Here is a 55,790-nt window from a genome sequence, read left to right as displayed (position 1 = left end):
GCCGTAGCTCCAGTGCTTGTCCAGGCGCAGGTTGCGGTTCAGGCGCGAGGTCGCGATGCCGCCGAAGTTGGTCATCACCGGCTCCATCGCCAGGTCTTCCGGCTGGCCATAGGCCTGCGACACGTGGGTGGCGACGATGGTCGACTGCGGCGCGTCCGGCTTGTCCACCAGGATCAGGCGCTTGCCGCGGGTCGGCGGCACGGTGGCCATCTTCTTGGCCGGGGCGCTGCCCGGCTGCCACTTGCCGAAGCTCGCTTCCAGCGCCGGCAGCAGCTTGTCCATGGTGGTGTCGCCGGCGACGACGATGGTGGCGCTGCCCGGCTTGAACCAGGTGCCGTGCCATGCCATCAGGTCCTCGCGGCTCAAGCCTTGCACGCTGCCTTCGAAACCGGAGGCCGGCTTGCCATAGGCATGCTCGGGTCCGTACAGCAGCGACGGGATCAGGCGCAGGGCCAGGCTGTTCGGCTGGGCCTTTTCCTGGCCGATGGCGGCGATGCGGCGGCTCTTCGACAGCGCGAACTGTTCTTGCGGGAAGCTGGGATTCAGCGCCGCTTCGGCCATCAGGGCCAGCGAAGGCATCAGGTTGGCGCTGGTCGCCTGCAGGCGCACCAGCGACTGGTCCTGGCTGGTACCGGTGCTCAGGCGCGCGCCCAGGTTTTCCAGCGCGTCCGACAGCGCGAAGGCATCACGCGACTTGGTGCCCTTGTCCAGCAGGTCCAGCGCCAGCGAGGCGGCGCCGGCCTTGGCCGCGGTGTCCGAGGCCGCGCCGGCGTCGACCGCCAGCGAAACGTTGACGATCGGGGCGGTATGGCGCTCCAGCAGGACGACCTTCAGGCCGTTCTTCAGCTGGGCGCGCTGCAGCGCCGGGAACTTGACGTCAGGGGCCTCGCCCAGTGCGGGCAGCTGCTTGCGGTCCAGGGTCGACTTGGTGGCGGCCAGCTTGGCCGCCGGGCGCACCGTCATGGTGTAGTGGTTGGCGCGCAGCCAGCGGTTGGCGGCCGCCTTGACGTCCGCCGGGGTGCTGGTGGCGAACAGCTCGAGGCGGTCGAGGTAGGCGTCCGGCTTGCCGCCGTAGGTCTCGCTCTCGGCCAGCACGTCGTTGCGGCCGCCCATGCCGCCCACGCGCTCCAGGCTGCGCGCGAAATCGGCCAGGTCGCGCGTCTTCACGCGCTTGAGTTCAGCCTCGAGCGGGCCCTTGTCGAGCAGCTCGGTGACCACGCGCTCCATCTCGCGCTCGACCTCGAGCGGATCGACACCCGGCTTGACCGTGACGATCAGGTTGAAGCTGCCGCCCAGCTCCGCATCGTTCACGTAGGCCGAGACGCTGGTTGCCATGCCCTTCTCGTACACCAGGCGCTTGTCCAGGCGCGCGTTCTTGGAGCCCGCCAGCACGCCGGCCAGCAGGTTCAGGCGCTGGGTGTCGGCGTCCTTCCACGAAGAGGTGTGCCAGCTGCGGTAGATGCGCGCCTGGGGCACGTGGTCTTCCATCTCGTCGCGGATGTTGCGGTCCAGCTGGGGGATCCACTTTTCAAGGCGCGGCAGCGGAGGACCGGGCGGGATCGCGCCGAAATACTTGTTCACCAGCTCGTAGGCGCGTTCCGGGGTGATGTCGCCGGCCAGCGAGATCACCGCGTTGTTCGGGCCGTAGTAGGTGCGGTACCACTCCTTGATGTCTTCCAGCGAGGCGGCCTGCAGGTCTTCCATGTAGCCGATCGTCGACCACGAATACGGGTGCGAGTAGGGGTACATCTTGGCCGAGATCTCCATGCGCACGCGGCCATACGGCTGGTTCTCGCCCTGGCGCTTCTCGTTCTGCACCACGCCGCGCTCGCGCTCCAGCATCGCCTGCGAGATGTAGTTGCCCAGGAAGCCCATGCGGTCCGATTCCAGGAACAGGGTGCGCTCCAGCGCCGACACCGGCACGTCTTCGAAGAAGTTGGTGCGGTCGACGTTGGTGGTGCCGTTGCGGTTGTTCGCGCCCAGGTCGTCCATCGCCTCGCGGAAGCCGTGCGGGTAGTTCTCGGAACCGTTGAAGAAGAAGTGCTCGAACAGGTGGGCGAAGCCGGTCTTGCCGCGCTTTTCGTTGCGCGAACCGACGTGGTACCACATGTTCACGCCGACCACCGGCACGCTGTGGTCGGTGTGGACCAGCAGGGTCAGGCCGTTGGGCAGCACGAATTTCTTATGATCGATGGTGTAGGCCTTGCGGTCGAAGACCGTGGCCTTGGCGTTGCTGGCTGGTGCGGCGTGGGAAGGCAGGGCTGCTGCGGCTGCGAGACCGAGCAGGAGGGGCAGAGCGAGTATTTTCATGGCGTCTCGTGGACAGTTGTTGTATGTATGCGTCCGTCGAGTCACGCGCCGGTTGGACGCGCGGTCGGCAGAGCCGACCACCCTACAGGAAACGTAGAGCTGGCGCCAGAGGGAATGGATGCATATGTTGGGCCGCGATGACGCAGCCAGGATGCGTCAGGCGTGGCCCTGCGCCTGCGCCAGCAACTGCGGCTCCATGCGTGCCGCGATCTTCTTCAGGTAGCTTGACGCCGCCGCCACGCCGGCGCCGCCAGCGCGCTGCAGCCAGGCATAGGCCTCGACCAGGTCGCGCTGCACGCCCTGCCCCGCCGAATACATCACGCCGAGGTTGAACTGGGCGCGCGCATGGCCCTGGCGCGCCGCGCACAGGTACCAGAAATGCGCCGCCTCGTAGTCGCGCTCGATGCCCTTGCCGCAGTCGTGGCGCAGGCCCAGCTCGAACTGGGCCAGCGCGTGGCCCTGGTCGGCGGCTTTATGAAACCAGTCGGTCGCCTCGCTTGGATCGGCATGCTCGGCGCGGTCCAGCAGCACGCCCACCATGTACTGGGCCGGCGCGTAGTCCTGGGCAGCCGCGCGGCGGTACCACGCCAGCGCCTGCGCCTCGTCGCGCGCCACGCCGATCCCGCCTTCGTAACGCAGGCCGAGGTCGAACTGGGCGCGCAGGTGGCCCTGCTCGGCCGCCTTTTGGTACCAGTGCGCGGCCCTAGCAGAATCGTGCGGCACGCCACTGCCCGCATCGAACAGCTGGCCGAAGTGGTACTGGGCCGAGGGCATGCCCTGCTCGGCGGCCTGGCGGTACCAGTGCGCGGCCGTGGCGGCATCGCGTTCGACGCCCTGCCCGTGCTCGTAGCGCACGCCGAGGTTGTCCTGGGCGCCGGCATGGCCCTGTTCGGCCGCGCGGCGGTACCAGTGCAGCGCCAGCGCTTCGTCGCGCGGCACGCCGTGGCCGCTGTCGTAGACCAGGGCGAGGTTGAACTGGGAACTGGCATGGCCCTGGCTGGCGGCGCGTTCGTACCACAGGATCGCCAGCTCGCTGTCCTGCTCGACGTCCTGTCCCTTGTCGTAGCGCAGGCCGAGATTGAACTGGGCCGGCGCATAGCCCTGCTCGGCGGCCTTGCGGAACCAGTCGACCGATTGCGCCCCGCCGGTGCGCAGCGCGAGGCTGAACTGCGAGCGCGCATAGCCCTGCTCCGCCGCGCGCCGGTACCACTCGGCGGCCGCGTCCTGGTCCTGGGGCACGCCCTTGCCGGTCTCGTACATCATGCCGAGGTTGTGCTGCGCGCCCGGCTCGCCCTGGCTTGCCGCCTGGCTGAACCAGTGCAGGGCCTGCTGCACGTCGTTCGGCACGCCCTGTCCTTTCGCGTACAGCCAGCCCAGGTTGTACTGCGCCGGCGCGTAGCCCTGTTCGGCGGCGCGGCGGTACCAGTAAGCTGCCTGGCCGTAGTCCTGGGCCACGCCCTGGCCCTTCTGGTACATCACGCCGAGGTTGTACTGGGCCAGCTCGAGGTCGGCGCTGGCCGCCATGCGGTACCAGGCCACCGCCAGTTCGTAGTTCTGGGACACGCCCTGGCCGCTCGCGTACATGAAGCCCAGGCTGTGCTGGGCGCTCGGCACGCCGCGCTCGGCCATGCCCTTCACGCGCAGGAATTCCGCAGTATGGCGACCTTCCACGTCGCCTGCTTGGGCAGGAATCTCGAGCATGGCGTCCGCTTACGCTTGCACTGCCCGCAGGCCGAACAGCGTCGGCTGGGTGCGCAGCGACTTGATGAATTCGCCCAGCGGGATCGGGCGGTAGTACAGGTAGCCCTGCATCGTCATGCAGCCGTTGGCACGCAGGTAGCGCGCCTGTTCCTCGGTCTCCACGCCTTCCGCGATCAGGTTCAGCCCGAGTCCGCGCGCGATCGAGATGATCGCCAGGATCACGGGATAGTGGCCGCCCTCTTCGTGGATCTCCTTGACGAAGGACTGGTCGATCTTGACGGTATGGATCGGGAAGCGGTGCAGGTAGGACAGCGACGAGTAGCCGGTGCCGAAGTCGTCGATCGCGATCGACACCCCCAGCTGGCACAGTTTGTTGAGCTGCTCGATCGCGTACTGCGGGTTGCGGATGCAGATGTTCTCGGTGATCTCGACCTCGATCTGGCCCGGCGCGATCCCGTAGCGCACCAACGCGTTGCGCATCTTCTCGAAGAAGTCGCCGCGGTCGAGGTACTGCGGCGACAGGTTGAGCGACAGGCGCACGTGGTCGGTGCCCGAGGCGTTCCACTGCAGCATGTCGCGGCACAGGGCGCCGATCATCCAGTCCGAGATCGGCAGCATCAGGCCGTTCTCTTCCGCGAAGGGGAGGAACTCGCCGGCCGACAAGAGGCCGCGGGTCGGATGGTTCCAGCGCATCAGCGCTTCGGCCCCGACGATGCGGCCGGTCAGCGCGTCGATCTGCGGCTGGTAGTACATCTCCAGCTCGTCCTGCTCGAGCGCGCGGCGCAGGGCCTGCTCGAGGGCGATCTTCTGGTGCGAGATGTCCAGCATCGAGGTGTGGTAGAAGCTGTGGCCGTTCTTGCCCTGGGCCTTGACCTGGTACATCGCGATGTCGGCGTGGCGCAGCAGTTCGTCGATCGATTCGCCGTCGGTCGGATAGATCGCGATGCCGATCGAGGCCGAGATGTGCACCTCGTGGCCGTCCAGGTCGAACGGCGCCTGCAGGGTCTCGAGGAACTTGTCGGCGACCATGCGCGCGTCGTCGCGGTCGCGCAATTCCGGCAGCACGATGGTGAATTCGTCGCCGCCCTGGCGCGCCAGCGTGTCGCCCTTGCGCAGGCAGCCCTTCAGGCGGGTAGCGGCCTGCTGCAGCAGCTCGTCGCCCTTGACGTGCCCGAGGGTGTCGTTGACCAGCTTGAAGCGGTCCAGGTCGATGAACATCACCGCCAGCTCGGTCTTCTTGCGCTTGGCCTGGATTACCGCCAGTCCGAGGCGATCCTTGAACAGGATGCGGTTCGGCAGGTCGGTCAGGATGTCGTGGTAGGCCTGGTAGGAGATGACCTCTTCCGCGCGCTTGCGGTCGGTGATGTCGCGCGCCACGCCGTAGGTGCCGAAGAACTCGAGCTTCTTCACTTCCTGGTCGGGCACGTGCATGCCGATCGCGTTGAGCGAAATCGTCATCAGGGTGTTGTTGAAGGTGCGCTCGTGGGCGCTGCCGCCGCTGCCGCCGCCATTCCTGCACTTCAGGCGCAGCTCGACGTTGCGCGAGGCGCGCTCGTCGACGCGGCGCTCGTTGAAGACGTAGCGCGCGCGCTCCAGGTCTTCCTCGTGCACCAGTACCGAATAATGCTTGCCGAGCAGCTCGTCGCGCGCATAGCCGAGCAGCTGGTAGGCGCGGTCGTTGACGAAAGTGAAGCGGCCTTCGTGGTTCAGCGTGTAGATGATGTCCGGCGAGGAGTCCACCAGGTAGCGGTACATCTTCTCGGAGTTTTCCAGCTGGGTGGCCATGCGCTGGTTCTCGAGCGACAGGCGGCGGCCCTTGAGGGCGTTGGCCACCGTGGCCAGCAGTTCTTCCCTGGCGTAGGGTTTGCGCAAATAGTCGTAGGCGCCGCGCTTGAGCGCGCCGATCGCCGCATCGATGCCGACTTCGCCGCTCATCACGATCACGTCGGCGTCGATGCCCTTCTCGTTGATGAAGTCCATGATCTCGTGGCCGCCGATGTCGGGCAGGCGCAGGTCGAGCAGGACCAGGTCGAAGCGCAGGCGCGACAGGTGGGCCAGGGCTTCGCTGCCCGAGGACGCGGTGCTCAAGGAGTAGCCGCGGTCGCGCAGCAGCTCGTACAGCGAGGAGAGCAGGCGCGGCTCGTCGTCGACCAGCAGCAGGCGTGGCTGGCTGTCGGTGTCGAACGTCGGGGCGAATGGGACAGGCGCCGAAGCCGGTTCGCCGGAAAACATGGCGGTATGCGCGTTGATCATGATGTTATGCGGAGCCCAGCGCGCGGGCCGGCAGCGCCACGGGATGTCCAAGGCCGGCGCCGGCGCTGCCGGCCATGCCCGCGCCGGCGCCGGACCACGCCGGCAGGAGGATTTCGAATGCGGTGCCGTTGCGGCCGCTGCGGCAGGCGATGTGGCCGCCCAGCTTCTTGACCAGGCTGTGCACGATCGACAGGCCCAGGCCGTGATGGGCGCCGTCCTTGGTGCTCTTCACCGGCGAGAACAGGTGGGCCAGCACCTCGCGCGACAGGCCGGGGCCGTTGTCGCTGACGACCAGCTCCAGGTAGAGCTGGCGCTCGCGGTTCACGTGCCCACGGTTGACGATGTCCACCCGCCCGCCGCTCGTGCCGAGGGCCTCGATGGCGTTCTTCACCAGGTTCACCAGAATCTGCTTGAGCACGTCGGCGTCGCCCTCGATGCGGGTCGCCTCCTCGTGCATGGTGACGTTGAGGTCGACCGTGGCCGGCACGAAGCCGGTGCTGCGGAACAGGCGCTGCACTTCGTCCACCACCTTGGCGACGTCGGTCGGGCGCGGTCCGGTGTCGACGGGTTTCAGCTCGGCCAGGCTGCTGACCAACTGGCCGACGCGGTCGATTTCCTCGTTCAGGATCGACATCTCGGTGCTCACCGGCTCCTGGCGCGCCAGCTTGCTGTCGAGGACACTCAGGTAGTTCTTGATGATCGACAGCGGATTGTTCACCTCGTGCACCACGCGGCGCGAGGCTTCGCGGTATTCCTCGGCCACGTGGGCCAGCTGGCGGCGCGCATGGCCGCGCTCGGATAGCATGTTCTCCAGCGCGGACGCGGCCTGCGCCCCGAAGGACTGCATGAAGCGCTCGCGCCGCTGGCAGTACGGGACCTGCCAGGCCGCGATGCCGCCGATCAGCACGCCCAGGCAGCGTGCGCCGGCGACCAGCGGCACGCACACCAGGCTGTCGGTGCCGAGCATGCGCAGCAGCTGCTCCTCGGCCAGGCCGAGGCTGTCGCCGTCGCGCCCGATGAAGGCCGGACGGCGTTCCAGCGCGCTCTTGGCGATCGCGCCGCCCTTGGCGAGCGGCACGGCGAATTCGGCGATGCGCTGGCTGCCCTGGATCGGCGCTCCGACCAGGGCATGGCCGGTCGGGTTCTCCAGCAAGACCACGGCATTGCCGAAGTCGAACAGGATGCGGGCCGAGCGCGTCATCGCTTCGAGCAGGCCCGATTCGCCCTGCTGGCGCGCGAAGCTCTGGCCGACTTCCGACACCAGCACCATGTTGCGCACTTCTTCGGACAGGCGCTGCTGCACCGGATCGAGCGCCGGCGCGGCGTAGGCCGGCGGCGCCGGGATGTCGTCGGCGCCCGCCAGGTCGATGCCCAGGTGGGCGGCGGCCTTCTCGACCTGGCGCGCGGCGCCCGCCAGCATCTGGCCGGCCTGTTCGCCGTCGATGCCGCACAGGCCGGCGGCCTCGACGACCATGGCCTCGTCGCCGGCATGGCTGGACAGCACGTGGGCCAGGCGCACGATGCGGATCAGGGGATGGGCCGACTCCAGGCGCTCGCTCGGCTCGTGGTGGTACAGCACGGCGTCGGCCAGGAAGGAATCGAGCTGCCAGCGTTCGATCAGCCAGGCGCCGGCTTCGGCATGGGTGATCTGCAGGGTGCGCTGCTCGACGGCGCACAGGTCCTCGTCGTCGCGCGCGCTGAAGTTGTAGGCGTATTCCTTGGGCGCGGTGGCCAAGAGAGCCAGGCGGCCGACGTTGTGCAGCAGGCCGGCTAGGTAGGCCTCTTCCAGGTGCGGATACTCGACCGCGTGGGCGATCTCACGCGCGATCACGGCAGTGCTCAGGGCGTTCTTCCAGAAGGCGCGCAGGTCGGTGCTGCCGGAATGCGGGAAGTTGTTAAAAGTCTGGAACACCGAGTCGCTGATGACCAGCGTCTTGATCATGTCGGTGCCGAGGGCGACCAGGGACTGCTCGAGGTTGACGTTGCGGTGGTGGCGCTGGTATGCCGAGCTGTTGGCCACGGCCAGCAATTTGCCGGTCATGCCGGCATCCTTCGAAATCAGGGCGGCCAGTTCCGGCATCCCGAGGTCGTCGGCCTGCAAGTGTTCGATGAGACGCACGAGGATCTGCGGCATTGCCGGCAGACGGGCAATCAGCAGACGATTGCGGATATCCTGATCCGAAGCTTGCATGGTCTCAAACGCGGCCGCGTGTCGAAGGTTGTCCGAGGCAGCCCGGATAGGGTTGCCACAAAGTCTTTCTTGTTTATGTACTGAACAGAACAATGTTTAAACGTTTGTTCCGAGCATGAAAAACTTATCTTAGCATATAGACATTTCTGATCGGGAACAATACTTTCTGTAAAAAGTGTTGTCGAGATGTCGCTCTAAAGATAGAGGCGCGAGAAAGCCATTTCCGCATAGGGGAAAGATTATTTCATACATATATGCATATATGAAATTTTATTTCATGCGAGCAGCCAGACATGGCTGCTCGCACATTGTCAAGGCATCGGGTGCCCGTCGCGGATTTTCTGGCGCCGGTAGTGGCGCGCGGTCGCCCACAGGCCGATCGACAGCAGCGTGAAGCCGGCCTGGCCGAGCGCCAGCGACAACACCGAATGCGAGAGCATCGGCGAGATCACGCCGGCGACGATCGCTCCGGCTAGGGTGGTGACGAAGGACTGGCAGGAAGCCACGGTGCCGCGGATGTGCGGGAACATATCGAGTGCCATCAGGGTGGCGCCCGGCGCGATGATCGAACTGCCGAAGGTGAAGAAGAACATGTGCGCCACGCTCCAGGGCAGCGAGGGCGGCAGGAAGCTGTGGTAGGTCACGTTGAACGCGACCGCGCCCAGCATGAAGAAGAAGCCGATCCGGATCTGGCGCGCGAAACCCAGCTTGCCCGCCATGCGGTTGGCCGCCAGCGCGCCCAGGAAGATGCCGCTCACGGTCGGCACGAACAGCCAGGCGAATTGCGAAGGCCCCAGGCCGAGGTGCTCGGGCAGCATCACCGGCGCCGACGCGATGTACAGGAACAGGCCGGCGAAATTCAGCGCCACCACGCCCGACTTCATGTGGAACAGGAAGGAGCTGAAGATGGCGCCGTAGCTCTGGGCCAGGAAGCGCGGGTTGAACGGCTGGCGCTTCTCCTTGGGCACGGTTTCCGGCAGATGCTTCCAGCAGAACCAGCCCAGGATGACGGTGTAGGCGCACAACGCCAGGAAGATCGCGCGCCAGTCGGCCAGGGTGACGATCCAGCCGCCCAGTACCGGCGCGATGGCCGGCGCGATCGAGAAGATCATGGTGACCATCGACAGCAGGCGCGCCGCCTCGGCATCCGAATACAGGTCGCGGATGATGGCGCGCCCCACCACCACGCCCGCCCCCGCCGACACGCCCTGCATGATGCGGAACACCCACAGGTAGTGCACCGAACTGGCCGCCGCGCAGCCGAAGGTGCCGATCGCGAACACCACCAGCGCGAACAGGACCACGTTGCGCCGCCCGAAGGCATCGGACAGCGCGCCGTGCCACAGCACCATGCCGGCGAAGGCCAGCATGTAGGCGGTGAGCGTCTGCTGCACTTCCAGCGCCGACGCGTTCAGTTCGGCGCGGATCTGCGGGAAGGCCGGCAGATAGGCGTCGATCGAGAACGGCCCCAGCATCGACATCGCGGCCAGCAGCGTGGCCAGGCCGCCGGCGCTGAGCATGGCGATTCGATGGGGCGGCGGCAGCGGAACCGGCGTGACCGGATCCTTGGGCAAGTCGTCGGGTTCGGTCGGCGGCAGCATGGAGGGCTTATTGCTCCTGTCTTGGTTTGGCTTCCTCGCGGCGGTTGAAGCCCGCCACCATGTCGAAGCGGAACAGGCGGCATTCGAGCGCGCCGTTGAAGAACGGGGTCTTGCGCGATTCCTTCAGGCGCAGCAGCTTGGGCAGCCCCAGGTCCGCCGTGAACAGTAAGACGGTCCAGCCGGCGAAGCGCTGCTTGAGCGTGGTACCCAGCGCCGAATAGAAGGACACCGCCATCTCGTCCTGCGGCATCGTGGAGTCGCCGCGCACGCCGATCCGCTCGCCGTACGGCGGGTTGGTCAGGAGGATGCCCGGCTCGCTCGTGGGCGGCGACACGTGCTGGGCCTCGATCTGCTTGAGCGGCACGTCGAACAGGATCCCGGCCACCTTCAGGTTGTGGCGGGTCATCGCGACCATGTCGCCCGAGATGTCGGAGCCGAAGATGGTCGGTTCGCTGGGGAGCGGATTGGGTTTGATCTCGGCTTTCAGCGCCGCCCAGGCCTCGCGGTCGAAGTCGGCGAATTTCTCGAAGGCGAAACGGCGGCGCGCGCCCGGCGGGATGCCCTGCACCATCTGGGCCGCTTCGACCAGGATGGTGCCGGAGCCGCACATCGGGTCGAACAGCGGGATGCCCGGCTTCCAGCCGGCCACGCGCAGCATGCCGGCGGCCAGGTTCTCGCGCAGCGGCGCGTCGCCGGTTTCTTCACGCCAGCCGCGTTTGAACAGCGCCTCGCCCGAGGTGTCGAGATAGATGATGAAGTTGCGCTGGTCGAGGAAGCCGACGATGCGCATGTCCGGCTCGCGCGTGTTCACCGAGGGGCGCTTGTTGAACTGGTCGCGGAATCGGTCGCAGACGGCGTCCTTGATCTTCAGCGTGGTGAACTCGAGGCTCTTCAGCGGGGATTTCACCGCGGTGACGTCGACGCGGATGGTGTGGTTGACGCCGAACCAGTCTTCCCAGGGCTGCTCGAGCACCAGGTCATAGATGTCGTTCTCGTTGTTGTAGCTGCGCTGCCCCATGCGCATCAGGACGCGCGAGGCGATGCGCGAGTGCAGGTTGATGCGATAGGCATCGACCATCGAACCGGAGCAGTGCACGCCGCCCGGCACCTGGTTGTGCACCCGCATGGTGGTGCTTTGCTGGGCGATGTCGCCCAGTTCTTCGGCAAGCGCCGCTTCCATGCCGCGCGGGCATGGGCAGAAATATGAGGCCATGAGGGGTACCCTTTGTCCGTTGAAAAATCAGAAAACAGTGGCGCCGGCCCGTGCCGCGCCCTCCAGACCGTCATTCCCGCGCAGGCGGGAACCCAATTTGACGTTCGCGGCGGACCAACGAACCTGGATTCCCGCCTTCGCGGGAATGACGGATCAAATGCAGTGGTGCTAATTCTAGCGGTGCTGATCAGAATGGTTTGACCACCACCAAAATCACGATCGCCAGCAACAGCAGCACCGGCACTTCATTGAAATACCGGTACCACTTGTGGCTGCGCACATTCGCTCCGCGCTCGAACTTTTTCAGCAGCGAGCCGCAGGCGTGATGGTAGCCGATCGTCAGGATCACCAGCGCGAGTTTCGCGTGCAACCAGCCGCCCCGGATGCCGTAGCCCAGCCACAGCCAGATGCCCAGCGCCAGGGCCGGCACCATCAGGATCGTGGTGAAGCGGTACAGCCGGCGCCCCATGCCCAGCAAGCGCTCGAGCACTGCCGGATTGGTTTCCTGGGCCAGGTTGACGAAGATGCGCGGCAGGTAGAACAGCCCGGCGAACCAGGCGGCGATGAAGACGATGTGCAGGGCCTTGATCCAGAGATACATGCGTTTCCTTGTGATTAGTTGCGCACTTCGCCGTGCCCGAACACGACGTACTTGAGCGAGGTGAGTCCCTCCAGTCCGACCGGGCCGCGCGCATGCAACTTGTCGTTCGAGATGCCGATCTCCGCGCCCAGCCCGTATTCGAAGCCGTCCGCGAAGCGGGTCGAGGCATTCACCATGACCGAGGCCGAATCGACCTCGCGCAGGAAGCGCAGCGCGGCGCTGTAGTCCTCGGTGATGATCGATTCGGTGTGCTTCGACGACCAGGTGTTGATGTGGTCGATCGCGCCATCCAGCCCTTCCACCACGCGGATCGCCAGGACCGGCGCCAGGTATTCGGTGCTCCAGTCCTGCTCGGTCGCGTGCTCCAGCCAGGGATAGCCGGCCAGGATCGCATGCGCTTCGGCATCGGCGCGCAGTTCGACCTCTTTCGTCTTGTACAGCTCCGCCAACTGCGGCAGCACGCTTGGTGCGATCGCGCGCGCCACCAGGAGGGTTTCCATGGTGTTGCAGGTGCCGTAGCGGTGGCACTTGGCGTTGAAGGCCACCGGCAGCGCCTTGGCGACGTCTGCCTTGTCGTCGATGTAGACGTGGCAGATGCCGTCCAGGTGCTTGATCATCGGGACCGTGGATTCCTCCATCAGGCGCGCGATCAGGCCCTTGCCCCCGCGCGGGACGATCACGTCCACGTACTGCGGCATCGTGATCAAGGCGCCGACGGCGGCGCGGTCGGTGGTATCGACCACCTGCACCGCATCGAGCGGCAGCCCGGCGCCCTGCAGGCCTTCGCTCACCAGCCTGGCCAGCGCGCGGTTGCAGTGGATCGCTTCCGAGCCGCCGCGCAGGATGGCGGCGTTGCCGCTCTTGATGCACAGGCCGGCCGCGTCCACCGTCACGTTCGGGCGCGCCTCGTAGATGATGCCGATGACGCCCAGGGGCACGCGCATCTGGCCGACCTGGATGCCGCTCGGGCGCGGCTTCATGTTGGTGATCTCGCCGACCGGGTCGGGCAGCGTGACGATCTGGCGCAGGCCCTCGACCATGGTCTGGATGGCGCCGTCGGAAAGCAGCAGGCGGTCAAGCAGGGCCGGCTCCAGGCCATTGGCGCGGGCGGCCTCCATGTCCTCTTGGTTGGCGGCGCGCAGCATGTCCGCGTCGCGCTCGATGGCCTCGGCGATCAGCAGCAGCGCGCGGTTGCGGGTGGCGCCGTCGGCGCGCGCCATGGCGCGCGACGCGGCACGGGCCTTGCGGCCCATGGAGTGCATGTGTTCGGTGATGTCCATCGTGTAGCCCCGTATTGCGATATTCGTACCGCGGATTGGCAAATCAAACGTGATTTGGACGCGTGGGCGTTTGTAATTCCGGGCATTGCCCGAAATTACCCCGTCACCCTACGAAAACCGCGACCTGTAGGGTGGGCGGGTCTCCCGCCCACGCGTTCAACCGGCCCAGGAACAGCCGGGCAAAATTACCGCGCGACCCGCAGCGCCAGCTGCAGCATGGCATCCCATGCATCGCCCGCAAACGCCTTCGCGCGCAAGCCCTTGACCATCCGGTCCACCTGCGCCGCCTCCTGCAGCGCCGCTTCCAGCGTGGCGATCGACACGCGCCGCAGCGCCGGTTCCATCATGCGCTCGCGCGGACCCCAGATGCGGTATTCCTTCAGCAGCGCGCCCAGCGGGCGGCCCTGCGCCATCCCGGATTTCAATTTTAGCAGCGTGCGGATTTCTTCACTGACGGCCCATAAAACCAGCGGCAGGGCTTCGCCCTCGCCCTTCAAACCGTCGAGCATGCGCGCCAGGCGCGCCGGGTCCCCCGCCAGCATCGCCTCGGACAGCTTGAACACGTCGTAGCGCGCAACGTTCAGCACGGCATCGTGCACCTGCTCGAAGCTCAGCTTGCCCGGCTCGTACAGCAGGCCGAGTTTCTGGATTTCCTGGTGCGCAGCCAGCAGGTTGCCCTCGACCCGGTCGGCGATGAAATCCAGGCTCTGGCGCTCGGCGCTCTGCCCCTGGCTGGACAAGCGCATGCCGATCCAGCCCGGCAATTGGGCGCGTTCCACGTTCGAGATCTCGATGTAGACCGCCGCCTGCTGCAGCGCCGCCACCCACGAGGCCTTGGCGGTTTGCCAGTCCAGCTTGGGCAGGGTGATGAGGGTGAGGTTGTCGGGGCCGAGGTCCTTGGCGTAGGCCTGCAGGGCGGCGCTGCCGTCCTTGCCCGGCTTGCCGCCCGGGATGCGCAGCTCGATCAGCTTCTTGTCGCCGAACAGGGACATGGCCTGGTTCGCCGCCAGCAGTTCGCCCCACTTGAAGTTGCGCTCGACCGTGAGCACGTCGCGCTCGGTAAAACCTTGCGCGCGGGCGGTCTTGCGGATGCGGTCGGCCGCCTCCAGCGCGAGCAGGTGCTCGTCGCTGGTGATCACGTACAAGGGCGCCAGGCCCTTGGCCAGGTGGCCCTCTAAAGCCTCAGGCCGCAGTTGCATAATGAAGATTCAATGCGTCAGCTTCACACCGGTTTGATGGCCGCCAGGCGGCGCAGGATCTGCTGCACCAGGTCGGCCTGCATGTCGCGGTACAGGAGCTGCTCTTCCGATTCCTTGGCCAGCACCTGCGATTCATCGAAGGCGATGTTGCGGCGCAGGGTGATCTCGGTCGGTCCCAGCAGTTCCTTGTTGTTGGCATCGCGCACGCGGAACACCAGCGTATAGCTCAGCGAGTACTCGCGCACCCGGCCCAGGCTGTTCAGCGACAGGATGGACTTGCCGCGCGATTCGGACAGCACGTCGAACAAGGCCTGCGCCTTGGAGGCGTCGGTCTCGACGCGCACGGAATCGCCCGCGCGCAAGTTGCGCTTGAGCTCCGTGCCCAGCGGCGAGGTCTCGGGGAAGGCCAGGTAGATGCTCTGGAAGGGCATGTTGTACTGGCCGGTCGAGCCGCGCAGCTGGAAGCCGCAACCCGCGAGGGTAGCGGCCACCAGGACCGCTGCGAGCGTGCGTACCACGATGGTTTTCATCGGTTTACACCACGATGTTGATGAGTTTGCCCGGCACGACGACGACCTTCTTCGGCGTGCCTTCGATGAATTTCTGCACCGATTCCTCGGCCAGCGCGGCAGCTTCGATCGCCGCCTTGTCCGCATCTTTCGGGACTTTGACCGAGCCGCGCAGCTTGCCGTTCACCTGGATCATCAGCTCGATCTCGGACTGCTCCAGTGCGGCCGGGTCGACTTCCGGCCACTGCACGTTGAGGATGTCGCCGTAGACTGCGGCATAGCCCAGCTCGCTCCACAGCGCGTGGGTGATGTGCGGCGCCACCGGGTTCAGCAGGCGCAGGAAGATCGAGAAGCCTTCTGCGATCACGGCGTCGCTCGCCACACCCTCGGCCAGCTTGGCCGACTCCAGGGTATTGAGCATCTTCATGCAGGCCGACACCACGGTGTTGTACTGGATGCGCTTCAGGTCGTAGTCGGCCTGCTGCAGCACCTTGTGCACTTCGCGGCGCAGGGCCTTCTGGGCATCGTCGAGCGAGCCTTGCTGCGGGCCTTTCAGGGCCGCGGCGATACGCTCGCGCTGGGCGTAGCCATAGGCCCAGACACGGCGCAGGAATCGGCTCGCGCCTTCCACGCCGCTGTTCGACCACTCCAGGGTCTGCTCCGGCGGCGAGGCGAACATGGTGAACAGGCGCGCGGTGTCGGCGCCGTACTGCTCGATCTGCGCCTGCGGGTCAATGCCGTTGTTCTTCGACTTCGACATCTTCTCGGTGCCGCCGATCTGGACCGGCTGGCCATCCGATTTCAAAACGGCGCTCTGCGGGCGGCCCTTGTCGTCGAACGTGAGTTCGACATCGGCCGGGTTGAACCAGGTCTTCTTGCTGGACGCGTCCTCGCGGTAGTAGGTCTCGTTCAGCACCATGCCCTGGGTCAGCAGGTTCACAAACGGCTCGTCGAATTTCAGCAGGCCGAAGTCGCGCATCACCTTGGTCCAGAAGCGCGCGTACAGCAGGTGCATGACGGCGTGCTCGATGCCGCCGATGTACTGGTCCATCGGCATCCAGTAGTCGTTGCGCTCGTCGACCATCTTGTCGTTGGATCCCGGCGAGGTATAGCGCATGTAGTACCAGGACGAATCGATGAAGGTGTCCATCGTGTCGGTCTCGCGACGCGCAGGTTTACCGCACTTGGGGCAATCGCACTTGAGGAAGGCTTCGTCCTTGTTCAGCGGGTTGCCGGTGCCGTCCGGGACCAGGTGTTCCGGCAGCACGACCGGCAGGTCTGCTTCCGGCACCGGCACCGCGCCGCAGTCGCCGCAGTGGATCATCGGGATCGGGGTGCCCCAGTAGCGCTGGCGCGAGATGCCCCAGTCGCGCAGGCGGAAGGTCACCTTCTTGTCGCCCAGGCCCTGCGCGGCCAGGTCGCCCGCCACCGCGTTGACCGCGGCGATGTAGTCCAGCCCGTCGTACTTGCCCGAGTTGATGGTGCGGCCGGCTTCCTTGTCGCCGTACCACTCCTGCCAGCCGTCCAGCGAGAATTCCTGGCCTTCGACGGCGACGACCTGCTTGATCGGCAGGTCGTACTTCTTGGCGAAGCCGAAGTCGCGCTCGTCGTGGCCCGGCACACCCATCACGGCGCCGTCGCCGTAGGTCATCAGGACGTAGTTGCCGACCCAGACCGGCAACTGCTCGCCCGTCACCGGGTGGGTCACGGTCAGGCCGGTCGGCATGCCCTTTTTCTCCATCGTCGCCATGTCGGCTTCGATGACGGAACCCAGCTTGCACTCGGCGATGAAGGCCTGCAGTTCCGGGTTGTTTAGTGCTGCGTGCTGGGCCAGCGGGTGCTCGGCCGCCACGGCGCAGAAGGTCACGCCCATGATGGTGTCGGCGCGGGTGGTGAAGACGTACAGCTTGCCCTCGTTGATCAGCTCACCCGATTCGTCCTTGATCTGGTGCGGGAAGGCGAAGCGCACGCCGGTCGACTTGCCGATCCAGTTGGCCTGCATGATGCGCACGCGCTCCGGCCAGCCCGGCAGCTTGTTGTCGACGTAGTCCAGCAGCTCGTCCGCGTACTCGGTGATGCGCACGTAGTACATCGGGATCTCGCGCTTCTCGATCAGCGCGCCCGAGCGCCAGCCGCGGCCGTCCACCACCTGTTCGTTGGCCAGCACGGTCTGGTCCACCGGGTCCCAGTTCACGGTGCCGGTCTTCTGGTAGATGATGCCCTTCTCGAGCATCTTGAGGAACATCCACTGGTTCCACTTGTAGTATTCCGGCTTGCAGGCGGTCATCTCGCGCGACCAGTCGATGGCCAGGCCCATCGATTCCATCTGCTTCTTCATGTGCGCGATGTTCGAGTAGGTCCACTCGGCCGGCGGCACGTTGTTCGCCATCGCCGCGTTCTCGGCCGGCATGCCGAAGGCGTCCCAGCCCATCGGCATCAGGACGTTGTAGCCGTTCATCCGCAGGTAGCGGTACATCACGTCATTGATCGTATAGTTGCGCACGTGACCCATGTGCAGCTTGCCCGATGGGTAAGGCAGCATCGAGCAGGCGTAATATTTGCCTTTCGGGAAACGCGGGTCGTGTTCGACGGCTTTATAGGCGTCGATCGACTTCCAGTAGGCTTGGGCGGCCTGTTCTACTTCGGCTGGACTATATTTTTCTTGCATGATTTCTGCAGACGTAATGAGGGGTGGAACAGAACATTATACTGTTTCATTTTGCACTGCGGCGAAAGGTCGGGTTGTTGCCTCAACAGATCGACCGCCATTGTTTAAAGCACCACAAAACTAAAGACCGTCATTCCCGCGAGGGCGGGAATCCAAGTTCGCCGCACCGTGTTGGCCTAAGCATAAGCCACGGTAAGGCAAACAAAATTGGATTCCGGCCTTCGCCGGAATGACGGTCTCGGGGGTGCGGGCTGACGATCAGGGCAGCGTCAGCCCAGCATGATCAGCGCAGCACCAGCTCCAGCGCCGGCTTCTCGCCGTAATCCTCGTAGCGCTCGTTGATGCCGCCCACGCAGAAGGCGATCTCCTCCAGCAGTTCGGGCACGGCGGCCTTCATCCGGTCGGCTTCCAGGACGACGATCTCCAGCGCCTCATCCGGCTTGAGCCGGAACTTGGTCATGTTCTCTTCGTCGCGCAGGTAGCTCATGCAGTCGACCCAGGCGTCGATGCTGTCGGCGTAGGACTCCGGGAAGCCGAACGCGCGCCGGGACTCGCGATGGAAGGAAGCTTCGTCGACGATGGCGGCGCCGTTCAGTTCCGCGACTGCCATGGTCAAGCCTTCAGTCCCAGCACGTCCTGCATGTCGAACAGGCCGTTCGGCTTGCCCGCCAGGTAACGCGCGGAGCGCAGGGCGCCGTGGGCGTAGGTGACGCGGCTGCTCGACTTGTGGCTGATCTCGATGCGCTCCCCTGTGCCGAGGAACATCACCGTGTGGTCGCCCACCACGTCGCCGCCGCGCACGGTGGCGAAGCCGATGGTCGAGGGATCCCGCTCGCCGGTCACGCCTTCGCGGCCGTAGACCGCGCATTCCTTCAGGTCGCGCCCCAGCGCGCCGGCGATCACCTCGCCCATCCTGAGGGCGGTGCCGCTCGGCGCATCCACCTTGTGGCGGTGGTGCGCTTCGACGATCTCGATGTCGTAGCCTTCGTTGAAGCTTCTGGCCGCCATTTCCAGCAGCTTGAGGGTGACGTTGACGCCCACGCTCATGTTCGGGGCGAACACGATGCCGACCTTTTCGGACGCTAGCCGAATGGCGGCCTTGCCGGCATCGTCGAAGCCGGTGGTGCCGATCACCAGCTGCACGCCGTTGGCCGCGCAGAATTCCACGTGGCGCAGCGTGCCTTCGGGGCGGGTGAAGTCGATCAGCACGTCGGCGTTCTTCAGCGCCGCGGCCAGGTCGCACTGGATGATCACGCCGGTGAGCTGGCCGGCGAAGGCGCCGGCGTCCATGCCGATCGAGGGCGAACCCTGGACGTCGAGCGCGCCCGCCAGTTCGGCGTCCGGCGCTGCCTGGATGGCTTCGACCAGCATGCGGCCCATGCGGCCGCTGGCGCCGGCGACGGCGATTTTCAACGGGGCGCTCATGGCTGGATCACCGGCGCGCCGCCGACCTTGGGCGCTTCCATCGGGCGTGATTCGGACTTGGCCTTGGTGCTCACCTTGGACGGGCCGGCGATGCGGTCGATGTATTCGCGCTCGGTCGGCAGGTTGCCGCCTTCGAAGCGCTCGACCTTGTCGTCCTTGAAGAACACGGTGACGCGGCTGGTGGTCAGCTCGCCGTTGCCGCGCGCGAGGTAGAAGGGGTAGTCCCAGCGGTCCTGGTGGAAGACGTCCTGCAGCAGCGGGGTGCCGAGCAGGAAGCGCACCTGGTCGCGGGTCTGGCCGACCTTGAGCTGCTCCAGCATCTCCTGCGAGACGAAGTTACCTTGCTGGATGTCGGGACGGTAGGGCGAGAACACCCACATGAACTTCTGCAGCTTGGTGGCCTGGACGGTCTGGGCGCCGGCATTGGCGGCGTCCGCCGACTTCTGCGCGTCGACGGCGACAGCCGCCGGATCCGTGTTCACCGGCGGCGCGGGACGCGTCTGGTTGCGCCAGGAGGCGCAGCCGGACAGCATCAGGGTGCATGCGAGGCCGGCCGCGAGCGCTGCCCGGGCAGAATAGCGATGAATGACGGCTTGTTTGACGCGCATAGGTAACCTCAAAACGTTTGAGCGGGAGCTCCAAAACGCTATATCATAAAGCACTCCGCCAAACTACGAGCAACAAACATGAGTAACAACCCTACCGACCTGAAGGCCAGCGGCCTGAAGGCTACGCTGCCACGCCTGAAAATCCTGGAAATCTTCCAGAACAGCTCCGTTCGGCACCTGACGGCGGAAGATGTCTACAAAATCCTCCTTGCCGACAACATGGATGTGGGCCTGGCCACGGTGTACCGCGTGCTGACCCAGTTCGAACAGGCCGGCCTGCTGAACCGCAACCACTTCGAGACCGGCAAGGCCATCTACGAGCTCAACGCCGGTTCGCACCACGACCACCTCGTCTGCCTCGACTGCGGCCACGTGGAAGAATTCTTCGACGAAGAAATCGAAGCGCGCCAGCACAAGATCGCGGTCGAACGCGGCTTCAAGATCGCCGAGCACTCGCTCGCGATCTACGGCAATTGCGTCAAGCCGGCCTGCCCGCACCGCCACTGATTCAGGTAGGGGTGTAAAAAGCGGCCAGGGCAAGGCGCCGAGTCGAAGACAGTACGGGTAGTACGGCGAGACGAGGCAACGCAGCCATGGCCGCTTTTTTACACCCCTACGACTGGCTCAGGGCGTTCGACAGCAGCTTGGCCGTAATGTCCACGATCGGGATCACGCGCTCGTAGGCCATGCGCGTCGGCCCGATCACCCCCAGGGTGCCGACGATGCGCCCATTGACTTCGTAGGGCGCGGTCACCACGCTCATTTCGTCCATCGGCACCAGTTTCGACTCGCCGCCGATGAAGATCTGCACCCCGCCCGCCTTGCTCGACACCTCGAGCAGCTGCATCAGGCCGGTCTTCTGCTCGAACATCTCGAACATCTGGCGCAGTGAGCTCATGTTCGAGGACAAGTCCGATACCGACAGCAGGTTGCGCTCGCCCGCGATCACCATGTCGTCGCCCTCGGACATCGCCTCGCTGCCCGCCTCCACCGCCACCTGCATCAGCCGGCCCATGTCGTCGCGCAACTGGCGCAGTTCGCCGCTCAGGCGCGCGCGCACCTCATCGAAGGTCAGGCCCGCGTAGTTCTGGTTCAGGTAGTTGGCCGACTGCGTCAGCTGGCCCGGCGTGTAATCGACCTCGGTGTGCAAGAGGCGGTTCTGGACGTCGCCGCGCGGATCGACGATGACCAGCAGGATGCGCTTCTCGGACAGGCGCAGGAATTCGATCTGCTGGAACACCGACTCGCGCCGCGGGCTCTGCACCACGCCGGCGAACTGCGACAGCGAAGACAGCATCTGGGCCGCGTTGGCGATGATCTTCTGGGGCTGCTGGCTCGGGAAGCGCATATTCTGGGCGGCGGCGGCCTGCTCGTCGATGTGCTGCACGGTGAGCAGGGTGTCGACGAACAGCCGGTAGCCGCGCGGGGTCGGAATGCGGCCGGCCGAGGTGTGCGGACTGGCGACGTAGCCCATTTCCTCGAGGTCGGCCATGATGTTGCGGATCGTGGCCGGCGACAGGTCGAGGCCGGAAATCTTCGACAGCGCGCGCGAACCGACCGGCTGGCCGTCGGCGATGTAGCGCTCGACGAGGGCTTTGAGCAGGGTCTGGGCGCGGGGTTCGAGTTGCATGCTCTTATTATGCACGCGATAGCGGGCGGGGCGCCAGTTCAGGCGTGCTCGCGCTTGAGCCAGTCCAGCAGGCCGTCCAGGCTGCTCACCTCATGGTCTGGGCGGACCTGGCCGGGCAGGTCGTTGAGCTTGCCGATCCGGTTCATCCACACGGCGCGCAAGCCGGCGCGCTGGGCACCCTGGACGTCCAGCAACAGGTCGTCGCCCACGTACACCGCCTCCTGCGGCGCCACGCCCAGCAGATTGCACGCCTCCAGGAAGATGCGCGGGTCCGGCTTGGCGACGCCGAACGTGGGGGCGGCGACCGAGGCGTCGAAATGGCGCGCCAGGCCGATCGTCTGCAAATCGGCATTGCCATTGGTGACCGAGCCGATCCGCACCCTGCCCTTCAGGCGCAGCAGGCCCGGCAGCACGTCGTCATGGGGAATCACGGCATTGCGGGCGGCGAAGAATTCGGTCATCGCCAGTTCCACCTTGCTCGCATCCTCGCCGGCCTGCTCGAAGGCGGCGATCAGGCCGGCCCGGCGCAGGGCGCCCAGGTCGAGCTGGAATTCCGGCTGGCGCGCCAGCAGCTCGAGCCTGGCCTGGCGCAGCGTCTCGATGGTGAACTGCTGCGCCACCCGCGGCGCATGCTCGCGCAGCCAGGCGAACAGGATCTGCTCGGCCTCCAGGATCACCGGGGCGATCGGCCACAGGGTGTCGTCGAGGTCGAACAATACGGCTTTGGGCCAGGCGCGGCGCTGGATCATGGTGTGCTTGCTTGGAAGATGGATGCCTGGCCCAAGGATAGCGAGCACGCCCGTAGAAAGCAAACGGGCACTGTCCCGTGCTACCCACGGTTACAGCGTGATACAAAGGCAAACCGTCCAGCTGCTTGTTAAATGGACTAAAATGTTGGGCTAATATAATGTGGGCGTACGTCGTCCACCCGCGTGTCCACTGCTCACTTGCACACGCTTTGCACGTTCACCAGTCAGATTTTTTGGAGAAATTATGAAGAGTTCGTACCTGCGTGCCGGTGCTGCGCTGGCATGCGCGCTGGCGCTGTCCGCCTGCGGCGGTGGCGATGGGGACCGGGTTATCAGCGGTTCGTTTTCCGGCGTGACCAGGCCTGGCCTGGTCCTGCAGAACAATGGCGGCTCCGACCTGGTCATCAATCCGACCAACGACGGTTCCGGACGATTCTATTTCCCCGACATGGTGGAAACCGATTCCGACTACAACGTCACGGCCAAGAGTTTCCCGAGCAATGCCGAGACCTGCAAGGTTACCAACGGCAAAGGCAAGGTCGCGATCGACATCAACACCATCTATGTCGAGTGCACGATCCGCCAGCACGAGCTGAAGGGAACGGTGAATGGCCTGACCGGCAACAACCTGGTGCTGGTCAACGGTTCCGACCGCGTCGCGGTCCCCGCCGGCGCCACCTCCTTCACCATGGCCAAGGTCAACGAAGACGCGCCCTACGGCGTCGCCGTCCTGACCCAGCCCGACAACCAGACCTGCACCGTTGCCAACGGCAGCGGCACCGTGGGCCAGGCCGCCATCACCAACGTGACCGTGAACTGCGGCCCGCGTACTTGATCAACACTGAATATCCTGGAGCACGCTTCATGAAGTTTTCCCTGATCCGTCCGGCAAGCATGCTGGCAATGGCGGTGGCCCTGGCATCCTGTGGTGGCGGTGGTGACGACGATAGTTTCACGGTGGGCGGCAGGGTTGCCGGCCTCGTCTATTCGGGCCTGGTACTGACCAATAACGGCGCCTCCGACCTCAACGTGGCGCCGCCGGCAAAGGCGGGCGAAGAGGTCACGTTCAGCTTCCCGAACAAGCTCGAGTACGGCGACACCTATGACGTCCGGGTCAAGACCCAGCCGCTGCACCAGACCTGCGAAATTTATCAGTACGCCCCGAACAGCACCGCCGGCACGGCCGGACAGCTGGCGGTGATCAATGCGCGTTTCGAGTGCTTCATCAATGCCTACGATATCGGCGGGACCGTCACCGGCCTGACCAAGGACAATACCGGCCTGGTGTTGACCAACGGCAGCACGACCGGCAGCACGCTGCTCGTCGCGTCCGAGACCAACACGACCGGCGCGCCCTTCCCTTATACGATGACGGCCAAGGTGCCGTATAACCAGTCGTATGGCGTGACCATCGTGACCCAGCCGAAGGGCGCCGTTTGCACGGTCCAGAATCCGACCGGCGTCATGGGCGATGCGAATGTCACCAACATCAACGTCAACTGCGTGCAGTCCTGAGATATTCGAAAAACTTATGTCGAATATGTGAAAGGAAAATTGGACTTATATGCTGTGATGCAGCATACTAACTCCTGTCTCCTCCAACTCTCCTCAGAAAAGAATTGGATTTCAAGCCCGCTACCCAGCGGGCTTTTTTTTCGCCCGTCCTTTCGCCACAGGGGCAAACGGGGCGCCGGGAATCAGGCCGGACGCTTGGCCGTGACTTTCACCACGGCGACCTGCGAGGCCCCGACCGCGACCTGGGCGTTGTAGGCATCGGCGGCGCGGCTGGTGGCGGCCTGCGCATAGCTGCTGACGCCGGCGAGGACCAGGGTGACGAGGAAGATGGCTTCCATGTGCTTGAGGACGTTCATTGTGTGCTCCCTTCGGTGAGTTGCTTGGCCGCTTCGTGTGTCGTGCGGCTTGTCGATGGGAGCACTTTAGCCAAGGCCTCCCGCGGCTTCCATGGGAGTGCGATGGACTGCAGGAATCGGCGGATGAAGGGACGAAAAACGGGATGCGCTGTCCTTGTGCAGTGCAATGCAGAGCAGCATTCGGTGGCGTTTCGCAGGGCGGCAAGGGCCGCCCCGCGCAGGGAGATCAAAGCAGGTTTGCCAGCGCCACGTACTGCTCCAGGCCCACCGCTTCCGGCCGCGCGCCCGGATCGATGCCGGCCTCGACCAGTTGCGCCTCGGTGAACATGCCCGCCACGCAGTTGCGGATCACCTTGCGGCGCTGCGAGAAGGCCTTGGCGACCACCTTTTCCAGCGTGGCGCCATCCACGTCCAGCTTCTCGCGCTTGGGGATCATGCGCACGATCGCCGAGTCGACCTGGGGCGGCGGGTCGAAGGCGGTCGGCGGGACGATGAACAGCAGGTCCATGTCGTAGCGCCACTGCAGCATCACCGACAGGCGGCTGTAGGCCTTGGTGCCCGGCTCGGCTACCATGCGCTCGACCACTTCCTTCTGCAGCATGAAATGCTGGTCCTCGACCAGCGGCGCGAACTCGGCCAGATGGAACAGCAGCGGGCTCGAGATGTTGTACGGCAGGTTGCCGACGATGCGCAGCTTCTGCCCCGCCAAGCACGGGATCGATCCGAAATCGAACTTCAGCGCGTCGCCCGAGTGCACGGTGAGCTTCTCGCGCGGGTAGGCCTTTTCCAGGCGCGCCACCAGGTCGCGGTCCAGCTCGACGACGTGCATGTGGTCAAGCGACTTGAGCAGCAGCGCGGTCATGGCGGCCAGGCCCGGCCCGATCTCGACCATCGCCTGGCCGCGCTGCGGGCCGATGGCGTCGATGATGTTGTCCAGGACGAGTTTGTCGGTCAGGAAGTTCTGGCCGAAGCGCTTGCGTGCTACGTGTTTGCTCATGGTGTTCCAGTAATGGTGTTCGTTCAGCGGCGGCTCGATGCCGCCATCTGCATGGCGGCGCGGATCGCCTCCTCCATGCTGCCGCAGTCGGCCAGGCCCAGGCCCTGGGCCGCCAGGTCGAGCGCGGTGCCGTGGTCGACCGAGGTGCGCACGATCGGCAGGCCGAGCGTGACGTTGATGCCGCGCCCGAAGGTGGCGTGCTTGAGCACCGGCAGGCCCTGGTCGTGGTACATCGCCAGCACGCAGTCGGCCCCTGAGAGGTACTTCGGCTGGAACAGGGTGTCGGCCGGATAGGGACCGCGCGCGTCGATGCCGCGCGCCCTGCTTTGCTCCAGCACCGGCGTGATGACCTCGATCTCTTCGCGCCCCAGGTAGCCGTTCTCGCCCGCGTGCGGGTTCAGGCCGGTGACCAGGATGCGCGGCGCGGCGATGCCGAACTTGTTCTTCAGGTCCGCGTCGACGATGTCGATGGTCTGTGCCAGGTTCTCCGGCGTCAGCGCCGCCGGGACGTCCTTCAGCGGCAAATGGGTGGTGGCCAGCGCCACCCGCAGGTAAGGCTGCTCATTTCCCCCTGCCGCGGCGGGCTGCCCTGCCAGCATCATCACGACCTTCGGCGTGTTGGTCTTCTCGGCCAGGTATTCGGTATGGCCGGAAAAGGCCACGCCGGCGTCGTTGATCGTGCTTTTCTGGAGCGGCGCGGTGACGATGCCGTCGAACCAGCCGCACAGGGCGCCTTCGATCGCGAGGTCCAAGGTGGCCAGCACGGCGCGCCCGTTCTCCGCATTCAGTTGGCCCGGGACGACGTGGGCTTCGAGCGGCACGTCGATCACGGCCAGGCGGTCCTTGCCGAAGTGCGGCAGGCCGCCGTTGCGCAGGGCCTGGATCGACAGGGCCGACAGGCGGATGGCGGGATCGATCAGGCTGGCGGTGAGCGCCAGGAAGGCGGCGTCGCCGACCAGCACGCAGTTGGCGGATTCGCGCAGCGCCCAGGCCGCGCGGATCGAGATCTCGGGACCGATGCCGGCCGGCTCGCCGACCGTGACCGCGAGGGTTGGCCGGCGTCCGTTCGGCATCGTCATGGCTTACTGCTCCTCGCGGAACTCGACGTAGGCGCGGTCGCGCACCTGGCGCATCCAGTCTTCCAGCGCTTCCTGCATCTTGCGCTCGCGCAGGACCTGGCGTGCATTGTTGCGTTCGCGCTGCTTGCTCTGGTCTTCGGTCTTGCGCTCGGTGACGCGCAGGATGTGGAAGCCGAACGGCGACTCGATGACGTCCGAGACCTCGCCCGGCTTCAGGGTCGACAGTGCCTGGTCGAATTCCGGACCGGCGTCGCCCGGCTCCAGCCAGCCCAGGTCGCCGCCCTTGGCCGCGCTGCCCGGTTCCTGGCTGTTCTGGCGCGCCAGGTCTTCGAAGGTGGCGGTCTTGTTGACGATCTTTTCCTTCAGCTCGAGCAGCTTCTTCTTGACCTCGGCCGCGCTCATGGTCGGCGTCGGCTTCATGAGGATGTGGCTGACGCGGGTCTGCTGGACCACGGCGTCCTCGGGCGCGAGGGCGTCGGCCAGGCTGCGCTGGTCCGCCATCCTGAGGATGTGGAAGCCGACGTTGGTCTTGATGATCGGGGTCATCTGGCCCGGCTTGAGCTTGCGCAGCTGGGTCGCGAAGATTTCCGGCAGGCGGTCCGGATCGCGCCAGCCGATCTCGCCGCCCTTCAGGGCGTCGGGCGCGTCGGAATAGGTCGCCGCCATCTTGGCGAAATCGGCGCCGGTGCGCAACTGGCGCGCCACTTCCTCGGCGCGTGCGCGGCGCGCCGCGATCTGCTCGGGCGAGGCGTTCTCGGGCACCGCCACCAGGATCTGCGCCAGGTTCATCTCGACGCGATCGGCGGCGGCGGCCTTGGAGGCGGCGAGGTAGGTGTCGATCTCTGCTTCCGACACCTGGATCTTGGAGTCGACCTCGTGCTCGCGCAACTGCTGCATCATGATCTCGTTGCGGATGTCTTCACGGAACTGTCCGAACGGCAGGCCCTCTTTCTCCATCTGGTTGCGCATCTCCTGCACCGACATCTTCTGGTTCTCGGCGATGCGGGCGATGGTGGCGTCGAGCCTGCGGTCGTCCACGCGCACGCCCATTTCCTTGGCCAGCTGCAGCTGGGCGCGCTCGACGATCATCGCTTCCACCACCTGGCGCTCCAGGGTGGACTGGTCCGGCAGCTGCACGTTGCGCGCGCGCAGGTTCTGCGCGGTCTGGGCCACGCGGTTGTTCACCTCGTTTTTCGTGATCACTTCGTCATTGACCACGACGTGGATCGAGTCGAGCACCTTGGCGCTGCTCGACGCCGGCGGCAGGAAACCGCTGCCCGGCTTGGCGGCCGGCGCCGTGTCTTGGGCCAGGACCTGGCCCGCGGTCAGCGCGCACAGCAGGGCTGCGGCGAGCTTAATAGTGTGCAAACGGGTGGAACGCGTCATCTGGAAAGCACTCATTCAGGGTGAAGAATCATTCAATTGCCAGCCGAGTAGTGTACTCCACGGCGGTTAAAGCGTCCTTAAATTTCAGGGCCGCCCCACATTGGTCGACAGCTGCTGGTAGCCCGGCACGGCCTTGTTGAAGGCCTCGAGCGGGTTGCCCGAACCGAGGCGCGACAATCCGTTGAGCTCGAGCTGGAAGAAGATCGGCGTCGAGGTGGTCTGCGCCGCGGTCACGAAGCGCTGCGCGCCGAAACGGAACACCCAGCAATCGGCCTTGTATTCCAGGCCGATCAGGCTCTCGAGCAGCTTGCCCTTGCCCGGCTCCAGGCTGCCCACGGAGTAGGAGCGCAGCGCGTAGCTCACGCGCCCGACGCCGTACCAGCGCGAGGACAGCGGCCACTGCCCCGACAGGTCGACGTTGCGGAAGCTGCCGCGCTGGTAGCGGTATTCGGCGTTCAGGACCTTCATCGGGGCCGGGCGCCACTGCGTGCTCAGGTTCGAGCTGTACAGGTTGCTGCCGGTGGCGTCGTATTGTACGCCGCTGTCGAAGCTCCAGGTCTCGGAAATGCGGCCCGAAGCCGCCAGCAGCACGTCCGAGCGGCTCTGGTGCACCGGCTCGCCCGGCAGGCGCACGCGCGGCTCGTCGAAGTAGATGCGCTGGCCGAAGGCCAGGCGCAGGCGCTCGGCGCCGTCGCTCTGGATGTAGCGCGAGACCACTGCGGCGGTCAGCTGGTTGGCGTCCGATACCCGGTCCAGCCCGACGTAGCGGTTCTCGCTGAACAGCTGGGCGTAGTTGAAGCCCGCGCGGCCGGTATCGAAGTTCGGGAACAGGCTCTGGTCCTTGTACGGCGTGCGCACGTAGAACAGGCGTGGCTCCAGGGTCTGGGTGACGCCCCTGCCGAACAGCGAGGCCTCGCGCTCGAACACCAGGCCGCTGTCGAGCGAGAAGGTGTTCAGGCTGCGCGACAGCTTGGTCGGGCCGGTATAGCCGTTGGCGCGGTCCAGGTCGTACTTGGTGTGGTGGCTGATGACTTTCGGCGTGACGAACCAGCCCGGGCGCACGATCGGATAGCTGACCTGGGCCACGGCCACGGCGCGGTTGCCGCGCAACAGGTCCGGGTGCCAGAAGCTCACCGCCTCGGCATCCACCGCCCAGTCGAAGCCCTTGACGTCGTAGCGGCCGGCGTGGAAGTTAATCTGCGGCAGGCGGTCGTAGGGGCGCGGCACCGTCAGCCTCGGGTCGTCGACCGCGGCCGGGTCTTGCAGCACCTGGTAGTTCTGGGCGCGCGCGGAGAGGTTCCAGAACTGGCCGACGTAGTCGGTGCGCACTTCGCGCAGCAGCTGGCGCTCGGCGCTGGCGGCCACGGTGCGCGAGAAGTCGCTCGGGTATTCGTCGTCCGAGGCGCCATGCAGGTTCCAGCCGTAGGACCAGCCGGGGCCGAGGGCCTGGGTATGCACCGAATCGACGCGCCAGCGGTCTTCGCCGGTCTCGCGGTCCTTGCGCAGGCCCTCGACGTGGGTCTCGCCGTTGTAGGCGCCCAGGCTTGTCACGCCCAGGTAACGCCCGGTGGCGCCGAGCTGCAGGCCGCGGTCGAACATCATGCGCGGGTAGAGCGTCAAATCGCGGTTCGGAGCGATGTTGAAGTAATACGGCACCATGACCTCGGCCTTGCCCTTGGAGCCGAAGCCCACGGTGGGCGCCAGCCAGCCGGAGCGGCGCGCGCCCGACAGCGAGAACGACAGGGCCGGGGTGCCGATGATCGGCACGTCCTTGAAATAAATGACGGTCTTGCCGGCCAGGCCGACGTCGCGGCCGCTGTCCAGGCGCAGCGTGCTCGACTTGAGGTACCAGTCCGGGTCCGGCCCTTCGCAGGTGCTATAGGTGCCGTCGCGCACCAGCGCCACGTCCTCGCCGAGGAAGTCGATGCGCGAGGCATTGCCCTGGGCGTTATTCAGCTGCAAACGGTATTCGGGACGCAGCACGTAGCCCTTGCCCGTCTCCAGGTTCAGCTGCAGCTCGTCGCCCTTGTAGCGGTCGCCGAAGCGCCACATGTTGACGTTGCCGGTGGCCGTGACCTGGTCTTCGACCCGCAGGTAGCAGGCGGTGTCGGCGGTCAGGCGGGTCTGGCCACGTGTCAGTTCGACATTGCGCTCGAGGTTGATCTGGCGGTCGGGCCGGCCGCTGATTTCTTCGGCGCGGATCGTGATCGGGAGGTCCTGCTCATCTCGGGTTGAGCTCGACTGTGGCGCGGGAGCGACGTCCTGTGCATGCAGCGGCAGCGCGACGCCGGCGGCCGCACTGGCCAGTACATACAATGCGAGCGCCTGTCGCGGGGGAAATGGGTGGGCCGAAAACCAGCTCATGGAGAATCTGCGTGCGCCATAAAGGGCGGTATTTTTGGAATGAATCCCTTATTATATGGGAATACTTTCGATCAACCCGATTCACCAGGCTGCTTCATGTCTTCTTTGTATCAAAATTCTTCCACTTCCGCTGACAAGGACGCACGCCTGCAGCAGCTGAACGAATGGCTGGCTTCGACCGGCCTGGTGGAAGTCGACACCGGCCGCCCGGCGTCCGCGGATGCCAGCTTCCGTCGTTATTTCCGCTACGACGTGGTCCCCGCCATGCAAGACAAGCTGGGCGCGACCCTGGTGGCCATGGATGCCCCGCCCGAGCGCGAGAACGTGCCGGCCTTCATCCACGTGCAGGGTCTCCTGCTGGACGCCGGCGTCACGGTGCCGGCGATCGTCGCTAGAGCCGTCGAGAGCGGCTACCTGCTGCTGTCCGACCTTGGCGTGACCACCTACCTGCAGCGCCTGGATTCGGACAATGCCGCTTTCATGTACTCGAGCGCGGTCGACGCCCTGCTCAAGTTCCAGCTCGCCAGCGAGCCCGGCAAGCTGCCGGAATTCGACCGCGCCTTCGTGCTGCGCGAGATGAACCTGTTCCCGGAGTGGTATATCCAACGCCACCTCGGTGTGAACCTGAGCGAGCAGCAGCAGGCCACGCTCGACAAGGTGTTCGAGGCGATCACCGCCAACGTGCTGGCGCAGCAGCAGGTCTACATGCACCGCGATTTCCATTCGCGTAACCTGATGTGGCTCGAACAGGGCAACCCGGGCGTGCTCGATTTCCAGGACGCCGTCTACGGCCCGATCACCTATGACCTGGCGTCGCTGCTGCGCGACGCCTACATCCAGTGGGACGAAGAGATCGTGCTGGACTGGGTGGTGCGCTACTGGCAGAGCGCCAAGGGGGTCGGCCTGCCGGTGAACCCGGACATCGACGCCTTCTACCGCGACTTCGAATTCATGGCCCTGCAGCGCCACCTGAAGATCCTGGGCATCTTCTGCCGACTGAACTACCGCGACAGCAAGCCGAACTACATGGGCGACCTGCCGACCGTCATGGATTACGTGCGCCGCACCGCCGGTCGCTACACCGAACTGAAGCCGCTGCTGCGCCTGCTCGATTCGCTCGAGGACAAGGCGCCGCAGGTCGGCTACACCTTCTGAGGACGATTCCTTTCTCATGAAAGCCATGATTTTCGCCGCAGGCCGCGGCGAGCGCATGCGCCCGCTTACGGACGCCTGCCCCAAGCCGCTGCTCAAGGTGCGTGGACGGCCGATGATCACCTATCACGTGCTGAACCTGGTGCGCGCCGGGATCAAGGACATCGTCATCAACCATTCGCACCTTGGCCACATGATCGAGGACGAACTGGGCGACGGCGGCAAATACGGCGCCCGCATCGTGTATTCGCACGAGCCGACCCCGCTCGAGACCGCGGGCGGCATCGCCAATGCCCTGCACCTGCTGGGCGACGAGCCTTTTCTCGCGGTGTCGGGCGACATCTATGCGCCCTACTTCGACTTCTCGCAGGTGTTCGACGTCCTGAAGGACAAGGACATGCTGGGCATCCCCTATCCGGCGGACAAGCGCGACATCGCCTGGCTGTGGCTGACGCCGAATCCCTGGCACAACCCGCAGGGCGACTTCGCCCTCGACATGTACACCTTGAGGAACGACGGTCCGGAGAAGTGGAACTTCGCCGGCATCGGCGTCTACCGTCCCGAGATGTTCGAAGGGATCAAGGCGGGCGAGTTCGTCAAGTTCGGTCCCCTGATGCGCAAGTTCATCGAGCAGGGCCGCGTGGGCGGCGAGCTGTACCAGGGCGCCTGGGTCAACGTCGGCACCGCCCAGCAGCTGGAAGAACTGAACGCGCCGCTGGCGGCCAAGACGGGGTCATGACGGGCGCGGTCGCGAGCCATATCGAACGCCGTGCGCGCCTGGCGGCGCGCATGCAGCCGGGATCGGTCGCGGTGCAGGCCACCGCGCCGGAGGTGCTGCGCAACGGCGACAGCGACTACCCCTACCGGCACGACAGCTATTTCTATTACCTGAGCGGTTTCACCGAGCCGGAAAGCGTGCTGGTGCTGGTCGCGCCCACGGGCGACACGCCGGCGCGCTCGATCCTGTTCTGCCGCGAGAAGAACCCGGAGCGCGAGATCTGGGACGGCTACCGCCATGGCCCGGAAGCGGCGCGCCTCGCCTTTGGCTTCGACGAGGCTTTCCCGATCGGCGAACTGGATGCGCAGATGGGCAAGCTGCTGGCCAACGTGCCGGCGCTGTACTACGCGCTCGGCCACAGTGCCGCCCTCGACGCGCAGGTGGCAAGCTGGCTGAAGGCGGTGCGCGCGCAGGGCCGCAGCGGCATCACCGCCCCCGGCAGCACCCATCACCTGCTCGGCATGCTCGACGAGATGCGCCTGCTGAAGGATGCGGGCGAGCAGGCGCTGATGGCGCGCGCAGCGGGTATCGCCGCCGCCGCCCACGCCCGTGCCATGCGCTTTACCCGTCCGGGCGTGTTCGAATACGAGATCGAGGCCGAGCTGCTGCACGAATTCCGCCGCAACGGCGCCCAGTTCCCGGCCTATACGCCGATCGTCGCCTCAGGCAGCAACGCCTGCGTCCTGCACTACAACCGGAACGACCGCCAATGCCGCGAAGGCGAGCTGGTGCTGGTCGACGCCGGCTGCGAGCTGGACGGCTATGCCTCGGACATCACCCGCACCTGGCCGGTGAACGGGCGCTTCAGCGAAGCGCAGAAAGCCTTGTACGAGCTGGTGCTGCGGGCGCAGGAAGCCGCGTTCGCCGCCATCGTGCCGGGCAGCCCCTACAGCGGCATCCACGAGGCGGCGGTGCGGGTGCTGGCCGAGGGCATGCTGGATGTGGGCCTGCTCGACCGCGCCAGATACGGCTCGGCCGAGGACGCGATCGCCGACAAGGCCCACCTGAAGTTCTACATGCACGGCACCGGGCACTGGCTCGGCATGGACGTGCACGATGTCGGCCCCTACCGCGACCTGACGCTGGCCGACAAGCCTTCGCGTTCCCTGTTGCCGGGAATGGCGCTGACGGTGGAGCCGGGCATCTACGTGCGCCCTGCGGACGGCGTGCCGGAAGAATACTGGAACATCGGCATCCGGATCGAGGACGACGTGATCGTCACCGACGATGGCTGCCGCGTGCTGTCCGGCGATGCGCCGAAGGGCGTGGCCGAGATTGAAGCAGTGATGAAGGAGCGCTTGAATGGCGGATGAACGCATGGAGGTCGATGTGGCGATCTGCGGCGCCGGCCCGGTGGGCCTGGCGCTGGCGGCGCACCTGGCACGGCGTGGCGTCGAGGGCAGCCGCATCGCCCTCATCGACGGCAAGTCGCTGGGCCAGGCGATCACCGACCCGCGCTCGATCGCGCTGTCCTGGGGCAGCGTGCAATTGCTGGAAGAAGTGCGCGCCTGGCCGCTGCCGGCCACGCCGATCCACGAGATCCACGTCTCGCGCCGCGGCCAGCTGGGCCGCAGCCTGATGGACCGCGCCGAGCACAAGCTGCCGGCGCTGGGCTATGTGGCGCGCTACGGCGACGTGGTGGATGCGCTGGCGCGCGCCTGCGACAAGGCCGGGGTGGCGACGCTGCGTCCGGCCCGCGTCGCCTCCTTCGACGAAGCGGACGATGGCGTGGCGCTGCGCCTCGACGACGGCCGGACCGTGTTCGCCCGGGTGGCGGTGCAGGCCGAAGGCGGCGTGTTCGGCCAGCAGGCTAGCCTCGCGCAGCAGCGCGACTATGGCCAGACGGCCCTGATCGCGCGCGTGAGCGTCAGCGAGCCGGCGGCCCACCGCGCCTTCGAGCGCTTCACCGAAGAAGGCCCGCTGGCGCTGCTGCCGCAGGATGGCGCTGGTGCCAACAATGACGGCCACCAGTACGCGCTGGTCTGGTGCATGCGCCCGGAACGCGCGATCGACGTGCAGATGCTCGACGACGCCGCTTTTCTCACCCAACTGGGCGAGGCCTTCGGCACCCGCCTCGGCACGTTCACGTCCGCCTCGCCGCGCGTCGCCTTTCCGCTCGGTCTGAACGCCGAAGCGCGCGCCACCGCGCGGACGGTCGCGATCGGCAATGCCGCCCAGACCCTGCACCCGGTCGCCGGCCAGGGCCTGAACCTGGGCCTGCGCGACGCCGCCGTGCTGGCGCGCCAGCTGGCTAGAGGCGCCACCCCAAGCGCGGTCGAGGGTTTCATGCGCGAGCGCGCACAGGACCGCCGCCTGACGATCGCCCTCACCGACGCGATGGCGCGCGCCTTCACCGTCGCCGGCCCGCTGCAGCCCCTGCTGGGCCTGTCGCTGGCCGCGCTCGACCTCGTCAAGCCGGCCCGCCTGCTGCTGGCCGAGCTGATGATGTTCGGCCGCCGCTAGCAGCCCGCCGGCTGAAAACCACGTCCGGCCCAATGCATTTCCTACGGAAAAACATGCATCGGGTTCCGATACCGTGATTATTCGACGGCCTTGACCATCGACTCGATCACCTTCTTCGCATCGCCAAACACCATCATCGTGTTCGGCTGGTAGAACAGCTCGTTGTCCAGGCCGGCATAGCCGGAGGCCATCGAGCGTTTGTTCACGATGATGCTCTTGGCCTTGTAGGCCTCCAGGATCGGCATGCCGGCGATCGGCGACTTCGGGTCTTTCGCCGCCGGGTTCACCACGTCGTTCGCCCCCAGCACCAGCACCACGTCGGTCTGGCCGAACTCGCCGTTGATGTCTTCCATCTCGACCACCTGGTCGTAGGGCACCTCGGCTTCGGCCAGCAGCACGTTCATGTGGCCCGGCATGCGGCCGGCCACCGGATGGATCGCGTAGCGCACCTGCACGCCATGCTCGGTCAGCTTGTCGACCAGTTCCTTCACCGAGTGCTGGGCGCGCGCCACCGCCAGGCCGTAGCCCGGGACGATGATCACCGATTCCGCGTTCTGCAGGATGAAGGCGGCGTCGTCGGCCGAGCCGGACTTCACCGGGCGCTGTTCCTGGCCGCCGGCATCGGCCACGGCCGCCTCGCCGCCGAAGCCGCCCAGGATCACGTTGAAGAAGGAGCGGTTCATGGCCTTGCACATGATGTACGAGAGGATCGCGCCGCTCGATCCCACCAGCGAGCCGGCGATGATCAGCATCGAGTTGTTCAGCGAAAAGCCGATGCCGGCCGCCGCCCAGCCCGAGTAGGAGTTCAGCATCGACACCACCACCGGCATGTCGGCGCCGCCGATCGGGATGATGATCAGCACGCCCAGGATGAAGGAGAGCGCCGCCATGATGATGAACGGGGTCCAGGCCGGGGCCACGTTGTCGTCGAAGCAGAACACCAGCCCCAGCGCGACGATCGCGATGGCCAGCACCAGGTTCAGGATGTGCTGCCCGGCGAAGCGCACCGGCGCGCCCTGGAACAGGCGGAACTTGTACTTGCCCGAGAGCTTGCCGAAAGCGATCACCGAACCCGAGAAGGTCACCGCGCCCACGAAGGTGCCGATGAACAGCTCCAGGCGGTTCCCGAAAGGCAGCGCGCCACCACGCTCGGCAATATTGAAGGCCCAGGGCTCGGACACGGCGGCGATCGCGATGCACACCGCGGCCAGGCCGATCAGCGAGTGCATCGCCGCCACCAGCTCGGGCATCTTGGTCATCTCGACCTTTTTCGCCGCCACCGCGCCGATGGCGCCGCCGACCACCACCCCGAGCAGCACCAGGGTGAAACCCATGCCGCTGCCGGTGGCCAGTTCCGCCTGCAGCTTGAACATCAGCGCGACGGTGGTCAGGACGGCGATCGCCATGCCGGCCATGCCGAAGGTATTGCCGATGCGCGCCGTCGACGGCGAGGACAGGCCCTTGAGCGCCTGGATGAAGCAGACCGAGGCCACCAGGTAGAACAGGGTCACGACGTTCATGCTGATGAAGTTCATGCCCGCTCCTCCGTGCCGCTTGCCTTCGCCGCCGGATGGCCGGCCCCCGGATCACCGGACCGTTTCGGCTCCTTCTTCTTGAACATCTCGAGCATGCGGCGCGTGACCATGAAGCCGCCGAAGACGTTCACCGCGGCCAGCGCCACCGCAATGGTGCCGGCCACCTGCCCGGCCAGGCCTTCGGTGAGGCCGGCGGCCAGCATGGCGCCGACGATGATGATGGCCGAGATCGCGTTGGTCACCGCCATCAGGGGCGTGTGCAGCGCGGGGGTGACGTTCCAGACCACGTGGTAGCCGACGTAGATGGCCAGCACGAAGATGATCAGGTTGATGATGGTGTGGCTGATTTCCATGCTCCGCTCCTCGTGTCCTGTTCTTAGCTACGCAATACCGCGCCGTCCGCGCACACCAGCGTGGCGCGCACGATCTCGTCCTCGCGGTCGATCACGAACCGGTCTTCCTTGTCGATCACGAGCTTGAGGAAGTCCAGCACGTTGCGGGCATACAAGGCGGATGCGTCGGCCGCCACCAGCGAGGCCAGGTTCGGCTCGCCGATGATGTGTACGCCGTGCTTGATCACCGTGCGGCCCAGCTCCGTCAGCGGGCAGTTGCCGCCCTGCTCGACCGCCATGTCGACGATCACCGAGCCCGGCTTCATGGCCCGCACCGTCTCTTCGCCGATCAGGACCGGCGCCTTGCGGCCCGGGATCAGGGCGGTGGTGATGATGATGTCGGCCAGTTTGGCGCGCTCGTGCACCAGCGCCGCCTGGCGCTGCATCCAGGCAGCCGGCATCGGGCGCGCATAGCCGCCCACGCCTTGCGCGATCTCGCGCTCTTCAATGGTTTCGTAGGGCACGTCGATGAACTTGGCGCCGAGCGACTCCACCTGTTCCTTCACCGGCGGGCGCACGTCCGAGGCTTCGATCACGGCGCCCAGGCGCTTGGCGGTGGCGATCGCCTGCAGGCCGGCCACGCCCACGCCCATGATCAGCACGCGCGCGGCCTTGACCGTGCCGGCCGCGGTCATCAGCATCGGCATGAAGCGCTGGTAGGTGTTCGCGGCCAGCATCACGGCCTTGTAGCCGGCGATGTTGGCCTGGCTCGACAGCACGTCCATCGACTGGGCGCGCGTGATGCGCGGCGCCGCCTCGAGGGCAAACGCGTTCAGGCCGGCGGCGGCGAGCTGCGCCAGGTTCTCGGTATCGAAGGGATTGAGCATGCCGACCAGCACGCTGCCCGGGCGCATGCGGGCGCGCTCGGCACCGTCGGGACTGCGCACCTTGAGCACCATCTCGGCGCCGAAGGCGCCGGCGGCGTCGACGATGGTCGCGCCGGCCGCTTCATACGCCGCATCAGGGTAGGAAGCGCGCACCCCGGCGCCGCTTTCGACCAGGACCTGGTGCTTCGCGGCCAGTTTCTTGACGGTTTCGGGAGTTGCAGCAACGCGGGTCTCGCCCGGCCTGGTCTCGGCCGGTATGCCAATTCTCATGAATCCCTCCGTTCAGTGGACACATCGTTCCACAATCTATCATGTAATTACGAGAATTGCTCAAAAACAAATACTAAAAGTGATGCTTGATTGTTACGAAAACCTGTCACTGTAACCGGCGCCACCCTCCATTCCTTTGCAATAAGTCAAGGCAGTTTAACGACAGGCAAGCGCACCGTAGCGGAGGTGGATGAGCAGAGATGCCGTCTGTCAAGGTAAAATGTCGGCTCATTTTCAAGGACGCGCATGACCGATATCTTCAAACCATCCGTGACCGTCGCTGCGATCATCGAGCGCGATGGACGCTTCCTGCTGATCGAGGAAGAGACGAGCGAAGGCGTGAAGCTGAACCAGCCGGCGGGGCACCTCGACCCGCACGAATCGCTCGAGCAGGCGGTGGTGCGCGAAGCGCTGGAGGAAACCGCGCACGAATTCATCCCGACCGCGCTGGTGGGCATGTACATGTCGCGCTACCATTCGAAGTCGCGCGGCGCGGATGTCACTTACCTGCGCTTCACCTTCTGCGGCCATGCCGGCCGCCAGCTGGACCAGCCGCTCGACGAAGGCATCCTGCGCACCATGTGGATGACGCGCGACGAGATCGCCGCCACCGCCGACCGCCATCGCAGCCCGATCGTGCTGCAATGCGTGGACGACTATTTGGCCGGCCATCGCACCCCGCTGCACCTGCTGTACACCCATCCTTCGGTCTTCGAGGGTGGTATTTAAAAGAATACGGAAACAGAAATGAGCAAGAAAAAAGTCGTGATCGGGATGTCGGGAGGCGTCGACTCCTCGGTCGCGGCGTGGATGCTGAAGGAACAGGGTTACGAAGTCATCGGCCTGTTCATGAAGAACTGGGAAGACGACGACGATTCGGAATACTGCTCGACGCGCCAGGACTGGATCGACGCGGCCAGCGTGGCCGACGTGGTCGGCGTGGACATCGAGGCCGTCAACTTCGCCGCCGAATACAAGGACCGCGTGTTCGCGGAATTCCTGCGCGAATACCAGGCCGGCCGCACCCCGAACCCGGACGTGCTGTGCAACGCCGAGATCAAGTTCAAGGCCTTCCTCGACCATGCGATGAAGCTGGGCGCCGACCTGATCGCGACCGGCCACTACGCGCGCGTGCGCGAGAACGAGGGCCGCTTCGAGCTTCTGAAAGCCTTCGATCACACCAAGGACCAGAGTTACTTCCTGCACCGCCTGAACCAGGCGCAGCTCTCGAAGTCGCTGTTCCCGCTGGGCGAAATCCCGAAGACCGAGGTGCGGAAAATCGCTGAACGCCTGGGCCTGCCGAACGCGCAGAAGAAGGATTCGACCGGCATCTGCTTCATCGGCGAGCGCCCGTTCCGCGAGTTCCTGAACCGCTACCTGTCGCACAAGCCGGGCCCGATGAAACTCGACACCGGCGAGACCGTGGGCGAGCACATCGGCCTGTCCTTCTACACCCTGGGCCAGCGCAAGGGCATCGGCATCGGCGGCCTGAAGTCGCGCAAGAACGCGGACGGCACCAGCGAGCCGTGGTTCGTGGCGCGCAAGGACGTGGCCAGCAACACCCTGTACATCGTGCAGGGGCACGACCATCCGTGGCTGCTGTCGCCGCGACTGGAAGCGGGCCAGGCCAGCTGGACCGCGGGCGCGCCGCCCGTGAGTGGAAAAGCACTATCGGCCAAGACCCGCTACCGCCAGGCCGACGTGGCCTGCACCGTGCATGCCGACGGCATCGAGCGCTTCACGCTCGATTTCGAGGAGCCCCAGTGGGCGGTCACGCCGGGGCAGTCGGCCGTGCTGTATGACGGCGACGTGTGCCTGGGTGGCGGGATCATCGATACCAGCGCGGTTTGAAGTAGGGTGGACGGCGGTGGGGGGCCCCCGAACGGGGGGGCCCGCCATCGGCCAGCGCCGCCGGCGCCATCGGCCTTCCATAGTAATACCCCTGCGCCTCGTCGCAGCCGGCCGCGCGCAGCAGCTGCGCCACTTCCTCCGTCTCCACGCCTTCCGCCACCACCCGGTGGCCGAGGTCGTGCGACAGCTTGATCATGGTCGTCACCAGGGCGAGCGTGCGCTCGTCCTTTTCCATGCCGCGGACAAAAGACTGGTCGATCTTGACCACGTCCGCCGGCATGTCCTGCAGGTAGGACAGGCTGCTGTAGCCGGTGCCGAAGTCGTCGATGGCGATCTGCACGCCGCCCGCGGCCAGCCGCGCCATCGTGTCGTGTGCGATCTTCGGCTTGCGCATCAGCGCGCTTTCCGTCATTTCCAGCGCCAGGCACGCCGCCGGCAGGCCGTGGCGCGCCAGCCCTTCCAGCACCCGGTCGCTGAAGTCCGGTTCCTCGAGGTTCACCGCGGAGACGTTGACGGCGACCTGCAGCGCCACGCCATCAAGGCGCCAGGCCGCCAGCTGGCGTAGCGCGGCCTCCAGCACCCATTCGGTGGTGGCGCGCGCCAGCGCGGTGGTTTCGACGATCGGCATGAATTCGCCCGGCGGGATCGGGCCGGCTTCGGGATGGTTCCAGCGCAGCAGGGCTTCCACGCCGACGCAGGCGCCGTCGCGCAGGGAGACCTTGGGCTGGAACACCAGGTGCAGCTCGCTCGGCTGCGCCAGCGCGCCTCCGAGCTCGCTGATCAGCCAGAAGCGGTGGCGGTAGGCGGCATCCTGCTCGGGGGAATACACGCGCAGGCCGGATTCGGCCTCGCGCGCATCGTGGGCGGCGCTGTGCAGGTTGCGCAGCACGTCGAGCGGCGCGTCCTGGCCCACGGCGAAGCGCACCAGGCCGACCGTGGCCGTGGTCAGGAAGGCCGCCTGCCCCATCGGCTTGCGTTCGCCCAGCCAGGCCATCAGGGTGCCGCTGAAGCGCACCAGGGACAGGCCGAGCGGCGCCAGGAAGGCGAACTGGGTCGGCGCGACGTGGTAGACCTTGCCGCCGCCGGCCAGGATGCGCAGGGCGGGCACGGCATCGCGCACGATGTCGTCGAGCCAGGCGCCGCCCATCACCCGCATGGCGTCGCTCTGTTCTTCCGGGGTGGCCAGGCTGACCAGGGCCGCCAGCTGGGGTTCGCCCTGGGCGGTGACGAGCGCCAGGTCGCGTACATCGCTGACGAACTGATTGCGGTTGGGCAGGCCGCTGACCGGATCGATCCGTCCGAGCGCGTGCTGCAGCTCGATCTGCGCCATGACCATGGCCGCCAGGTCGAGCAGCGTGGTGCGGTCGGCGTCGGTCACGCTGCGCGGCTCGGTGCCGAGCACGCACATCGCGCCCAGGCAGTGGCCGGCTTTCGTCACCAGCGGCGCGCCGAGGTAGAAGCGGATTCCGCTGTCGGCCAGCAGGCTGTCGCGGAAGCACTCGTTCGCCAGCAGGTCCGGCACCTCGAGCATCCGGCCGCTGTCGGCCACCGCCGCACAGGGGGCCTTGATGCGCGGGATCGCATCGTGCGCGACACCCACCTTCGACTTGAACCACTGGCGGTCGGTGTCGGTCAGCGAGACCGCCGCGATCGGCAGCTGGAACAGCTGGGAAGCCATGCGGGTAATGCGGTCGAAGGCTTCGCTGGGCGCGGTGTCGAGCAGTTCCAGCTGGCGCAGGGCGTCGAGCCGGCTGGCTTCCTTGTGCGCGGGGTAGTACGGTGAATTCATGGGCGGCCTTGGCAGTCGCACACCCAAGCAAGGCGCACGTATTTATCGGAAATGACGATTATAGCGTCATTCTCACGCTATATGATTCCTATGGTCAACATATTCCCAATTGTACGCGCATTTCCGTCAAATAATATCGGGTTTCGGGTAGAATGAACTACCTATTACAAATTACCAAGAAACATGAGCGAGGACGATCCGATCCTGACCACGCGGGAAGCGGCGCACATGCTGGGCGTTGCCGTCAGCACTGCCCAGCTCTGGATGGAAAGCGGCGCGCTGCCGGCATGGAAGACGCCGGGCGGACACCGGCGCGTACGCCTGAGCGCGGTGCGCCGGCTGCAGGCGCAACAGGGCGGGGCCGGCATGGCGGCCGCGGAGCCCAGGGACAGCGCGGGCCTGGTCCGCATGCCCATGCCCATGCCCATGCCCGCGGCGGCCGCTGCGCAGGACGCCGGTGCGCTGTCCGGCCACGCCCTGCTTGACACCCCGCCCGAGGAAATCTTCAACCGCCTGGCGCGGCTGGCCGCACAGGTGACGGATTGTCCGATCGCGCTGGTCACGGTGCTGGCCGGGCAGCGCCAGTGGTTCAAGGCCCGGGTCGGCCTGGATCTGCAGGAAACGCCGCGCGAGTGGGCGTTCTGCAACCAGGCACTGGCCAGCGGAGAGGCATTCGTGGTGGGCGACGCCGCCATCGACGCGCGTTTCGCCGCCAATCCGCTGGTGACGCGCGCGCCGCACGTGCGCTTCTATGCCGGCGTGCCGCTGGAGGATGCGCAGGGCCGCCGCTTCGGCACCCTGTGCGTGCTGGATCGCGAGCCGCGCCGGCTGCGCGAACGCGAGCTGCGCGCGCTGCACGAGCTGGCGGCGATCGCCACCGACGAAATCAAGCGGCGCGGCTGATCGCCTACTCCGCCTTGCCGGCGGCGGCCTGCTGCTTGCGCACGACCGCGATCACGGCATTGCGGATCGTCTTGAGCACGGCATCGGCCTTGAAGGGCTTGACGATGAAGCCGTGCACGCCGCGCCCGAGGGCATCCTGGATGGCGGCGGCATCGAGCGTGCCCGACACCATGAAGATCATCGCCTTCGGCAGCTGGGCGCGCAGCTCCTCGACGATGCGGCTGCCGTCCTCGACCTGTTCGCGCGCGATGCAGACGATCTGCGGACGGTGCTTGATCGCCAGGCCGTAGCCGAGCGTGCCGGTATGCGCCTGGGCGACGACGTCGTAGCCGCCATCGAGCAGCACGGTGTTGAGCAGGCCGCGCGAAATGGCGCTGCCGTCCACGATCAATGCTTTCAGCATCGGCGCTTTCCTTCAGTGTCCAGTACTTTAATGAGACTCATATGCCAGCATGTTCCAGGTGACGCCCAGCCGCACGTCCAGCTTGAGCGACACCAGGCAGCGCGACATCTCGAGTATCTCACGCTCGGCGCGCAGCCTTTCGCCCAGCGGCGTCTTGAGGATGCCGGCGCCGGCCACCACCGCGTCCAGGCTGCCGTAGGCGTTGAGCAGGCGCGCCGCGGTCTTCATGCCGATCTTCGACACGCCCGGCACGCCGTCGGTCGGGTCGCCCATCAGCGCCAGCAGGTCGTGCAGAAGTTCCGGCGCCACGCCGAAGCGCTGGCGCACCCAGGCATCGTCATGCCATTCGTTCTTGAAGTGGTCCCACACCAGCGCGCCGTGCGCGATCAGGATGTGCAGGTCCTTGTCGGTGGTGGCCACGATGGCGTCGCCCCGCCCTTCCTGCAGCCAGCGCATGACGCCGGTGGCGATCACGTCGTCGGCCTCGACCTCGGGCACGGCCAGCACGCGCAGGCCCGCCTGGCGCAGGCGCTCGTGGAATTCCGGCAGCGCCTCGCGCAGCGGCGCCGGCATGGCGGCGCGCCCCTCGCGGTAGCGCGGGTAGAGGGCGTGGCGCCAGTTGGGGCCGCCGTAGTCGAAGGCCGCCAGCACGTGCGTGGGCGCGTGCGCTTCCAGCACGTTGCGGAAGGACGAGAACGCGTGGCGCAGCGCGATGCTGGCCTTCAGGTCGGAATCCGGTTCGGGGCTGGCTTCGTACACGCGGCGCACGATGTTCAGGCCGTCGATGGCGAGCAGCTTTCCCTGTTTGCTCATGGTGGTGCGGGTGGTGCGTTGATCAAGAGTGGTCACTAGCGCCGCCATGATAAACCGGGCGGCCTGTCAGGCATAGTCGTACTTGCCGCCGCGCTCCAGCGCCCGTGCGTAGGCCGGACGCGCATGGATCCGCGCCAGGAAAGCGGACAGCTTCGGATACTGGCTGCCGAGCCCTCCGCGCGAGGCGGCCGCTTCCAGCGCAAAGCTCATCTGGATGTCGGCGGCGCTGAACTCCGCGCCGGCGAACCAGCTCGACTTGCCCAGCTCGCTTTCCAGGAAGTCGAGCTGGCCGCGGATGTTCGGCATGATGAAACTGTCCTTGACCTTGCGCGCGATCGAGCGCGCGATCGGTTTCGCAAAGAAGGGCATCGGGCTGTTCTCGACCTTGTCGAAGACGAGCTTCATCAGGAGCGGCGGCATGGCCGAGCCTTCGGCGAAGTGCAGGAAGTAGGTATAGCGCAGGCGTTCGGGAGTGCCGGGCGCCGGCACCAGGCGCCCGTTGCCGTAGCGGCCGGTGAGGTATTCCACGATCGCCCCCGATTCGGCGACCACCAGGCCGTCGTCGGTGATCACCGGCGACTTGCCGAGCGGGTGCACCGCTTTCAGCTCCGGCGGCGCCAGCATGGTCTTCGGGTCGCGCTGGTATTTCTTGATCTCGTAGTCGAGCCCGAGCTCCTCGAGCAGCCAAAGGATGCGCTGCGAGCGCGAATTGTTCAGGTGGTGGACGACGATCATGGCTATTCCGCAGAGTTCGACAGGTTGCCAGCTTAGCATGCGCCTGCCAACGGACGAGGCAGAGTAAGCTTGAGCCCATGAGCGGATCGGTCTACATCGGCATCTCCGGCTGGCGCTACGTGCCCTGGCGCGGCGTGTTCTATCCCAAGGGGCTGGCCCAGCACCGCGAGCTCGCATACGCCGCCGGCCAGTTGCCCAGCATCGAGATCAACGGCTCGTTCTACTCGCTGCAGCGGCCCGAGAGCTATGCCGCCTGGCATGCGGCCACCCCGCCCGGCTTCGTGTTCGCGGTCAAGGGCAACCGTTTTCTCACCCACATGCTCAAGCTGAAGGACATCGAAGGTCCGCTGGCCAACGTGCTGGCCTCGGGCGTGTTCGAGCTGCGCGACAAGCTCGGCCCCTTCCTGTGGCAATTCCCGCCCGTCGTGAAATTCGATCCGCAGCGCTTCGAGCACTTCCTGTCGCTGCTGCCGCAGGATACCGATGCCGCCCGCGAGCTGGCGCTGCAGTACCAGCCGCGCATGGAAGGCCGGGTCTCGCTCGCGTCCGGCCCAAAGCGCCCGCTGCGCCATGCGGTCGAGATCCGCCACGAAAGCTTCATGAGTCCTTCCTTCATCGCCATGCTGCGCCGCTACAACGTGGCGCTGGTGGTGGCCGATACCGCCGGCAGGTGGCCGCTGTGCGAGGACCTCACCGCGGACTTCGTCTACATCCGCCTGCATGGCGACAAGGAGCTGTACGCCAGCGGCTACGAGGACGACGCCATCGCGGCCTGGGCGGCGCGCATCGATGCCTGGCGCCGGGGCCGGCAGCCGGACGGCGCACGGCTCGTCTCCGACAGGCCGCCGCCGAAGGCCAAAGCGCGCGACGTCTACTGTTACTTCGACAACGACATCAAGGTGCATGCGCCCTATGATGCGCAGCGGCTGATCGGCGCGGTCGAGGAACTTGAACGGAACGGCTGACCGAAACCGTTGTCTATTCAGGCATTCGCTACCGGGAGGACATCATGACCCTGCTTCGCCTTACCTGTGTTGCCGTTGCCCTGTTCCTGTCTGGCATTGCCATCGGCGCCGATGCGCCGCCCCTCAAGGCCGCGAACGGCGTGCTGGTCGACGCCGCCGGCATGACCGTCTACACCTACGACAAGGATGAAGCCGGGAGCGGCAAGAGCAGCTGCGTCGCCACCTGCGCGAAAAACTGGCCGCCCGTGAAGGCCCAGGGCAAGCCGCGCCCGCCCTACTCCGTGGTCACGCGCGCGGACGGCAGCAAGCAGCTGGCGCACGGCGGCAAGCCGCTGTACACCTTTGTGAAAGACAAGAAGGCGGGAGACAAGACGGGAGACGGCGTGGGCGGCGTCTGGCACGTCGTCAGCGTGGCAGTGCCCTGAAGCGCCGCTAGCGGCGTTCGTGGATCCTGATGACCTTGCCGTTGCCTTTGCCGGGCGGCGGCGCGGGCTCGGCCGGCCCGCGGGTAGCGCACGTGTTACAGCCGCTGCCGCAGCTGGCCGAGGTATCCAGCCACTTGACCAGCCTCGATTGCCGGCCGCCTTGGGAGAAACGGCGCACGATCGCGCGCCGCCAGCTGTCCGGCAGGTATTTCGCGCCGGTGTACAGCACGGCCAGCGCGACGATGATTCCTGCCACCAGCTCCTGCCACATGCCCTAGCCCCCTGTGAAGAACAAGGTGGTGCGGTAGACGATGAAGGCGGCCACGTAGGCCAGGCCGAACATGTAGCCGGCCATGATCCAGGCATGGCGGCGGCTGCCGGTTTCGCGCGCCACCGTGGCCAGCGTCGGCAGGCAGTGCGGCGCGTAGATGTACCAGGTGAGCAGCGCCAGGCCGGTCGCCAGCGACCACGACTGGGCAACCAGCGGCGCCAGGGCGTTGGCGGCTTCGTCGCCGCCCGACAGGGCGTAGACCTGGGCCAGCGCGCCGACCGCGACCTCGCGCGCGGCCATGCCCGGCACCAGGGCGATCCCGATTTCCCAGCCGAAGCCGATCGGCGCCAGGATGACTTCCAGCGCGCGGCCGATCATGCCGGCCACGCTGTAGTAGATCGGCGGATGGGTCGCGCCTTCCGGTGCACCCGGGAAGCTCGACAGCACCCACAGCAGGATCATCATGGTGAGGATCAGGGTACCGACCCGCTTCAGGAAGATCTTGGTACGCTCCCACAGGCCGGAGGCCAGCGCGCCGGGCTGGGGCCAGTGGTAGGCCGGCAGTTCCATCATGAGCGGCTGCTGCTTGTAGTCGCTGCGGCGCTTCATGAACCAGGCCACCGCCATGGCGCTCAGGATACCCGCCATGTAGAGGACGAACAGCACCAGGCCCTGCAGGTTCATCAGGCCGGCCACTTCACGGTCCGGGATGAAGGCGGCGATCAGGAGCGCGTACACCGGCAGGCGCGCCGAGCAGGTCATGAGCGGCGCGATCATGATCGTCACCAGGCGGTCGCGCGGGTTCTGGATGGTGCGCGCGGCCATGACACCCGGGATCGCGCAGGCGAACGAGGACAGCAGCGGCAGGAAGGCGCGGCCCGACAGGCCGACGCTGCCCATGATGCGATCGAGCAGGAAGGCGGCGCGCGGCAGGTAGCCCACGTCTTCCAGCAGCAGGATGAAGAAGAACAGGATCAGGATCTGCGGCAGGAACACCAGCACGCTGCCGACGCCGGCGATGATGCCGTCCACGATCAGGCTGTGCAGCACGCCTTCGCCCAGCAGCGCGCCGACCTGCTCGCCGAGGATGCCCACGCCCGCCTCGATCAGGTCCATCGGCGTGCCGGCCCAGCTGAACACAGCCTGGAAGATCAGGAACATCAGGCTGGCCAGGATCACGGGCCCCGCCACCGGATGCAGCACCACGTTGTCGATCTTTTCCGTCAGGTTGCCGCGGTCGCCTTCGGTCGCGACGGCGAGCTCGATGATGCGGCGCACTTCGCGCTGGGTTTCCTCGACCGGCACGGCGTCGATCGCGGACAGCGGCTTGGGTTCCACCTTCGTATCGAAGGCCATGCGGTCGAGCTGGGCCAGCAGGGCCTCTTCGCCGTGGGCATGGATGGCGACGGTTTCCACCACCGGCATGTCGAGCGCGGCGGACAGCTTGGCGGTATCGATGCTGATGCCGCGCTTCTTGGCGACGTCGACCATGTTCAATACGAGCACCATCGGCAGCCCAAGGCGTTTGAGCTCGAGCACCATGCGCAGGTTCAGGCGTAGATTGGTCGCATTGACCACGCACAGCACCGCATCCGGCGCCGCTTCGCCCGCGCGCAGGCCGGCCACCACGTCACGCGTGATGGCTTCGTCCGGGGTATGGGCGCTCAGGCTGTAGGCGCCCGGCAGGTCGAGCACGCGAAAAGGCCGCCCCGCCGGCGAAGTGAAGCTGCCTTCCTTGCGTTCGATGGTCACGCCGGCGTAGTTCGCGACCTTCTGGCGCGAACCGGTCAGGCGGTTGAAGAGCGCGGTCTTGCCGCAGTTGGGATTGCCGAGCAGTGCGACCAGGGGCGCGCGCGACGCCACCTGTTGTTCCATGACACCCATCCGCTTATTCCGGCTTGATCGACACGAGGGCCGCTTCGAAGCGGCGCAGCGCGAAGGTCGATTCGCCGACCTTGACGGCCAGCGGGCCGCCGAGCACGCGCTTGAGCACGCGGATGCGTTCGCCCGGCACGAAGCCGAGCTCCATCAGGCGGCGCTGGACGTCGAAACCGCCCTGCTGCGCCGGCGGCGCCAGGTGGATCACGGTAGCGCTCTGGCCGGCCGGGAGGGCGTCGAGCGTGGTGAGGGAGGGAGCAAGAGTCATGGTCGCGTCCAGTAAGTGTAGCGCTGATGAGACAGATAACCTGCATCATAAACCTAAATGCGAATTATTTCTATTTGCGGTTTGATCACACCCGAAAGAAAGATCACAGAAAAGGCAGCTGAGCCCAAAATTCCTGTTGCAAACGCCGCCGAGTTTACGGAGAATAGAACACGAATGAGATTGATTCTCATTTAAATGCCAAGTGAACAAGTGTGGCTCGACCGAGTCTCAAGGAACCGAAACGATGATCGTCTGTGTCTGCAACAACATCTCCGACCGCGAAATCCGCCAGGCCGTCGACCTGGGCATCAACTCCGTTGCGGAACTGCGCAAGGAACTGGGCGTCGGCACCATGTGCGGCAAGTGCGTGAGCTATGCACGCGAAGTCCTGCACGAGCACATCGACAGCAAAACCACGATCACCGAAGTGCGCCGCGTCCCGCAGGCGGCCTGAACTTTCACCACCGTCTCTCTCCATGCCCCGCCAGCGCGGGGCTTTTTTTCGCCCGTGCCGCGGTACTGAGAAGCGTTCGCACAGCGGAACGAGAACGCTTGTCATTCCCCCCAGTTTTTTCGATTTTCACTGCATTTCCCCGGACTTTTTCGGCGTTTTCGACCCAAAACCGCCCTCCTTGTTTGTTATCATGGAGCCCATTCAACATCATCAAGGGCATCACATGAAAGGCGACCAGAACGTTCTTCGTCTGCTGAACGCACAGCTGACCAACGAACTCACCGCGATCAACCAGTACTTCCTGCATGCGCGCATGTACCGCCACTGGGGCTTCGGCAAGCTGGCGAAGAAGGAGTACGACGAATCCATCGGCGAAATGAAGCACGCCGACAAGCTGATCGACCGCATCCTGATGCTCGACGGCCTGCCGAACCTGCAGGCGCTGCACAAGCTGCTGATCGGTGAATCGACCCAGGAAATGCTGGAATGCGACCTCAAGCTCGAGCGCGCGGCCCAGGTGACGGTCAAGGAAGGCATCGCGGCGGCGGAAGCGGCGGCGGACTACGTGACCCGCGACCTGTTCCTGATGATCCTCGAGGATACCGAGGAACACATCGAGTGGCTGGAGACGCAGCTGGACCTGATCGTGAAGGTCGGCATCCAGAACTACCTGCAGAGCCAGATCAGCGAGTAACGCTGCGCTGCATGCACTTGGGTTCCCGCCTGCGCGGGAACGACGTATCAGAAGTTGTTGGCTTGAAGCCGTCATCCCCGCGCAGGCGGGGATCGAAGTCTGCCAGCAAGCGCTAGCGCCACTTCCTCATCCACCCGTCATAAAAGCCCAGGTCGCGCGGCACCGCCCCCGGAATCGCGCAGATCGCCCCCGCGAACTCGTTGGCCCGCGCCAGCGACAGCTCGAGCGGCCAGCCGCGCATCTTCCCCAACAGGAAAATCGCCGAGAAGGCATCCCCCGCCCCCACCGTGTCGATGACAAAGGGCGGCGCCGGGTTATCGCGGTGCATCAGCACCTGCCCGTCCGCGCCGAAGTACACCGAACCGCGGTGCCCCAGCGTGACGATCAGCGCGTCGAGCGAGAACATCTGCAGCAGCGCCCGGCATGAGGCGTGCACTTCTTCGGCCGCCAGCGCAGGAGCGTCCGGCTTGATCTGGAAGTACCAGCCGAACATCGCCTGCAACTCTTCCTCGTTGACCTTGGCGACGTTCGCCTCTTGCAGCGAGCGCGTGACGGTGCGCTCCTCCACCTGGCCTTCGCGCAGGTTCAGGTCGAGGTAGCGCAAGGCCGGCGTGGCGCGCAGCAGCGCCATCAGGGTGGCGCGCGAGCGCTCGTGGCGCTGGGCCAGGGTGCCGAAATAGAAGATGCCGGGCTGGGCGCCTGGCAATGCGTCCAGCGCCGCCTCGGCCTGGTTCCGGTCGATGAAATCGTAGGCCTGGTTCGGCAGGATGGTAAAACGGTGGCCGCCACGGGCGCCGCGCTCGACCAGCACGCGGCCGGTTTCCTCGATGGCATCGACCTGCAGGCCGGCCTCGCTCATCGCGAAGCGCTCGAATTCGGCGCGCACCGCCTGGCCGGGCTTGTCGTTGCCGATGCGGGTGAGCATCAGCTGCGGCGCCATGAAGGCGGCCAGGTGGCGCGCCACGTTGAAGGGCGCGCCGCCCACCACCTGCTCGGTGGTGAAGTCGTCGACCAGGGCTTCGCCGAAGACGACGGTGGTGGCAGGCGCGTTCACGCGACGAAAGGAACGGTGTCGCGGAACGACGGACGCTCGGCGAGCTTGTCGGCCAGGCGCGCCAGGTTGGGGTAGTCGCCGCGCCAGTCGATGTCGGGGAAGCGGAAAGCCAGCCAGCCCAGGGCGCAGCCGACGGCGACGTCGGCCAGCGTGTAGTGGATGCCCATGCAATAGCTCGCATCGCCCAGGCGGGTGGACATCTCGCGCAGGCCGGCGTGCACCTTGCCCATCTGGCGTTCGATCCATTTGGCGCTCTGCTGCTCCGGGGAGCGCTCGCGCCGCTCGAGGAAGACCAGGATCGCGGCATCGAGCACGCCGTCGGCCAGCGCTTCCCACACCTTGACTTCGGTGCGCTCGCGACCGTTCGGCGGCAGCAGCTTGCAGACCGGGGAGATGGTGTCGAGGTATTCGGCGATCACGCGCGAGTCGTACAGCGTGCTGCCGTCTTCCATCACGAGGCAGGGGATCTTGCCGAGCGGGTTGACCTGCTGGATGGTGGTCTCCGGGACCCACACGTTTTCTTGCACAAAGCTGACATCGAGCTTCTTGTCCGCCATCACGACGCGGACTTTACGCACATAGGGACTGGTGAAGGAACCGATGAGTTTCATACATGCCCGAATAAGAGGATTGGATGCCAGTATAGCATCGCGATTTCGGCGCCTGTCTGCGCCAGACCGGCCTGGGCACGGCCCGCCAGGACAGCCCGCGCAAGGCCGCGCGGGCCGCCCGATGGTAAAATCCGCGTTTTTGCACGGACCGCCCGCCATGACCTCTACCGTCCCCTCCCCTGCCCAATCGGCTACCCTGTCGGCCCTGTCCCCGCTGGACGGCCGCTACGCGTCGAAAACCGACAAGCTGCGCCCGATCCTGTCCGAAGCCGGCTTCATGCACCACCGCGTGAAGGTGGAAATCGCCTGGCTGCAGGCGCTGTCGCAGGCAGGCTTCCCGGAGATCAAGCCGTTCTCGAGCGAAGCGAACGCTCACCTCGAGCGCATGGCCGCGAACTTCGGCGACCTCGAGGCGGCGCGCATCAAGGAGATCGAGGCCGTCACCAACCACGACGTCAAGGCGGTGGAATACTGGCTCAAGGAGCAGGTGAAGGACGTGCCCGAACTGGTGGCGGCGAGCGAATTCATCCACTTCGGCTGCACTTCGGAAGACATCAACAACACCTCGCACGGCATGATGCTCAAGGCCGCGCGCGATGGCGTGCTGCTGCCGGCCCTGCAGTCCATCATTGCCAAGCTGACCGAGATCGCGCACGCCAATGCATCCCTGCCGATGCTGTCGCGCACCCACGGCCAGACCGCCAGCCCGACCACCCTCGGCAAGGAATTCGCCAACGTGGTCGCGCGCCTGCAGCGCGCCGTCAAGCGCATCGCCGACGTCGAGATCCTCGGCAAGATGAACGGCGCGGTCGGCAACTACAACGCGCACCTGTCGGCCTACCCGGGCTTCGACTGGCCAGCCTTCTCGAAAGAAGTCATCGAGAACCGCCTCGGCTTGGTCTTCAACCCCTACACCATCCAGATCGAGCCGCACGACTACATGGCCGAGATGTTCGACGCCATCGCGCGCGCCAACACCATCCTGCTCGACCTGAACCGCGACATCTGGACCTATGTCTCGCTGGGTTACTTCAAGCAGAAGCTGCGGGCCGGCGAGATCGGTTCGTCGACCATGCCGCACAAGGTCAACCCGATCGACTTCGAGAACTCGGAGGGCAACCTGGGCCTGGCCAACGCGGTGCTGCGCCACATGGCAGAGAAGCTGCCGGTCTCGCGCATGCAGCGCGACCTGACCGATTCGACCGTGCTGCGCAACATCGGCGTCGGCTTCGGCTACGCGCTGCTGGCCTATGACAGCTGCCTGCGCGGCCTGAACAAGCTGGAAGTGAACGCGGCCCGCCTGGAAGCCGACCTGGACGCGAGCTGGGAAGTGCTGGCCGAGCCGGTGCAGACCGTGATGCGCCGCTACGGCATCGAGAATCCGTACGAGCAGCTCAAGGAACTCACCCGCGGCAAGGGCATCACCCGCGAAGCCCTGCAGGAGTTCATCGGCAAGCTGGCGATTCCGCAGGACGCCAAGGACCTGCTGCTGCAAATGACGCCGGCGAACTACACCGGCCTGGCGGCGCAACTCGCTGCCGCGATCTGATTTTGTAGGGTGGACGGCTTCGCCGTCCACCCTACGGTCAATACTCCCACATCACCTTCACACCGAGCCGGCGCTCGATCTCGGCCCGGTACAGGATCGTCCCGTATTCCCCATGCCCGCCGGTAAGGTTCTCGCCGGTCAGCGCCAGCTCCAGGCCCGGCCGGATGCGCCAGCCGAAGCGCGCATCGAGCGCCGTATACGACGGCACGTCGGGGAAGGACTTGCCCGCCACCTTGCGCAGCGTGAGCTCGACGTCGCGCCGGTCGTCGATGCCGTAGACCGAACGCAGCTGGAAGGTATGCGCCGGATCGCGCTTGGCCACGCGGGTGGCGCCCACGTCCGTGCTGCCCGGCTTCAGGCGCAGCTTCTGGTGCATGGCGGTCCAGCCGGCCGACAGGCGCCAGCGCTCGGCCGCCTGCCAGTTGCCCCAGGCCTCGATGCCGCTCGAGCGCCCTTCCATCAGGCTGTCGAAGGTGATGAAGCCGGCCGGATTGGTCTCGGTGGTGCGCAGGTAGTCGTAATCGTGGTGGAACAGGGTGACCGAATACGCGAGCGCCGGCACCGGGTTGCCGCGGTAGCCCAGTTCGAACACCCGGGCCACCTCGCCCGCTACCCGCGGCCCGCCGCGCAGCAGGTAGGGCGGGCGGCCCGGCAGGAAGGCGTCGACGTCCAGGCGCGACGGCGCGCGCACGGTGCGCGAGGCCGCCGCCCACAGCGCATGCTGGGGCGACAGGCGCCACGACAGGCGCGCGCTCGGCAGCCATTCGGTCCCGGTGTATTCGTTGTACTCGAGGCGGCTGCCCAGGGTCAGGTACCAGTCCTGGCGCAGCGTGATCTCGTCCTGGGCGAACAGGCTGGCCCATTGCTGGGTGGTGCGCGCCGGCAGGAAGGCGATGGTCGCCGTATTGTCGACGCGGTCGCGGCTGTGGCGGACATTCGCGCCCCAGACGATGCGATGGCGACCGGCCGGCGCCAGGGTGTGCTGGAACTGCAGGTCGTTGGTATACAGGCGCTCGCCGAACAGCGGCTCGGTGCGGCGCAGCGTGTGGTCGAAATACGCCTGCGCCATCAGGCTGGCGCCATCGTCCAACGCACGCTCCCAGCGCAGGCTCAGGTTGACGCCATCCGAGCGCACCCGGCCCAGCGTGGTTGGCACGCCGGGCGCGGCGATCTCGCCCGGCGCCGGCTGGTCGAAGCGCCCGCGATAGGCATTGCCGACCAGGCTGAAGCGGTCCGGTCCACGCTCCCAGTCGGCGCGCACGCCCACCAGGCTGCGGCGGTAGGCGTCGTCGACCGGAGTGCCGCTGGCCAGTTCGCTGTCCTCGCGCCGGGTGGTCTTGCCGAACACGCGCCAGGCGACGCCATTCTCGAGCGTGCCGCCGTGGCGGTAGGAGACGGTGGCGCCGTCGGTCGCGGCCTGCACCGCCGCCAGGCTGCCCTGGGTGTCGCGCGCCGAACGGGTGCTGATGTTGATGATGCCGTTGACCGCGTTCAGGCCCCACAGCACGCCGCCCGGGCCGCTGACCACTTCGATGCGTTCGACGTCTTCGAGCAGCACTTCCTGGGCATCCCAGAACACGCCGGAAAACAGCGGCGTATATACGGAGCGGCCGTCGATCAGCACCAGCAGCTTGTTCGAATAGCTGTTGCCGCTCTGGTTCATGCCGCGCGCACTGATCGAGTAGCTGTATCCATTGATGCGCGCCACGTGCAGGTTCGGAGCCAGGCGCAGCACTTCCGGCAGGGTGGCGGCGCCGGAACGGCGGATGTCCTCGGCGGTGATGACGAATACCGCCGCGGCGGCGTCCTGCAGGCGTTCGGGGCGCTTGGACACCGACATCACCGGGATGTTGGCCAGTTCCTCGATCGACAGGTCGGCCAGGTTGTCGGAGCGGCGAACGGGCTCTTCCGCCTGCGCGCCGAGCGCAAGCACCAGGGCGAAGCAGGCCGCAGCCAGTTGCTTGGATGGCCCCGGGAAGTGGCAGCGCAGCGATGATCCGACATTCATATTTTTGCTCCCTGGCATTCGATGTTGTCGCCAGTTATCTCTGATAAACAATACGTTTGTCGGATTTTACATTCCGGACATCACCGCTGTGCAGCTTTTGCAATCCGTGCTAGTGTACTCGGCGGAAAAATATCCCTTTTCAGCAGCATGCAGCGAAGACTGGTATAGTTAGTTCTAACACGTACGACTTTCCAAAATATAATCTTTATGCATCGCTACACCATCCCGGCCATCGTCCTGCACTGGTTGATCGCCCTGCTGATCATCGGGACCTTCACGCTCGGGCTGGTCATGACCGACATCCCGGGCATCACTCCGACCAAGCTCAAGTATTTCAACTGGCACAAATGGGCCGGCGTGACGGTGCTGTCGCTGGCCGCCCTGCGCCTGCTGTGGCGCCTGTTGCGCCATCCTCCGGCCTACGCCGACGAGATGCCCGCCTGGCAGCGCGGCGCCGCCCATGGCCTGCACTGGCTGCTCTACATCCTGATGTTCGCGGTGCCCCTGTCCGGCTATTTCTACAGCCTGGCGACCGGCTATCCGGTAGTCTGGTTCGGCGTGGTCGAGCTGCCGGTGCTGATGGGCCCGGATCCGGCCCTGAAAGTCGTCCTGAAGGACGTTCACTACTGGCTCAACATGCTGCTGGCGCTGCTCGTCGGCCTGCACGTGGCGGCCGCGTTCAAGCACCTGATCGTCGACCGCGACGGCGTGATGGCGCGCATGCTGCCTTTCTCTACCCGTAAGGAGTCTTGATGAAACCAATGAAAGGCCTGCTGCTGGCCTCGGTGCTGGCCAGCGCCGTCGCCATCGCGGCACCCCTGAAGACCGACCCGGCGAAAAGCAGCGTGACGGCCACCTTCAAGCAGATGGGCGTACCGGTCGAGGCGAAGTTCAAGCAGTTCACCGCGCAGATCGACTACGACGCCGCCAAGCCGGCCGCCTCGAAGGCGAACGTGGAGATCCAGACCGCCAGCCTGGACCTGGGCGACCCGGACTACAACAAGGAGGTCGCCAAGAAGGAATGGTTCAACACCGCCCAGTTCCCGAAGGCGAGCTTCGTGTCGACCGCGATCGCCCCGGCCGGCGCCGGCAAGCTGAACGTGAGCGGCAAGCTCACCATCAAGGGCCGCAGCGCCGACGTCCGCTTCCCGCTGAGCGTGAAAACGGAAGGCGGCAAACAGGTATTCGAAGGACAGCTGCCGATCAAGCGGCTGGCCTTCAACATCGGCGAAGGCGAGTGGAAGGACACGAGCATGGTCGCCGATGAAGTCGTCATCAAGTTCCGCGTCACTGCGGGCCAGTAATCACCTCATCCTCACCTCAACACACGCAAGGAATCGTTCATGAAAATCAAGCACCTGATCGCAGCCCTGGCCGCATCGAGCACCCTCGGCGCCGGCATCGCCTTCGCGGCCGACACCTACAAGATCGACCCGAGCCACACCTACCCGAGCTTCGAAGCCGACCACATGGGCATCTCGGTCTGGCGCGGCAAGTTCAACAAGACCGACGGCACCGTGACCCTGGATCGCGCGAAGAAGACCGGTACCATCGACATCGTCATCGACACCACCAGCATCGACTTCGGCCACGAAGGCATGAACGCGCACGCCAAGAAGGCGGACATTTTCGATGTCGAGAAATTCCCGACTGCAACCTTCAAAGCCAAATCGATCACCTTCACCGGCGACGTGCCGACCTCGGCCCAGGGCGAACTGACCCTGCACGGCGTGACCAAGCCGCTGACCCTGACCATCAACCGCTTCAAGTGCATCGAGCACCCGCGCCTGAAGCGCGAAGTGTGCGGCGCCGACGCCAGCGCGACCTTCAACCGCGGCGACTACGGCATCACCTTCGGCCTGCCGGCCTTCTCGCCGGAAGTGAAGCTGGCGATCCAGGTGGAAGCGGTCAAGCAGTAATCGTCCTACCAAACAGAAAAAGCCTCGGTCTGAACTGACCCCATAAAGTTGGACGGTTAAGTTCTCTAGGCAGCCAAGGCCTGAGTCCTGTACTGAACAGGGCTCAGGCCTTTTAACTTGAGCTTGATGCGGTTGTGGTTGTAATAGT

The 55,790-nt window shown here is 65.9% G+C and carries 53 protein-coding genes (1 of these 53 running past the window's edge); 18 read left to right on the top strand and 35 right to left on the bottom strand.

The genetic code is table 11. From position 1 onward, the window contains the following. The 14 genes from ACK4S9_RS03620 to ACK4S9_RS03555 all read right to left on the bottom strand — a co-directional run. Positions 1-2,310, bottom strand: the 5' portion of a protein-coding gene (locus tag ACK4S9_RS03620; protein ID WP_409721558.1) for a M16 family metallopeptidase. 453 nt of this gene lie to the left of the window's left edge; the window shows 2,310 of its 2,763 coding nt (coding positions 1-2,310); it begins with the start codon at positions 2,308-2,310; its stop codon lies off the left edge, out of view. 156 nt (positions 2,311-2,466) lie between these two features. Next, complete coding sequence (locus ACK4S9_RS03615; protein WP_409721556.1) at positions 2,467-4,011, bottom strand: hypothetical protein; 1,545 nt, start codon at positions 4,009-4,011, stop codon at positions 2,467-2,469. A gap of 9 nt (positions 4,012-4,020) precedes the next feature. Further along, positions 4,021-6,243: an EAL domain-containing protein gene (locus tag ACK4S9_RS03610; protein ID WP_409721878.1), complete on the bottom strand. Its 2,223-nt coding sequence runs from the start codon at positions 6,241-6,243 to the stop codon at positions 4,021-4,023. 25 nt (positions 6,244-6,268) lie between these two features. Next, entirely contained in the window at positions 6,269-8,455 is a 2,187-nt protein-coding gene (locus ACK4S9_RS03605) for an HDOD domain-containing protein (RefSeq protein WP_409721553.1), read from the bottom strand. A 311-nt stretch (positions 8,456-8,766) separates the two neighbouring features. Further along, positions 8,767-10,056, bottom strand: coding sequence for a multidrug effflux MFS transporter (locus tag ACK4S9_RS03600; RefSeq protein WP_409721551.1), 1,290 nt, complete (start codon positions 10,054-10,056; stop codon positions 8,767-8,769). Positions 10,057-10,063: 7 nt separating this feature from the next. Then, complete coding sequence (locus ACK4S9_RS03595; RefSeq protein WP_409721548.1) at positions 10,064-11,269, bottom strand: class I SAM-dependent RNA methyltransferase; 1,206 nt, start codon at positions 11,267-11,269, stop codon at positions 10,064-10,066. A 187-nt stretch (positions 11,270-11,456) separates the two neighbouring features. Beyond that, complete coding sequence (locus tag ACK4S9_RS03590; RefSeq protein WP_409721545.1) at positions 11,457-11,870, bottom strand: CopD family protein; 414 nt, start codon at positions 11,868-11,870, stop codon at positions 11,457-11,459. 14 nt (positions 11,871-11,884) lie between these two features. Continuing rightward, entirely contained in the window at positions 11,885-13,150 is a 1,266-nt protein-coding gene (locus ACK4S9_RS03585; RefSeq protein WP_409721542.1) for a glutamate-5-semialdehyde dehydrogenase, read from the bottom strand. Between the two features lie 185 nt (positions 13,151-13,335). Next, complete coding sequence (holA, locus tag ACK4S9_RS03580; protein ID WP_409721540.1) at positions 13,336-14,349, bottom strand: DNA polymerase III subunit delta; 1,014 nt, start codon at positions 14,347-14,349, stop codon at positions 13,336-13,338. A 23-nt stretch (positions 14,350-14,372) separates the two neighbouring features. Next, positions 14,373-14,879 carry an LPS assembly lipoprotein LptE gene (gene lptE, locus ACK4S9_RS03575; protein WP_409721537.1) on the bottom strand — a complete coding sequence of 169 codons (507 nt, stop codon included), beginning with the start codon at positions 14,877-14,879 and terminating at the stop codon, positions 14,373-14,375. A 4-nt stretch (positions 14,880-14,883) separates the two neighbouring features. Next, the gene (gene leuS, locus ACK4S9_RS03570) at positions 14,884-17,526 is read right to left on the bottom strand and encodes a leucine--tRNA ligase (protein WP_409721534.1); all 2,643 of its coding nucleotides are present in this window, start codon (positions 17,524-17,526) and stop codon (positions 14,884-14,886) included. Between the two features lie 283 nt (positions 17,527-17,809). Next, positions 17,810-18,136 carry a barstar family protein gene (locus ACK4S9_RS03565; protein ID WP_409721532.1) on the bottom strand — a complete coding sequence of 109 codons (327 nt, stop codon included), beginning with the start codon at positions 18,134-18,136 and terminating at the stop codon, positions 17,810-17,812. 2 nt (positions 18,137-18,138) lie between these two features. Next, on the bottom strand, positions 18,139-18,951 hold the full coding sequence (gene dapB, locus ACK4S9_RS03560; protein WP_409721529.1) for a 4-hydroxy-tetrahydrodipicolinate reductase: 813 nt from the start codon (positions 18,949-18,951) through the stop codon (positions 18,139-18,141). Continuing rightward, positions 18,948-19,559, bottom strand: a complete 612-nt coding sequence (locus tag ACK4S9_RS03555) for an outer membrane protein assembly factor BamE (protein ID WP_409721526.1) — start codon at positions 19,557-19,559, stop codon at positions 18,948-18,950. Before ACK4S9_RS03555 ends, dapB begins: the two co-directional genes overlap by 4 nt. A gap of 78 nt (positions 19,560-19,637) precedes the next feature. On the opposite strand from ACK4S9_RS03555, the gene fur reads away from it, so the two are divergent. Continuing rightward, a complete protein-coding gene (fur, locus tag ACK4S9_RS03550; RefSeq protein WP_409721524.1) occupies positions 19,638-20,066 on the top strand; it encodes a ferric iron uptake transcriptional regulator in 429 nt (142 codons plus the stop codon). A gap of 106 nt (positions 20,067-20,172) precedes the next feature. Here the strand turns inward: fur and hrcA are convergent, their stop codons facing one another. Both hrcA and ACK4S9_RS03540 read right to left on the bottom strand, forming a co-directional pair. Beyond that, a complete protein-coding gene (hrcA, locus tag ACK4S9_RS03545; RefSeq protein ID WP_409721522.1) occupies positions 20,173-21,189 on the bottom strand; it encodes a heat-inducible transcriptional repressor HrcA in 1,017 nt (338 codons plus the stop codon). Positions 21,190-21,227: 38 nt separating this feature from the next. After that, positions 21,228-21,938, bottom strand: a complete 711-nt coding sequence (locus tag ACK4S9_RS03540; RefSeq protein WP_409721519.1) for an HAD family hydrolase — start codon at positions 21,936-21,938, stop codon at positions 21,228-21,230. 244 nt (positions 21,939-22,182) lie between these two features. On the opposite strand from ACK4S9_RS03540, the gene ACK4S9_RS03535 reads away from it, so the two are divergent. Next, positions 22,183-22,773 (top strand): hypothetical protein, encoded by a 591-nt coding sequence (locus ACK4S9_RS03535; RefSeq protein ID WP_409721516.1) that lies wholly within the window; start codon positions 22,183-22,185, stop codon positions 22,771-22,773. A gap of 29 nt (positions 22,774-22,802) precedes the next feature. Further along, positions 22,803-23,453, top strand: coding sequence for a hypothetical protein (locus tag ACK4S9_RS03530; RefSeq protein ID WP_409721513.1), 651 nt, complete (start codon positions 22,803-22,805; stop codon positions 23,451-23,453). Positions 23,454-23,635: 182 nt separating this feature from the next. On the opposite strand, the gene ACK4S9_RS03525 is transcribed toward ACK4S9_RS03530, so the two are convergent. The 5 genes from ACK4S9_RS03525 to ACK4S9_RS03505 all read right to left on the bottom strand — a co-directional run bounded on the left by ACK4S9_RS03525 (position 23,636) and on the right by ACK4S9_RS03505 (position 29,635). Beyond that, a complete protein-coding gene (locus ACK4S9_RS03525) occupies positions 23,636-23,809 on the bottom strand; it encodes a hypothetical protein (protein ID WP_409721511.1) in 174 nt (57 codons plus the stop codon). A gap of 226 nt (positions 23,810-24,035) precedes the next feature. Further along, the gene (rsmA, locus tag ACK4S9_RS03520) at positions 24,036-24,806 is read right to left on the bottom strand and encodes a 16S rRNA (adenine(1518)-N(6)/adenine(1519)-N(6))-dimethyltransferase RsmA (RefSeq protein WP_409721508.1); all 771 of its coding nucleotides are present in this window, start codon (positions 24,804-24,806) and stop codon (positions 24,036-24,038) included. Between the two features lie 23 nt (positions 24,807-24,829). Next, complete coding sequence (gene pdxA, locus ACK4S9_RS03515) at positions 24,830-25,879, bottom strand: 4-hydroxythreonine-4-phosphate dehydrogenase PdxA (protein WP_409721875.1); 1,050 nt, start codon at positions 25,877-25,879, stop codon at positions 24,830-24,832. Between the two features lie 9 nt (positions 25,880-25,888). Next, entirely contained in the window at positions 25,889-27,271 is a 1,383-nt protein-coding gene (locus ACK4S9_RS03510) for a peptidylprolyl isomerase (protein WP_409721505.1), read from the bottom strand. Positions 27,272-27,355: 84 nt separating this feature from the next. Then, positions 27,356-29,635 (bottom strand): LPS-assembly protein LptD, encoded by a 2,280-nt coding sequence (locus tag ACK4S9_RS03505; RefSeq protein ID WP_409721502.1) that lies wholly within the window; start codon positions 29,633-29,635, stop codon positions 27,356-27,358. Positions 29,636-29,731: 96 nt separating this feature from the next. Here ACK4S9_RS03505 and ACK4S9_RS03500 point away from each other — a divergent pair, with 96 nt between their 5' ends. Genes ACK4S9_RS03500 through ACK4S9_RS03485 form a run of 4 tightly spaced genes read left to right on the top strand, consistent with a single transcriptional unit; the run spans position 29,732 to position 34,028 of the window. Further along, positions 29,732-30,790 (top strand): aminoglycoside phosphotransferase family protein, encoded by a 1,059-nt coding sequence (locus ACK4S9_RS03500; RefSeq protein WP_409721500.1) that lies wholly within the window; start codon positions 29,732-29,734, stop codon positions 30,788-30,790. A 16-nt stretch (positions 30,791-30,806) separates the two neighbouring features. Continuing rightward, positions 30,807-31,526, top strand: coding sequence for an N-acetylmuramate alpha-1-phosphate uridylyltransferase MurU (murU, locus tag ACK4S9_RS03495; RefSeq protein WP_409721497.1), 720 nt, complete (start codon positions 30,807-30,809; stop codon positions 31,524-31,526). Then, positions 31,523-32,878, top strand: coding sequence for an aminopeptidase P N-terminal domain-containing protein (locus ACK4S9_RS03490; RefSeq protein ID WP_409721494.1), 1,356 nt, complete (start codon positions 31,523-31,525; stop codon positions 32,876-32,878). Before murU ends, ACK4S9_RS03490 begins: the two co-directional genes overlap by 4 nt. Next, on the top strand, positions 32,868-34,028 hold the full coding sequence (locus tag ACK4S9_RS03485; protein WP_409721492.1) for an FAD-dependent monooxygenase: 1,161 nt from the start codon (positions 32,868-32,870) through the stop codon (positions 34,026-34,028). Before ACK4S9_RS03490 ends, ACK4S9_RS03485 begins: the two co-directional genes overlap by 11 nt. 77 nt (positions 34,029-34,105) lie before the next feature. Here ACK4S9_RS03485 and ACK4S9_RS03480 read toward each other — a convergent pair whose 3' ends face one another. The 3 genes from ACK4S9_RS03480 to ACK4S9_RS03470 are packed head-to-tail and all read right to left on the bottom strand — an operon-like array spanning position 34,106 to position 37,052. Continuing rightward, positions 34,106-35,563, bottom strand: a complete 1,458-nt coding sequence (locus ACK4S9_RS03480; RefSeq protein ID WP_409721491.1) for an NAD(P)(+) transhydrogenase (Re/Si-specific) subunit beta — start codon at positions 35,561-35,563, stop codon at positions 34,106-34,108. Beyond that, positions 35,560-35,916, bottom strand: coding sequence for an NAD(P) transhydrogenase subunit alpha (locus tag ACK4S9_RS03475; RefSeq protein WP_409721488.1), 357 nt, complete (start codon positions 35,914-35,916; stop codon positions 35,560-35,562). Before ACK4S9_RS03475 ends, ACK4S9_RS03480 begins: the two co-directional genes overlap by 4 nt. A gap of 23 nt (positions 35,917-35,939) precedes the next feature. Then, positions 35,940-37,052: a Re/Si-specific NAD(P)(+) transhydrogenase subunit alpha gene (locus ACK4S9_RS03470; RefSeq protein ID WP_409721485.1), complete on the bottom strand. Its 1,113-nt coding sequence runs from the start codon at positions 37,050-37,052 to the stop codon at positions 35,940-35,942. A gap of 246 nt (positions 37,053-37,298) precedes the next feature. On the opposite strand from ACK4S9_RS03470, the gene ACK4S9_RS03465 reads away from it, so the two are divergent. Both ACK4S9_RS03465 and mnmA read left to right on the top strand, forming a co-directional pair. After that, entirely contained in the window at positions 37,299-37,781 is a 483-nt protein-coding gene (locus ACK4S9_RS03465; RefSeq protein WP_409721482.1) for an NUDIX hydrolase, read from the top strand. 18 nt (positions 37,782-37,799) lie between these two features. Next, the gene (gene mnmA / locus ACK4S9_RS03460; protein ID WP_409721479.1) at positions 37,800-38,903 is read left to right on the top strand and encodes a tRNA 2-thiouridine(34) synthase MnmA; all 1,104 of its coding nucleotides are present in this window, start codon (positions 37,800-37,802) and stop codon (positions 38,901-38,903) included. Here the strand turns inward: mnmA and ACK4S9_RS03455 are convergent. Then, positions 38,881-40,692: a putative bifunctional diguanylate cyclase/phosphodiesterase gene (locus tag ACK4S9_RS03455; protein ID WP_409721476.1), complete on the bottom strand. Its 1,812-nt coding sequence runs from the start codon at positions 40,690-40,692 to the stop codon at positions 38,881-38,883. The two genes, mnmA and ACK4S9_RS03455, sit on opposite strands and share 23 nt — an antisense overlap. A gap of 183 nt (positions 40,693-40,875) precedes the next feature. Between ACK4S9_RS03455 and ACK4S9_RS03450 the strand changes: the two genes are divergently transcribed. Further along, on the top strand, positions 40,876-41,595 hold the full coding sequence (locus tag ACK4S9_RS03450) for a GAF domain-containing protein (RefSeq protein ID WP_409721473.1): 720 nt from the start codon (positions 40,876-40,878) through the stop codon (positions 41,593-41,595). A gap of 4 nt (positions 41,596-41,599) precedes the next feature. Here the strand turns inward: ACK4S9_RS03450 and ACK4S9_RS03445 are convergent, their stop codons facing one another. The 3 genes from ACK4S9_RS03445 to ACK4S9_RS03435 form a co-directional block, all read right to left on the bottom strand. Beyond that, positions 41,600-41,998, bottom strand: a complete 399-nt coding sequence (locus ACK4S9_RS03445; protein WP_409721471.1) for an ANTAR domain-containing response regulator — start codon at positions 41,996-41,998, stop codon at positions 41,600-41,602. A 27-nt stretch (positions 41,999-42,025) separates the two neighbouring features. Further along, positions 42,026-42,811: a 5'-3' exonuclease H3TH domain-containing protein gene (locus ACK4S9_RS03440; RefSeq protein ID WP_409721872.1), complete on the bottom strand. Its 786-nt coding sequence runs from the start codon at positions 42,809-42,811 to the stop codon at positions 42,026-42,028. Between the two features lie 66 nt (positions 42,812-42,877). After that, positions 42,878-43,546, bottom strand: a complete 669-nt coding sequence (locus ACK4S9_RS03435; protein WP_409721468.1) for a glutathione S-transferase family protein — start codon at positions 43,544-43,546, stop codon at positions 42,878-42,880. 77 nt (positions 43,547-43,623) lie between these two features. Between ACK4S9_RS03435 and ACK4S9_RS03430 the strand changes: the two genes are divergently transcribed. After that, a complete protein-coding gene (locus tag ACK4S9_RS03430) occupies positions 43,624-44,511 on the top strand; it encodes a DUF72 domain-containing protein (RefSeq protein WP_409721465.1) in 888 nt (295 codons plus the stop codon). Positions 44,512-44,555: 44 nt separating this feature from the next. Next, the gene (locus ACK4S9_RS03425; protein WP_409721463.1) at positions 44,556-44,936 is read left to right on the top strand and encodes a hypothetical protein; all 381 of its coding nucleotides are present in this window, start codon (positions 44,556-44,558) and stop codon (positions 44,934-44,936) included. Positions 44,937-44,943: 7 nt separating this feature from the next. On the opposite strand, the gene ACK4S9_RS03420 is transcribed toward ACK4S9_RS03425, so the two are convergent. The 3 genes from ACK4S9_RS03420 to ACK4S9_RS03410 are packed head-to-tail and all read right to left on the bottom strand — an operon-like array spanning position 44,944 to position 47,353. After that, positions 44,944-45,207 carry a DUF6587 family protein gene (locus ACK4S9_RS03420; protein WP_409721460.1) on the bottom strand — a complete coding sequence of 88 codons (264 nt, stop codon included), beginning with the start codon at positions 45,205-45,207 and terminating at the stop codon, positions 44,944-44,946. A gap of 3 nt (positions 45,208-45,210) precedes the next feature. Further along, complete coding sequence (locus ACK4S9_RS03415; RefSeq protein ID WP_409721457.1) at positions 45,211-47,091, bottom strand: ferrous iron transporter B; 1,881 nt, start codon at positions 47,089-47,091, stop codon at positions 45,211-45,213. A 4-nt stretch (positions 47,092-47,095) separates the two neighbouring features. Further along, positions 47,096-47,353 (bottom strand): ferrous iron transport protein A, encoded by a 258-nt coding sequence (locus ACK4S9_RS03410; RefSeq protein ID WP_027866507.1) that lies wholly within the window; start codon positions 47,351-47,353, stop codon positions 47,096-47,098. Between the two features lie 244 nt (positions 47,354-47,597). Here ACK4S9_RS03410 and ACK4S9_RS03405 point away from each other — a divergent pair, with 244 nt between their 5' ends. Both ACK4S9_RS03405 and bfr read left to right on the top strand, forming a co-directional pair. Continuing rightward, entirely contained in the window at positions 47,598-47,807 is a 210-nt protein-coding gene (locus ACK4S9_RS03405; RefSeq protein WP_409721454.1) for a (2Fe-2S)-binding protein, read from the top strand. Positions 47,808-48,030: 223 nt separating this feature from the next. Further along, on the top strand, positions 48,031-48,501 hold the full coding sequence (bfr, locus tag ACK4S9_RS03400) for a bacterioferritin (RefSeq protein ID WP_027866505.1): 471 nt from the start codon (positions 48,031-48,033) through the stop codon (positions 48,499-48,501). A 112-nt stretch (positions 48,502-48,613) separates the two neighbouring features. Here bfr and ACK4S9_RS03395 read toward each other — a convergent pair whose 3' ends face one another. Both ACK4S9_RS03395 and ACK4S9_RS03390 read right to left on the bottom strand, forming a co-directional pair. Then, a complete protein-coding gene (locus ACK4S9_RS03395; RefSeq protein WP_409721451.1) occupies positions 48,614-49,555 on the bottom strand; it encodes a PfkB family carbohydrate kinase in 942 nt (313 codons plus the stop codon). Further along, complete coding sequence (locus ACK4S9_RS03390) at positions 49,552-50,166, bottom strand: glutathione S-transferase C-terminal domain-containing protein (protein ID WP_409721448.1); 615 nt, start codon at positions 50,164-50,166, stop codon at positions 49,552-49,554. The genes ACK4S9_RS03395 and ACK4S9_RS03390 overlap by 4 nt, the downstream gene beginning before the upstream one ends. 157 nt (positions 50,167-50,323) lie before the next feature. Between ACK4S9_RS03390 and purB the strand changes: the two genes are divergently transcribed. Then, positions 50,324-51,715, top strand: a complete 1,392-nt coding sequence (gene purB / locus ACK4S9_RS03385; protein WP_409721445.1) for an adenylosuccinate lyase — start codon at positions 50,324-50,326, stop codon at positions 51,713-51,715. Positions 51,716-51,752: 37 nt separating this feature from the next. Here purB and ACK4S9_RS03380 read toward each other — a convergent pair whose 3' ends face one another. After that, a complete protein-coding gene (locus ACK4S9_RS03380; protein ID WP_409721442.1) occupies positions 51,753-53,723 on the bottom strand; it encodes a TonB-dependent receptor plug domain-containing protein in 1,971 nt (656 codons plus the stop codon). A 207-nt stretch (positions 53,724-53,930) separates the two neighbouring features. On the opposite strand from ACK4S9_RS03380, the gene ACK4S9_RS03375 reads away from it, so the two are divergent. Genes ACK4S9_RS03375 through ACK4S9_RS03365 form a run of 3 tightly spaced genes read left to right on the top strand, consistent with a single transcriptional unit; the run spans position 53,931 to position 55,642 of the window. Beyond that, positions 53,931-54,476 carry a cytochrome b gene (locus ACK4S9_RS03375; RefSeq protein ID WP_409721440.1) on the top strand — a complete coding sequence of 182 codons (546 nt, stop codon included), beginning with the start codon at positions 53,931-53,933 and terminating at the stop codon, positions 54,474-54,476. Next, positions 54,476-55,027 (top strand): YceI family protein, encoded by a 552-nt coding sequence (locus ACK4S9_RS03370; protein ID WP_409721437.1) that lies wholly within the window; start codon positions 54,476-54,478, stop codon positions 55,025-55,027. The genes ACK4S9_RS03375 and ACK4S9_RS03370 overlap by 1 nt, the downstream gene beginning before the upstream one ends. Positions 55,028-55,066: 39 nt before the next feature. Continuing rightward, positions 55,067-55,642: a YceI family protein gene (locus ACK4S9_RS03365; protein WP_409721435.1), complete on the top strand. Its 576-nt coding sequence runs from the start codon at positions 55,067-55,069 to the stop codon at positions 55,640-55,642. 65 nt (positions 55,643-55,707) lie between these two features. Here the strand turns inward: ACK4S9_RS03365 and ACK4S9_RS03360 are convergent. Further along, a partial coding sequence (locus ACK4S9_RS03360) for an IS3 family transposase (protein WP_409721870.1) occupies positions 55,708-55,790 on the bottom strand: 83 nt, incomplete at its 5' end.

Origin of the sequence: Massilia sp. (assembly GCF_046293535.1) — a bacterium.
Lineage (GTDB): Bacteria > Pseudomonadota > Gammaproteobacteria > Burkholderiales > Burkholderiaceae_D > Telluria.
The sequence above is the reverse complement of the archived record's forward strand: the minus strand, read 5'-3'. Positions and strand labels throughout refer to the sequence as shown.

Coding starts and splice junctions, on each gene's coding strand:
- ACK4S9_RS03615 (WP_409721556.1), bottom strand. CDS start 4,011: ATGCTCGAGATTCCTGCCCAAGCAGGCGACGTGGAAGGTCGCCATACT.
- ACK4S9_RS03610 (WP_409721878.1), bottom strand. CDS start 6,243: ATGTTTTCCGGCGAACCGGCTTCGGCGCCTGTCCCATTCGCCCCGACG.
- ACK4S9_RS03605 (WP_409721553.1), bottom strand. CDS start 8,455: ATGCAAGCTTCGGATCAGGATATCCGCAATCGTCTGCTGATTGCCCGT.
- ACK4S9_RS03600 (WP_409721551.1), bottom strand. CDS start 10,056: ATGCTGCCGCCGACCGAACCCGACGACTTGCCCAAGGATCCGGTCACG.
- ACK4S9_RS03595 (WP_409721548.1), bottom strand. CDS start 11,269: ATGGCCTCATATTTCTGCCCATGCCCGCGCGGCATGGAAGCGGCGCTT.
- ACK4S9_RS03590 (WP_409721545.1), bottom strand. CDS start 11,870: ATGTATCTCTGGATCAAGGCCCTGCACATCGTCTTCATCGCCGCCTGG.
- ACK4S9_RS03585 (WP_409721542.1), bottom strand. CDS start 13,150: ATGGACATCACCGAACACATGCACTCCATGGGCCGCAAGGCCCGTGCC.
- holA (WP_409721540.1), bottom strand. CDS start 14,349: ATGCAACTGCGGCCTGAGGCTTTAGAGGGCCACCTGGCCAAGGGCCTG.
- lptE (WP_409721537.1), bottom strand. CDS start 14,879: ATGAAAACCATCGTGGTACGCACGCTCGCAGCGGTCCTGGTGGCCGCT.
- leuS (WP_409721534.1), bottom strand. CDS start 17,526: ATGCAAGAAAAATATAGTCCAGCCGAAGTAGAACAGGCCGCCCAAGCC.
- ACK4S9_RS03565 (WP_409721532.1), bottom strand. CDS start 18,136: ATGGCAGTCGCGGAACTGAACGGCGCCGCCATCGTCGACGAAGCTTCC.
- dapB (WP_409721529.1), bottom strand. CDS start 18,951: ATGAGCGCCCCGTTGAAAATCGCCGTCGCCGGCGCCAGCGGCCGCATG.
- ACK4S9_RS03555 (WP_409721526.1), bottom strand. CDS start 19,559: ATGCGCGTCAAACAAGCCGTCATTCATCGCTATTCTGCCCGGGCAGCG.
- fur (WP_409721524.1), top strand. CDS start 19,638: ATGAGTAACAACCCTACCGACCTGAAGGCCAGCGGCCTGAAGGCTACG.
- hrcA (WP_409721522.1), bottom strand. CDS start 21,189: ATGCAACTCGAACCCCGCGCCCAGACCCTGCTCAAAGCCCTCGTCGAG.
- ACK4S9_RS03540 (WP_409721519.1), bottom strand. CDS start 21,938: ATGATCCAGCGCCGCGCCTGGCCCAAAGCCGTATTGTTCGACCTCGAC.
- ACK4S9_RS03535 (WP_409721516.1), top strand. CDS start 22,183: ATGAAGAGTTCGTACCTGCGTGCCGGTGCTGCGCTGGCATGCGCGCTG.
- ACK4S9_RS03530 (WP_409721513.1), top strand. CDS start 22,803: ATGAAGTTTTCCCTGATCCGTCCGGCAAGCATGCTGGCAATGGCGGTG.
- ACK4S9_RS03525 (WP_409721511.1), bottom strand. CDS start 23,809: ATGAACGTCCTCAAGCACATGGAAGCCATCTTCCTCGTCACCCTGGTC.
- rsmA (WP_409721508.1), bottom strand. CDS start 24,806: ATGAGCAAACACGTAGCACGCAAGCGCTTCGGCCAGAACTTCCTGACC.
- pdxA (WP_409721875.1), bottom strand. CDS start 25,879: ATGCCGAACGGACGCCGGCCAACCCTCGCGGTCACGGTCGGCGAGCCG.
- ACK4S9_RS03510 (WP_409721505.1), bottom strand. CDS start 27,271: ATGACGCGTTCCACCCGTTTGCACACTATTAAGCTCGCCGCAGCCCTG.
- ACK4S9_RS03505 (WP_409721502.1), bottom strand. CDS start 29,635: ATGAGCTGGTTTTCGGCCCACCCATTTCCCCCGCGACAGGCGCTCGCA.
- ACK4S9_RS03500 (WP_409721500.1), top strand. CDS start 29,732: ATGTCTTCTTTGTATCAAAATTCTTCCACTTCCGCTGACAAGGACGCA.
- murU (WP_409721497.1), top strand. CDS start 30,807: ATGAAAGCCATGATTTTCGCCGCAGGCCGCGGCGAGCGCATGCGCCCG.
- ACK4S9_RS03490 (WP_409721494.1), top strand. CDS start 31,523: ATGACGGGCGCGGTCGCGAGCCATATCGAACGCCGTGCGCGCCTGGCG.
- ACK4S9_RS03485 (WP_409721492.1), top strand. CDS start 32,868: ATGGCGGATGAACGCATGGAGGTCGATGTGGCGATCTGCGGCGCCGGC.
- ACK4S9_RS03480 (WP_409721491.1), bottom strand. CDS start 35,563: ATGAACTTCATCAGCATGAACGTCGTGACCCTGTTCTACCTGGTGGCC.
- ACK4S9_RS03475 (WP_409721488.1), bottom strand. CDS start 35,916: ATGGAAATCAGCCACACCATCATCAACCTGATCATCTTCGTGCTGGCC.
- ACK4S9_RS03470 (WP_409721485.1), bottom strand. CDS start 37,052: ATGAGAATTGGCATACCGGCCGAGACCAGGCCGGGCGAGACCCGCGTT.
- ACK4S9_RS03465 (WP_409721482.1), top strand. CDS start 37,299: ATGACCGATATCTTCAAACCATCCGTGACCGTCGCTGCGATCATCGAG.
- mnmA (WP_409721479.1), top strand. CDS start 37,800: ATGAGCAAGAAAAAAGTCGTGATCGGGATGTCGGGAGGCGTCGACTCC.
- ACK4S9_RS03455 (WP_409721476.1), bottom strand. CDS start 40,692: ATGAATTCACCGTACTACCCCGCGCACAAGGAAGCCAGCCGGCTCGAC.
- ACK4S9_RS03450 (WP_409721473.1), top strand. CDS start 40,876: ATGAGCGAGGACGATCCGATCCTGACCACGCGGGAAGCGGCGCACATG.
- ACK4S9_RS03445 (WP_409721471.1), bottom strand. CDS start 41,998: ATGCTGAAAGCATTGATCGTGGACGGCAGCGCCATTTCGCGCGGCCTG.
- ACK4S9_RS03440 (WP_409721872.1), bottom strand. CDS start 42,811: ATGAGCAAACAGGGAAAGCTGCTCGCCATCGACGGCCTGAACATCGTG.
- ACK4S9_RS03435 (WP_409721468.1), bottom strand. CDS start 43,546: ATGATCGTCGTCCACCACCTGAACAATTCGCGCTCGCAGCGCATCCTT.
- ACK4S9_RS03430 (WP_409721465.1), top strand. CDS start 43,624: ATGAGCGGATCGGTCTACATCGGCATCTCCGGCTGGCGCTACGTGCCC.
- ACK4S9_RS03425 (WP_409721463.1), top strand. CDS start 44,556: ATGACCCTGCTTCGCCTTACCTGTGTTGCCGTTGCCCTGTTCCTGTCT.
- ACK4S9_RS03420 (WP_409721460.1), bottom strand. CDS start 45,207: ATGTGGCAGGAGCTGGTGGCAGGAATCATCGTCGCGCTGGCCGTGCTG.
- ACK4S9_RS03415 (WP_409721457.1), bottom strand. CDS start 47,091: ATGGGTGTCATGGAACAACAGGTGGCGTCGCGCGCGCCCCTGGTCGCA.
- ACK4S9_RS03410 (WP_027866507.1), bottom strand. CDS start 47,353: ATGACTCTTGCTCCCTCCCTCACCACGCTCGACGCCCTCCCGGCCGGC.
- ACK4S9_RS03405 (WP_409721454.1), top strand. CDS start 47,598: ATGATCGTCTGTGTCTGCAACAACATCTCCGACCGCGAAATCCGCCAG.
- bfr (WP_027866505.1), top strand. CDS start 48,031: ATGAAAGGCGACCAGAACGTTCTTCGTCTGCTGAACGCACAGCTGACC.
- ACK4S9_RS03390 (WP_409721448.1), bottom strand. CDS start 50,166: ATGAAACTCATCGGTTCCTTCACCAGTCCCTATGTGCGTAAAGTCCGC.
- purB (WP_409721445.1), top strand. CDS start 50,324: ATGACCTCTACCGTCCCCTCCCCTGCCCAATCGGCTACCCTGTCGGCC.
- ACK4S9_RS03380 (WP_409721442.1), bottom strand. CDS start 53,723: ATGAATGTCGGATCATCGCTGCGCTGCCACTTCCCGGGGCCATCCAAG.
- ACK4S9_RS03375 (WP_409721440.1), top strand. CDS start 53,931: ATGCATCGCTACACCATCCCGGCCATCGTCCTGCACTGGTTGATCGCC.
- ACK4S9_RS03370 (WP_409721437.1), top strand. CDS start 54,476: ATGAAACCAATGAAAGGCCTGCTGCTGGCCTCGGTGCTGGCCAGCGCC.
- ACK4S9_RS03365 (WP_409721435.1), top strand. CDS start 55,067: ATGAAAATCAAGCACCTGATCGCAGCCCTGGCCGCATCGAGCACCCTC.